47 protein-coding genes, 3 tRNA genes and 2 pseudogenes (1 of these 52 cut by a window edge) are annotated in these 56,613 nt (G+C 40.8%); 21 read left to right on the top strand and 31 right to left on the bottom strand.

The window, feature by feature from the left end; genetic code table 11:
* Positions 1 to 153 precede the first annotated feature (153 nt).
* The 3 genes from HHA41_RS04015 to HHA41_RS04005 all read right to left on the bottom strand — a co-directional run bounded on the left by HHA41_RS04015 (position 154) and on the right by HHA41_RS04005 (position 5,471).
* Positions 154 to 642 carry a hypothetical protein gene (locus HHA41_RS04015; RefSeq protein ID WP_168460617.1) on the bottom strand — a complete coding sequence of 163 codons (489 nt, stop codon included), beginning with the start codon at positions 640 to 642 and terminating at the stop codon, positions 154 to 156.
* Between the two features lie 144 nt (positions 643 to 786).
* Positions 787 to 2,037, bottom strand: coding sequence for a YncE family protein (locus HHA41_RS04010; protein WP_168417814.1), 1,251 nt, complete (start codon positions 2,035 to 2,037; stop codon positions 787 to 789).
* Between the two features lie 446 nt (positions 2,038 to 2,483).
* The gene (locus HHA41_RS04005) at positions 2,484 to 5,471 is read right to left on the bottom strand and encodes a heavy metal translocating P-type ATPase (protein ID WP_168460615.1); all 2,988 of its coding nucleotides are present in this window, start codon (positions 5,469 to 5,471) and stop codon (positions 2,484 to 2,486) included.
* Positions 5,472 to 5,555: 84 nt separating this feature from the next.
* Between HHA41_RS04005 and HHA41_RS04000 the strand changes: the two genes are divergently transcribed.
* The 3 genes from HHA41_RS04000 (at position 5,556) to lon (ending at position 9,235) form a co-directional block, all read left to right on the top strand.
* Positions 5,556 to 5,936 (top strand): MerR family transcriptional regulator, encoded by a 381-nt coding sequence (locus HHA41_RS04000; protein ID WP_168417816.1) that lies wholly within the window; start codon positions 5,556 to 5,558, stop codon positions 5,934 to 5,936.
* Between the two features lie 68 nt (positions 5,937 to 6,004).
* A complete protein-coding gene (locus tag HHA41_RS03995) occupies positions 6,005 to 6,595 on the top strand; it encodes a 5-formyltetrahydrofolate cyclo-ligase (protein WP_168417817.1) in 591 nt (196 codons plus the stop codon).
* 213 nt (positions 6,596 to 6,808) lie between these two features.
* Positions 6,809 to 9,235: an endopeptidase La gene (gene lon / locus HHA41_RS03990; protein ID WP_168417818.1), complete on the top strand. Its 2,427-nt coding sequence runs from the start codon at positions 6,809 to 6,811 to the stop codon at positions 9,233 to 9,235.
* A 357-nt stretch (positions 9,236 to 9,592) separates the two neighbouring features.
* Here lon and HHA41_RS03985 read toward each other — a convergent pair whose 3' ends face one another.
* Positions 9,593 to 10,558 (bottom strand): M28 family peptidase, encoded by a 966-nt coding sequence (locus tag HHA41_RS03985; RefSeq protein WP_168460614.1) that lies wholly within the window; start codon positions 10,556 to 10,558, stop codon positions 9,593 to 9,595.
* Between the two features lie 158 nt (positions 10,559 to 10,716).
* Between HHA41_RS03985 and rlmH the strand changes: the two genes are divergently transcribed.
* The gene (rlmH, locus tag HHA41_RS03980) at positions 10,717 to 11,199 is read left to right on the top strand and encodes a 23S rRNA (pseudouridine(1915)-N(3))-methyltransferase RlmH (RefSeq protein WP_168460612.1); all 483 of its coding nucleotides are present in this window, start codon (positions 10,717 to 10,719) and stop codon (positions 11,197 to 11,199) included.
* 148 nt (positions 11,200 to 11,347) lie between these two features.
* Positions 11,348 to 12,124: a class III extradiol ring-cleavage dioxygenase gene (locus HHA41_RS03975; RefSeq protein ID WP_168460611.1), complete on the top strand. Its 777-nt coding sequence runs from the start codon at positions 11,348 to 11,350 to the stop codon at positions 12,122 to 12,124.
* A gap of 160 nt (positions 12,125 to 12,284) precedes the next feature.
* On the opposite strand, the gene gdhA is transcribed toward HHA41_RS03975, so the two are convergent.
* Positions 12,285 to 13,628 carry an NADP-specific glutamate dehydrogenase gene (gdhA, locus tag HHA41_RS03970; protein ID WP_168417822.1) on the bottom strand — a complete coding sequence of 448 codons (1,344 nt, stop codon included), beginning with the start codon at positions 13,626 to 13,628 and terminating at the stop codon, positions 12,285 to 12,287.
* A 334-nt stretch (positions 13,629 to 13,962) separates the two neighbouring features.
* On the opposite strand from gdhA, the pseudogene HHA41_RS03965 reads away from it, so the two are divergent.
* Positions 13,963 to 14,778 (top strand): annotated as a pseudogene (locus tag HHA41_RS03965) (RnfABCDGE type electron transport complex subunit B); the annotation flags it as partial.
* A 92-nt stretch (positions 14,779 to 14,870) separates the two neighbouring features.
* Positions 14,871 to 15,539, top strand: a complete 669-nt coding sequence (nth, locus tag HHA41_RS03960) for an endonuclease III (RefSeq protein WP_168460621.1) — start codon at positions 14,871 to 14,873, stop codon at positions 15,537 to 15,539.
* A gap of 104 nt (positions 15,540 to 15,643) precedes the next feature.
* On the opposite strand, the gene HHA41_RS03955 is transcribed toward nth, so the two are convergent.
* From HHA41_RS03955 to HHA41_RS03940, 4 genes are all read right to left on the bottom strand, one after another.
* The gene (locus tag HHA41_RS03955) at positions 15,644 to 15,850 is read right to left on the bottom strand and encodes a hypothetical protein (protein WP_168417824.1); all 207 of its coding nucleotides are present in this window, start codon (positions 15,848 to 15,850) and stop codon (positions 15,644 to 15,646) included.
* A 128-nt stretch (positions 15,851 to 15,978) separates the two neighbouring features.
* A complete protein-coding gene (gene adk, locus HHA41_RS03950; protein WP_004970717.1) occupies positions 15,979 to 16,638 on the bottom strand; it encodes an adenylate kinase in 660 nt (219 codons plus the stop codon).
* 81 nt (positions 16,639 to 16,719) lie between these two features.
* On the bottom strand, positions 16,720 to 18,036 hold the full coding sequence (locus tag HHA41_RS03945) for a hypothetical protein (RefSeq protein WP_004970719.1): 1,317 nt from the start codon (positions 18,034 to 18,036) through the stop codon (positions 16,720 to 16,722).
* Positions 18,037 to 18,099: 63 nt separating this feature from the next.
* Positions 18,100 to 18,618 carry a hypothetical protein gene (locus tag HHA41_RS03940; RefSeq protein ID WP_004970721.1) on the bottom strand — a complete coding sequence of 173 codons (519 nt, stop codon included), beginning with the start codon at positions 18,616 to 18,618 and terminating at the stop codon, positions 18,100 to 18,102.
* Between the two features lie 254 nt (positions 18,619 to 18,872).
* Here HHA41_RS03940 and mrdA point away from each other — a divergent pair, with 254 nt between their 5' ends.
* From mrdA to ykgO, 4 genes are all read left to right on the top strand, one after another.
* Positions 18,873 to 20,963 (top strand): penicillin-binding protein 2, encoded by a 2,091-nt coding sequence (mrdA, locus tag HHA41_RS03935; RefSeq protein WP_168417825.1) that lies wholly within the window; start codon positions 18,873 to 18,875, stop codon positions 20,961 to 20,963.
* 3 nt (positions 20,964 to 20,966) lie between these two features.
* On the top strand, positions 20,967 to 21,524 hold the full coding sequence (rsmD, locus tag HHA41_RS03930) for a 16S rRNA (guanine(966)-N(2))-methyltransferase RsmD (protein ID WP_168417826.1): 558 nt from the start codon (positions 20,967 to 20,969) through the stop codon (positions 21,522 to 21,524).
* Between the two features lie 109 nt (positions 21,525 to 21,633).
* Positions 21,634 to 22,362 carry a sulfite exporter TauE/SafE family protein gene (locus tag HHA41_RS03925; protein WP_019837835.1) on the top strand — a complete coding sequence of 243 codons (729 nt, stop codon included), beginning with the start codon at positions 21,634 to 21,636 and terminating at the stop codon, positions 22,360 to 22,362.
* 92 nt (positions 22,363 to 22,454) lie between these two features.
* Positions 22,455 to 22,577 (top strand): type B 50S ribosomal protein L36, encoded by a 123-nt coding sequence (gene ykgO / locus HHA41_RS03920; RefSeq protein WP_084792804.1) that lies wholly within the window; start codon positions 22,455 to 22,457, stop codon positions 22,575 to 22,577.
* Between the two features lie 50 nt (positions 22,578 to 22,627).
* On the opposite strand, the gene HHA41_RS03915 is transcribed toward ykgO, so the two are convergent.
* Positions 22,628 to 23,212: a 1-acyl-sn-glycerol-3-phosphate acyltransferase gene (locus HHA41_RS03915; RefSeq protein ID WP_286429693.1), complete on the bottom strand. Its 585-nt coding sequence runs from the start codon at positions 23,210 to 23,212 to the stop codon at positions 22,628 to 22,630.
* Positions 23,213 to 23,596: 384 nt separating this feature from the next.
* Between HHA41_RS03915 and HHA41_RS03910 the strand changes: the two genes are divergently transcribed.
* Positions 23,597 to 24,424 carry a copper resistance protein NlpE N-terminal domain-containing protein gene (locus tag HHA41_RS03910; RefSeq protein WP_168460608.1) on the top strand — a complete coding sequence of 276 codons (828 nt, stop codon included), beginning with the start codon at positions 23,597 to 23,599 and terminating at the stop codon, positions 24,422 to 24,424.
* Positions 24,425 to 24,530: 106 nt separating this feature from the next.
* Here HHA41_RS03910 and HHA41_RS03905 read toward each other — a convergent pair whose 3' ends face one another.
* Positions 24,531 to 26,132, bottom strand: coding sequence for an isocitrate lyase (locus HHA41_RS03905; protein ID WP_168417830.1), 1,602 nt, complete (start codon positions 26,130 to 26,132; stop codon positions 24,531 to 24,533).
* A 647-nt stretch (positions 26,133 to 26,779) separates the two neighbouring features.
* Here HHA41_RS03905 and HHA41_RS03900 point away from each other — a divergent pair.
* Together HHA41_RS03900 and HHA41_RS03895 are read left to right on the top strand one after the other, a co-directional pair.
* Complete coding sequence (locus HHA41_RS03900; protein ID WP_168417831.1) at positions 26,780 to 27,769, top strand: LysR family transcriptional regulator; 990 nt, start codon at positions 26,780 to 26,782, stop codon at positions 27,767 to 27,769.
* Between the two features lie 128 nt (positions 27,770 to 27,897).
* The gene (locus HHA41_RS03895; protein ID WP_168460606.1) at positions 27,898 to 29,226 is read left to right on the top strand and encodes a hemolysin family protein; all 1,329 of its coding nucleotides are present in this window, start codon (positions 27,898 to 27,900) and stop codon (positions 29,224 to 29,226) included.
* A 78-nt stretch (positions 29,227 to 29,304) separates the two neighbouring features.
* Here the strand turns inward: HHA41_RS03895 and HHA41_RS03890 are convergent, their stop codons facing one another.
* The 4 genes and pseudogenes from HHA41_RS03890 to HHA41_RS03875 form a co-directional block, all read right to left on the bottom strand.
* The gene (locus HHA41_RS03890; RefSeq protein ID WP_168460605.1) at positions 29,305 to 29,811 is read right to left on the bottom strand and encodes a hypothetical protein; all 507 of its coding nucleotides are present in this window, start codon (positions 29,809 to 29,811) and stop codon (positions 29,305 to 29,307) included.
* Between the two features lie 171 nt (positions 29,812 to 29,982).
* Positions 29,983 to 30,880: pseudogene (locus tag HHA41_RS03885) on the bottom strand (WYL domain-containing protein).
* Between the two features lie 166 nt (positions 30,881 to 31,046).
* Positions 31,047 to 31,229 (bottom strand): hypothetical protein, encoded by a 183-nt coding sequence (locus tag HHA41_RS03880; RefSeq protein WP_168417835.1) that lies wholly within the window; start codon positions 31,227 to 31,229, stop codon positions 31,047 to 31,049.
* A 259-nt stretch (positions 31,230 to 31,488) separates the two neighbouring features.
* Positions 31,489 to 32,481 carry an NAD(P)H-quinone oxidoreductase gene (locus HHA41_RS03875; RefSeq protein ID WP_168460604.1) on the bottom strand — a complete coding sequence of 331 codons (993 nt, stop codon included), beginning with the start codon at positions 32,479 to 32,481 and terminating at the stop codon, positions 31,489 to 31,491.
* A gap of 135 nt (positions 32,482 to 32,616) precedes the next feature.
* On the opposite strand from HHA41_RS03875, the gene HHA41_RS03870 reads away from it, so the two are divergent.
* Positions 32,617 to 32,943, top strand: coding sequence for a thioredoxin family protein (locus tag HHA41_RS03870; RefSeq protein ID WP_168417878.1), 327 nt, complete (start codon positions 32,617 to 32,619; stop codon positions 32,941 to 32,943).
* Positions 32,944 to 32,985: 42 nt separating this feature from the next.
* On the opposite strand, the gene HHA41_RS03865 is transcribed toward HHA41_RS03870, so the two are convergent.
* From HHA41_RS03865 to HHA41_RS03850, 4 genes are all read right to left on the bottom strand, one after another.
* Positions 32,986 to 34,827: a GGDEF domain-containing protein gene (locus HHA41_RS03865; protein ID WP_168460620.1), complete on the bottom strand. Its 1,842-nt coding sequence runs from the start codon at positions 34,825 to 34,827 to the stop codon at positions 32,986 to 32,988.
* A 162-nt stretch (positions 34,828 to 34,989) separates the two neighbouring features.
* Positions 34,990 to 35,331, bottom strand: coding sequence for an FKBP-type peptidyl-prolyl cis-trans isomerase (locus HHA41_RS03860; protein WP_168460602.1), 342 nt, complete (start codon positions 35,329 to 35,331; stop codon positions 34,990 to 34,992).
* A 114-nt stretch (positions 35,332 to 35,445) separates the two neighbouring features.
* Entirely contained in the window at positions 35,446 to 35,976 is a 531-nt protein-coding gene (locus HHA41_RS03855; protein ID WP_168460601.1) for a YaeQ family protein, read from the bottom strand.
* Positions 35,977 to 36,070: 94 nt separating this feature from the next.
* Positions 36,071 to 37,093: a cobalamin biosynthesis protein CobW gene (locus tag HHA41_RS03850; protein WP_168460600.1), complete on the bottom strand. Its 1,023-nt coding sequence runs from the start codon at positions 37,091 to 37,093 to the stop codon at positions 36,071 to 36,073.
* A gap of 490 nt (positions 37,094 to 37,583) precedes the next feature.
* Between HHA41_RS03850 and HHA41_RS03845 the strand changes: the two genes are divergently transcribed.
* Positions 37,584 to 37,796: a hypothetical protein gene (locus tag HHA41_RS03845; RefSeq protein WP_168417840.1), complete on the top strand. Its 213-nt coding sequence runs from the start codon at positions 37,584 to 37,586 to the stop codon at positions 37,794 to 37,796.
* Between the two features lie 225 nt (positions 37,797 to 38,021).
* On the opposite strand, the gene HHA41_RS03840 is transcribed toward HHA41_RS03845, so the two are convergent.
* The 5 genes from HHA41_RS03840 to HHA41_RS03820 all read right to left on the bottom strand — a co-directional run bounded on the left by HHA41_RS03840 (position 38,022) and on the right by HHA41_RS03820 (position 42,510).
* Entirely contained in the window at positions 38,022 to 39,239 is a 1,218-nt protein-coding gene (locus HHA41_RS03840) for an MFS transporter (protein WP_354667270.1), read from the bottom strand.
* A 29-nt stretch (positions 39,240 to 39,268) separates the two neighbouring features.
* Positions 39,269 to 39,847, bottom strand: a complete 579-nt coding sequence (locus tag HHA41_RS03835) for a TetR/AcrR family transcriptional regulator (protein WP_168417842.1) — start codon at positions 39,845 to 39,847, stop codon at positions 39,269 to 39,271.
* Positions 39,848 to 40,084: 237 nt separating this feature from the next.
* On the bottom strand, positions 40,085 to 40,606 hold the full coding sequence (locus tag HHA41_RS03830) for an acyl-CoA thioesterase (RefSeq protein WP_168417843.1): 522 nt from the start codon (positions 40,604 to 40,606) through the stop codon (positions 40,085 to 40,087).
* A 353-nt stretch (positions 40,607 to 40,959) separates the two neighbouring features.
* On the bottom strand, positions 40,960 to 41,136 hold the full coding sequence (locus HHA41_RS03825) for a hypothetical protein (RefSeq protein WP_168460596.1): 177 nt from the start codon (positions 41,134 to 41,136) through the stop codon (positions 40,960 to 40,962).
* Positions 41,137 to 41,502: 366 nt separating this feature from the next.
* Positions 41,503 to 42,510, bottom strand: coding sequence for a patatin-like phospholipase family protein (locus HHA41_RS03820; RefSeq protein WP_168460595.1), 1,008 nt, complete (start codon positions 42,508 to 42,510; stop codon positions 41,503 to 41,505).
* 248 nt (positions 42,511 to 42,758) lie between these two features.
* On the opposite strand from HHA41_RS03820, the gene chrA reads away from it, so the two are divergent.
* Positions 42,759 to 43,973 (top strand): chromate efflux transporter, encoded by a 1,215-nt coding sequence (gene chrA / locus HHA41_RS03815; protein WP_168460594.1) that lies wholly within the window; start codon positions 42,759 to 42,761, stop codon positions 43,971 to 43,973.
* A gap of 147 nt (positions 43,974 to 44,120) precedes the next feature.
* Here the strand turns inward: chrA and gltS are convergent, their stop codons facing one another.
* From gltS to HHA41_RS03800, 3 genes are all read right to left on the bottom strand, one after another.
* A complete protein-coding gene (gene gltS / locus HHA41_RS03810) occupies positions 44,121 to 45,362 on the bottom strand; it encodes a sodium/glutamate symporter (protein WP_168460592.1) in 1,242 nt (413 codons plus the stop codon).
* A gap of 619 nt (positions 45,363 to 45,981) precedes the next feature.
* The gene (locus tag HHA41_RS03805; RefSeq protein WP_168460591.1) at positions 45,982 to 47,331 is read right to left on the bottom strand and encodes a DcaP family trimeric outer membrane transporter; all 1,350 of its coding nucleotides are present in this window, start codon (positions 47,329 to 47,331) and stop codon (positions 45,982 to 45,984) included.
* 413 nt (positions 47,332 to 47,744) lie between these two features.
* Positions 47,745 to 48,977 (bottom strand): multidrug effflux MFS transporter, encoded by a 1,233-nt coding sequence (locus HHA41_RS03800; RefSeq protein WP_168460590.1) that lies wholly within the window; start codon positions 48,975 to 48,977, stop codon positions 47,745 to 47,747.
* A gap of 144 nt (positions 48,978 to 49,121) precedes the next feature.
* Here HHA41_RS03800 and yccS point away from each other — a divergent pair, with 144 nt between their 5' ends.
* The 4 genes from yccS (at position 49,122) to HHA41_RS03780 (ending at position 55,718) form a co-directional block, all read left to right on the top strand.
* Positions 49,122 to 51,296, top strand: coding sequence for a YccS family putative transporter (gene yccS / locus HHA41_RS03795; RefSeq protein ID WP_168460589.1), 2,175 nt, complete (start codon positions 49,122 to 49,124; stop codon positions 51,294 to 51,296).
* A 146-nt stretch (positions 51,297 to 51,442) separates the two neighbouring features.
* Positions 51,443 to 52,003 (top strand): YcxB family protein, encoded by a 561-nt coding sequence (locus HHA41_RS03790; protein ID WP_168417851.1) that lies wholly within the window; start codon positions 51,443 to 51,445, stop codon positions 52,001 to 52,003.
* 157 nt (positions 52,004 to 52,160) lie between these two features.
* Entirely contained in the window at positions 52,161 to 54,770 is a 2,610-nt protein-coding gene (locus tag HHA41_RS03785) for a sulfite reductase flavoprotein subunit alpha (protein ID WP_168460588.1), read from the top strand.
* A 129-nt stretch (positions 54,771 to 54,899) separates the two neighbouring features.
* Positions 54,900 to 55,718: a YdcF family protein gene (locus tag HHA41_RS03780; RefSeq protein ID WP_168460586.1), complete on the top strand. Its 819-nt coding sequence runs from the start codon at positions 54,900 to 54,902 to the stop codon at positions 55,716 to 55,718.
* Positions 55,719 to 55,739: 21 nt separating this feature from the next.
* Here the strand turns inward: HHA41_RS03780 and HHA41_RS03775 are convergent, their stop codons facing one another.
* The 4 genes from HHA41_RS03775 to HHA41_RS03760 all read right to left on the bottom strand — a co-directional run.
* Positions 55,740 to 56,201 carry a DUF2750 domain-containing protein gene (locus HHA41_RS03775; RefSeq protein ID WP_168417854.1) on the bottom strand — a complete coding sequence of 154 codons (462 nt, stop codon included), beginning with the start codon at positions 56,199 to 56,201 and terminating at the stop codon, positions 55,740 to 55,742.
* 94 nt (positions 56,202 to 56,295) lie between these two features.
* Positions 56,296 to 56,371, bottom strand: a tRNA-Val gene (locus HHA41_RS03770).
* Positions 56,372 to 56,467: 96 nt separating this feature from the next.
* Positions 56,468 to 56,544 (bottom strand) — tRNA-Asp (locus HHA41_RS03765).
* Between the two features lie 26 nt (positions 56,545 to 56,570).
* Positions 56,571 to 56,613: transfer RNA gene (locus HHA41_RS03760), tRNA-Val, on the bottom strand (it continues 33 nt past the right edge of the window).

Genomic DNA, 56,613 nt, shown 5'->3' with positions numbered 1-56,613 from the left:
TGACCGACTCAGGCTCTAGTTACACGCTTGGCAACAAGACATTAACAGAGTGCGAATTAGTCCTTGACTATGTTTGATTACATTTTAAGGAACAGTTTAAGTTCAAACAGTGGCGTATTATGTGATGCGTTTTTAACTCAGTTATGTGTTTTTTTACTGCTTTCCCTGTTGTTTTAAACGTGCAATATGCAAATCAATTTGATTGGCGATTTCAGGCAAAATCTGTTTTAAAAACAGACTATAGCCCAAAGCATCTTCCAGCTTTAAAACACCTGCTTGCACCAACTGTTCCTGCTGAAAAAGCATGGACTGTACTTGATTTAAATCAGGTTTTTGCCCCTGACTTAAACCTAGACTAATTTGCTCAAAACTCCAGTACAATTGGTCACGCTGCTGAATTAAAGCTGCCTGAGTAGACTCCTGCTCCTTGCCCTCAGTCTGTATAGGAAAGAACGCTGTTTGTGCTGTATTTTCAGCGTGTAACGTCAGTATTGGGCTCATTGCTGTAGGCGTTACATTCGACCGAACTGTTTCTGTTTCTGTTACGGGTGCTGGTGGTGGTTGAAACACATAGACCACCACAAACAATACAGTGACTGCAATAATAAAAAAACCAATGCCGAGCCATCGTGGATGTTTCATGCGCTTGCTCCAAACGCAAAGCATCTTCAATTTTTAGCGACAACGACATATCAGTGATTTTTTGGATAATCACACTTTATTCAATGCACTAAAATCTGCAAAAATTATAGTTTTTAAGATGCTTCACGCTACCTGATTGGTTAGTTAAGGGGTTGACCAATCGCTAGGAGCGTAGCCCAAACGCACCCGTTGTGGATGATTACCTACAGGCACGCTACGCACTTTTTCACCTGTAGCAAAGTCAATCACGGTCACTACATCGGTTTCACTTTCTGAAATCACACAGCTTTTCCCATCCGGGCTACGGGTTGCCCAATATGGTTTACCCGCAGCAATTAACTTGCCTGCTTTTAAGCTTTGACGGTCTACGATGGTCGCATAATCATCCATCGTGCCTGCTACACATAGTTTTTCACCATCAGCGCTGATAGATAAACCATGATGACGTGAATCATTGACCCATTTGCTGCGGTCTTTCGGAATCGTACTGCTACCTGGTAACTGTGCAACACGTGTCACCTTATCGGTTTTTAAATCATATTCAACCAAACCATTGAAGAACGATACCTGTGCATACAATTTGCTTTCATCTTTACTCAAGACCATAGGGCGCACAGAGTTGGATAAATCTTTACGTCCAAAAGCATCTAAAGCAGGTCTAAAATCAATTTTTTTCAGAACTTTATAAGTGTTGGCATCGGCAATGGTAATTAATCGCTTACCTTTGGTGAAATCTTGCCATTGTGCATCCATCGAGGTTTCTACATTGCCAATTGCAGAGTTTAAAATTTTGCTTCCACCTGCAAAGTAAATATTTTCATGCGGTTTATCTCCCGTGGAGAAACGCCCCAATTCTTTACCCGTATGAATATCTAGAACATGCACCACATTCCCAGAAGATGCCGATACTGCTACACGTTGACCATCTGGCGAAACAGCCATGTGGTCGGCACGAAAACCTTTTACAGGGGTACGCCAGTTGATTTTTCCTGTTTTAATATTGATAGAGACGACATCAGCAAAACTTGGACGCGATGCCACAATAGACTGACCATCTGGCGTGGAGTACATGTCATCCACCAGTTGATCATTGCCCTCGCCTGCGGTTTGCTGAATGTAGGTATAGGCAATTAGTTTGATAGGGTTCAGATGGATTTCCAGTAGCCGTTGTTTCCGATCGGGAATCATGTTGACCACCCCAATTTTGCCAAAATCTTGCGATGGGCGAATCACTGTTACAGTTCCATCCCAGTTATTCCCCACAAAAAACACCTGTTGAGTATTTGGCGGTTGTGGCAAATTACTGGAATCGGCATAACTTTGTGCACTCACTGCAGCGCCTAAAGCAAGCACAGTTTTACAAAGATATTGCAGCATCTTGTTTGAATAATTCATGCGTGTGTTCTCCCTGAACGGCAAAATGCATGTTGTTGTTTTTATTTTCACGTGTGTTTTTACGTCATTTTTATTGTTGACTTCAGTTGTATTTGAATAGCTTATGCTTAAATTTCTTCAGCTTATTCAATGTGCATAGCATACGCATATTGAATATTTTGCGTCTACCACTACAGCCCAACTATCCGATAGCAGACCAACTTTCAGATAAACTGAAACACTTAGCTGAAAGTGAGCAATGTTCAAAACCTTACTCACGACTACAACGACTATTCATACAAACAGCCATACTTTGTGCAATTTTCTATCAACAGCAAGCCATAAAAAAGCCCTATCACAATGACAGGGCTTTTTTAAAATTCACGACAACTTGCTCAGGTCTGGTCGATCGGTCTTGACAAGGTATCAATCATTACACCGAGCCAAAGGATCGCAACTGAGCCAAGTTATTTTGACTTTTGCAAGCGCAGTGCATTAATTACAACTGACAATGAGCTGAGCGACATAGCCACGGCAGCAAACATTGGGGTGAGTAATAAACCCGTGATTGGGTAGAATACCCCTGCAGCAACTGGAACGCCCAAACCATTATAAACAAAGGAAAATGCAAGGTTTTGTTTCATGTTTTTTACCCCCAGTTTGGCCATGTGAATTGCATGTGCTACACCACGAATATCTCCTTTAACCAAGGTCACTTGTGCAGTTTGCTTGGCAATATCGGTACCATTCCCCATGGCAATACCCACATTGGCCTGTGCCAGTGCAGGTGCATCATTAATACCATCTCCCGCCATCGCAACAATTTTGCCTTGGGCTTGATACTGTTTCACAATTTCAAGTTTTTGCTGTGGTGTGCAGTTACCGTGTACATGCTGAATACCCAATTCATTCGCCACTAATTGCGCATTTTTCTCGTGGTCACCTGTTGCCATCACCACTTCAATACCATCTGCAATCAGTTGATCAATCACTTGATGCGCATTGTATTTTAATGCGTCATGGATGGAAATGTAGGCCAGAACTTGTGTCGAACTTACCAAGAAACTGATTACATTTCCCGCAGAGCGTTGCTGATCCATTTTGGTTTGAACCTCGGAACTTAAAGATAGACCTAACTGTTCAATCAGTTTTTGACTGCCTACATAATAAGTTTGTCCTTCAATTTCACCTTTTACCCCAAAGCCTGATACATCTTCAAACTGTTCAACTTTGCTCAACTGCGTTTGTGGTACCAATTGGGTTAAAGTCTGTGCAATCGGATGGGTTGAAAATTGCTCCAGCGAGGCAATCCATTGTTCTGCCTGCGTTTGAGTCAAGTCACTGCTCAATACCTGAATTTCTTTTAAACTTGGCTTACCTTCAGTCAATGTCCCTGTTTTATCTATAATCAAGGTAGTGACCTTACTCAAGGCTTCAATTGCTTCGGCATCTTTAAACAGTACGCCTTTTTGTGCTGCACGTCCTGTCGTTGCCATGACCGACATCGGAGTAGCCAAACCTAAAGCACATGGGCAGGCAATGATCAGTACCGCCACCGCACACATTAGTGCTAAATCAAATTGTGCCTTGCCAAAAATCATCCATGCGATAAAGGTCAGCAAGCTAATTACTAACACACTCACCACAAAGTATTTAGCAAAGATATCGGCCAAGCGTTGCAACGGTGCTTTAGAGCGTTGTGCTTCTGCCACAGTCTGAATCATTTTAGCCAAAGTGGTATTACTGCCCACCGCAGTGGTTTGAATACGAATACTTCCCTGCTGATTGACAGTGCCACCAATAACCTGATCATTCAGCTCTTTTTTCACAGGTACAGGTTCACCCGTCATCATAGCTTCATCGACGTAGGTTTTACCCTCTACCACCACGCCATCTAATGGAATTTGCTCACCCGATGCAATTTGCAAAATATCACCTTTTTTGACCATGGCAATATCTACTTCGGTGATTAAATCACCCTGTACCAATTTGGCAGTATTGGCTTGAAGTTTTAACAAAGACTTTAATGAATCTGCAGTTTTGGCACGTGCTTTTAACTCTAAAATTTGCCCGAGCAAACTTAAAGACACAATCATACAAGCAGCTTCATAGTAAACCGCAACGCCATGCCCTGTTTTAGCTTCCATCGGAATCACACTTGGGAAAACTGTAGCCACCACACTGTAAATAAAGGCAGCCAACACCCCAACGCCAATCAAACTCCACATATTTAAATTGCGGGTTTTATAAGAGCTAAAGCAACGTTCAATAAACGGTTTACCCGCCCAAAGCACGACTGGAATAGATAAGACCAGCTCAATCCACGGTTGAATATGCTGTGGAATAAAGGCATGAATATGCGAACCCATCGCCAAAATAAAGACTATTAGGGTCAGAGGTAAAGTCATCCAGAAACGATGACTAAAATCCACCAGTTCAGGGTTCGGGCCTTCGTCCAAGCTTGGTTGCATTGGCTCTAAAGCCATACCGCAAATTGGACAGGTACCCGGCCCTTTTTGAATAATTTCAGGGTCCATTGGGCAGGTGTAGTCCATATCTGCCGCACCTTCAGGCACAGGACGCTGATCGGGTGGAATTAAATAAAATTCTGGATCATGCGTAAATTTATCTAAACAAGATGTGTTACAGAAATAATATGTCTGGTTTTGATAATCAGTTTTTAGGTCTGTGCTCACATCTACCGACATACCACAGACAGGGTCAATTTCGGTATCACCACTCACCGCTTGTGTAGAACCACAACACCCCATTTTAGGTGCAGTTTCAACATTTTTAGGTGCACAGCAAGCTGAACTTTGTGCAGTCGAAGCAGGTTCCACCTTGCTAGATGAGCCGCCAAAACAAGTACTTGTTTTGATAGGAGCAGCTTTTTCTGTATTACAGCAGCCACTTTTTGTACTGAGATATTGCTCAGGCTGCTGCTGAAATTTGGTCAAGCAGCTCGCACCACAAAAATAATACATCTGCCCTTCATACGTGGTGTGTGGCTTATTTAAATCTGTCACGGTCATGCCACATACTGGGTCAATATAACTTGGCTGTGTTACCACATCTGTTTCTGGCGTATTACTACAGCCACAACCTTTGCTTACAGGCATTACTGTAGTTGCTGTTTTTTCTTTACCTGCGCAACAAGTTGAAGATGCTGCTGTTACATCAGTACTTTGCGCTGTATTCGAGTCAGTGTTTTGCATACTGGTTTGATTTTGCACACTTGTACCCTGCTGACGATACATTTCAGGCTGTGCAATAAATTTTTTCTGACAATGTTCACTGCAAAATAAATAGCGTTGCTGCTGATGTTCGGCATCGACATCATCTACAAAAAATTGGGTGTTTGGTTTTACCTGCATGCCACACACGGGGTCAATGCTGAATACCTCAGTGGCTGTTTGCTGTTTTGAGCAGCAAGATTTTTTATGTTGTTCGCTCATCTTACTTACCTACTCTGCAGATTCATTTGTGGTAGCATAAAGGCTGTACCTAGGTACGGAGTCAACCCTTTTTATGAGGTTTTTATGCTCACCATTGGAAAACTTGCCAAACATTGTCATGTGAATGTGGAAACCATCCGCTATTATCAACGTATTGGTTTATTGCGTATTCCTGAAGTACAAGGCAGCTATCGTTATTACAGCGAACAAGACATTGAAACCCTAAACTTTATTCAAAAAGGTAAAGATGCAGGCTTGCAATTGAATGAAATTCAGGAATTATTGCAATTACAATTAGATGACCGTGAGCAAGTGCGGCATGTGATTGAACAGCGTTTGGCAAAAATTGACCAACGCATTCATGAATTGCAGGCTTTAAAAAACCGTCTAGTGACCTGGATTGACCATTGTAAAAGCACCCAAGACAGCAATTGCCCTATTTTACGTGAACTGAAAAATAAATAGGCAATCTTGTAGTGTTTAGTCTTGGTTCAAGGCGCCGCTTTAATTTTTACCCATAAGGATCAGTTTGAATGCAGTTGTCGGAACTCAAAACTTTACGCAAACAACTTCGACAACAGCGCAGAGCTGTGACACGCACACAACAGCAGCAAGCCCAACAGGCCGTTTTGCAGAGTCTTATACGCTTCCCAAAATTTCAGCAAGCACAAAAAATTGGCCTCTATTTACATGCTTTTGGTGAAATTTATACCCAAAGCATCATTGAATATTGCTTTGCTCAAGGCAAGCAGGTGTATTTACCCATCATTTGCAATATGAATCAGCGTTTGCGCTGGGTACGCATCAGCCAACAGCAATACCGCAATCGACGCTTTTCACACCATCCATTAGGTATGCAGGAACCCATGAGCAGCCGTGGTATGGCTGTCACCCACCTAGATCTTGTCCTGATGCCATTACTCGCCTGCGACATACATGGCACACGCATTGGGATGGGGGGTGGTTATTATGACCGCACTTTGGCTACAGCACCTCGCCATCCCTATCGTTTAGGTCTGGCACATGATTTTCAGTTTATTCAGGCAAACTTGCCACGTGAAAGTTGGGATCAACCCTTAGATGCTCTGCTTACACCACAGCGTTTTTTACGATTTAAGCGTTAAAAAAATGAGCAACTGGGCGTTGTTTTTGCTCATCTGCGCAGATAAACAGCGAATAAATTTTCATGAATTGATCATTTTGACTGAGTAGATCAATTTAAAATCACATATTTAGCTACTTTTTAAACAATTTGTGTTGACCTGCCCTTGTATTTTAAAAAATACCCATCACTATTAAAAACATGGCAACACCGTTGTCACTCATTAGGAGTGCCCATGTCTGAAATTATTATGAATCAAGAAACCTTAGAGCCTCAGGTTCCAAGTGTATTACCGCTTTTAGCGCTACGTGATGTGGTGGTTTATCCGCACATGCAAATTGCGCTATTTGTAGGTCGTGAAAAATCGATCAATGCAGTTGATGTGGCTCGTAACAGTGACAATCTAGTATTTGTAGTTGCGCAAAAAGATTCGCTTACAGAAGAAATTGATCACGACAATTTATATCAATACGGTACTGTCGCGAAGATTGTGCAAGTTGTGAATCACGAAAATGATGAAAACTGTATCAAAGTGCTGATTGAAGGCTTATACCGCGCCAAACTCGAAAAAATTATTGATGAAGACGCGTATTTGACTGCTGAGCACAGCTTAAGCTCAATGACTGTGGCGATTGATGAAAACACTCAAGCCACTCGCCTGCAAGAACTCCGTGCCCTATTTGCGCAATATGCAGAAGCAAAATTACGCAATGCACGTGAGCTGATCGCAGCAGCCAATAAAATTGATGACTTATTACAGTTATTGTTCTTTGTTGCCACACGTGTGCCACTGAATATTGATGTGAAGCAAAAATTCCTCGAACACGATGAATTTGAAGCGCACTTAACTGAATTGATGACGTATCTCTTGCAACAGTCTGAAGAACAACAGATTGAGCAAACGTTGCATGACTCAGTGAAACGCCAGATGGAAAAAAATCAGCGTGAATACTTCTTAAACGAGAAGATGAAAGTCATTCAACGCGAACTGTCAGATATGAATGGCGGTGCAGAAGATGATGTCGCTGAGATTGAAAAACGTTTGGCTGAAGCTGACTTGCCTGAGCATGTACGTAAAAAAGCAGAAGCTGAGTTCCGTAAACTTAAAGCGATGCAACCTGCGTCTAGCGAAGCGGCAGTGGTGCGTAACTATCTAGAAGTCATTTTAGATACACCATGGAACAAAGCCAGCAAAGTCAGCATCAACCTGAACAAAGCTCAGGAAATTTTAGATGCCGATCATTACGGTCTAGATGAAGTCAAGGACCGTATTGTGGAATATCTTGCTGTGCAATCTCGCGTGAAAAAGCTCAAAGGCCCTATTCTGTGCTTGGTTGGCCCTCCAGGTGTAGGTAAAACTTCTCTGGGTGAATCGGTTGCCAAAGCAACAGGCCGTGAGTTTGTGCGTATGGCTTTGGGCGGTGTGCGTGATGAAGCTGAAATTCGTGGTCACCGTCGTACTTATATTGGTGCGATGCCAGGTAAAATTGTGCAGTCATTGACCAAAGTGGGTGTAAAAAACCCACTGTTCTTGCTCGATGAAATTGACAAAATGGCACAGGACTACCGTGGCGACCCTGCTTCTGCTTTGCTTGAAGTACTTGACCCATCACAAAACAACAAGTTTAACGATCACTACTTAGATCTGGACTTAGACTTGTCAGAAGTGATGTTCATTTGTACTGCCAACAGCATGAACATTCCTGAAGCGTTATTAGATCGTATGGAAGTTATTCGTCTGCCGGGTTATACCGAAGATGAAAAAGTGAATATTGCAGAACGCTATCTTGTACCGAAGGCCATCAAAAATAATGGCTTACGTGCTAAAGAATTGACTGTTCATGAAGAAGCGATTCGTGACATCGTGCAACGCTATACGCGTGAAGCAGGTGTGCGTAGCCTAGAACGTGAAGTGTCAAAAATTGCCCGTAAAGTGGTTAAAGAAGCGGTCAGCAAAAAAGCTAAAAACCTTGAGATTGATGTCACTTCTCAAAACTTGCCAGACTATCTTGGTCCACACAAGTTTGACTATGGCATGGCGGAAGAAGAAGCAGAAGTCGGTCGTGTAAATGGCTTGGCATGGACTTCAGTGGGTGGTGAATTACTCACCATTGAAGTCGCTACCATGAAAGGCAAAGGCAATTTCATTACCACAGGTTCATTGGGTGATGTCATGCAAGAGTCAATCAAAGCGGCTATGACCGTCGTGCGTACCCGTGCTGACAGTCTAGGCATTGAAGCGACTGTATTTGCTGAAACTGATGTTCACGTACACTTACCTGAAGGTGCAACACCAAAAGATGGCCCATCGGCAGGTTTGGCGCTGACTACAGCATTGGTATCTGCCTTCACAGGTATTCCAATTCGCCCTGACATTGCCATGACAGGTGAAACTAGCTTGCGTGGTCGTGCAATGCGCATTGGTGGCTTGAAAGAAAAACTGCTTGCAGCACACCGTGGTGGCATCAAGTTGGTCTTCATTCCTCAGGAAAACGTGCGTGACTTGTCTGAAATTCCAGACAATGTCAAAGAAGGCTTGGAAATTAAAGCTGTGAAAAGCATTGATGAAATCTTGCCTTTGGCACTGACCAGTATGCCAAAACCTTTGACTAAGGCTCCAATTGTGAAGCCTGTGGCAGCAGGTAAAGCAGCACGTCACTAAGTCAACGGCCTGCTTGAACATGAGAACTTCACAAAAGAGCACTGCGGTGCTCTTTTGTTGTTAGTGCTATTGGTTTAAAACCAAAAATTTTTCTTAATTTTTAAACATTTAAAATTTATTTCACACCATTTGCTTGAAAAATAGGCAAAGCATCCACATATATTTAAGTAAGACACATCGCGCTGTATGTTTCTTATTGTTGGGTCTGTATGGATAGACCCATTTTAAATTGATCTAGCAGCCTTAAATTATAGCTTGCTTTATGGTCTGGTCATCCATATCTCCAGGTGGATGACCTTTTAACCGCAGTCCTAGTACTATTCAGGGCTGCGTTTTTTATACACGAAGATTATCCGATCAAGGCTGTAATACTTGCTGAACCAAGCCATTCACCACAGCAGCCATTTTTTCCACATTCAGCGTTTTCACCGTGTCTGCAGCGCTATGTCGTTGCGGATTGCGATAGCTGCCTGTATCGGTAATTAAAATAGCTGGAATATCATATTTCCAATAATTTAACTGATCTGAAACATCCATGCCTTTTACAAAGCTGGGAGCCACCACACGCTCACATTGCAACTGATCCAAACGCAGCATGGCATCGCAATAAGCCAAGCTTAGATCACGCGACTGCATATTGCTGAATGCCGCAATAAAGTTGCCATGACTTGGATAAATCCACTTTAAACCAATCGGGTAATTCTGCACCAAATTGCTATCATAATAACCAATCATATCCAGCACAAAGACTGCACGAATCTTTTCTTTTTCAGCCTGTACCGATTTGGCATGTACAAAACTGCCCATCAACTCCGTTTTAAAAAATGGTGGCTCCGCCAAAGTATAAAAGACAAACTCAACATTTTGGCTCAGTTTGTTTTTTTCCTGTGCCAAAATTCGGGCTGTTTCCAGTACCCCAGCCACACCAGAAGCATTATCATTTGCGCCCTGCTGCTGTCCATACACATCGTAATGCGCACCAAAAATTGTTTTTTTAGCCGCACCTACGTTTAATTTGCACACTACATTGCGGTAAGTTTGTTGATTGACCGTATAATTCTGAAACTGACAGGGTATGCCAAATACACGCATTTGTTCACGAATCCAAGCCGACACGCGATTTAGTTCGTTTACATTTTTATGGTGTCGATACTGCTCGGAACTGCCAATGCCCTGCTGCCCAATCACCTGCTGCAGATATACAGTTAAATTCTGTGGCTCTGCTTCTGAATGTGCCGTTCCAGCAAATGCTGGAGAGATCATCCCAACCATAGCAATGCCAAGCATGCCTAAATTTAAACGCTGAACATGTAAAGCGCGCATTGTGATGATTCCATTCCAAAATAAAGCCCTGAGGATTGCTGAGTATTAAAGCAACAGCCTGTTGGCAAATTCAATTGCAAATTGTGTCGTTACACAGCGCTTGTGTTGAATCATGGTTATAATGCGAGATTCTTAATACTGACCGCTTGCACTCGCTTATGAAAATTCGAATTCTGACCATCGGACAAAAAATGCCAGCTTGGGTATTAACCGGTTTTGAAGACTATTTCAAACGCATTCAACCGTTTGTTCAGACCCAAATTATTGAACTCCCTATGGCAAAGCGAGGCAAAAATGACTCTGAAGCTGACATTTTGAAATATCGTCAAATTGAGGGCGACAGTATTTTAAATGCAATGAAAGCCAATGAAGTGTTGATTGCGTTAGAAGTCGGTGGCAAAGAATTTAGTACTGAAAAACTGGCAGATACGATGAAAGGGTGGATGCTAGAGGGTAATGATGTAGTCTTGGCAATTGGTGGCCCAGATGGTCATTCTGAAGCGGTACGTAAAGCCGCAGCTTGGCATTGGTCGCTGTCTAAACTGACCCTACCACATCCACTGGTTCGTGTAATGCTCATTGAACAGCTATACCGCGCCATGAGCATTAACCACAATCATCCTTATCATCGTGCAGGTTAAATACGATCATAATTCATCTTTGAGATACCGAAACATCTTCAATTCAAGTGACGTTGCAAAGCTGCAACATAGCGTTGAATAAAAGTACATTTCACTCATCTGCTTTTTTTGAGATGCTAGCAAGGCACAGGCTTTTAGGGATTTTGGCATGAACTTACAGACATTACCCGGTTTATTTATCTCGCATGGTTCACCCATGTTGGCACTCAATCCTGAACAGGTTGGGCCTGCGCTGCATCGTTTAAGTTCTAATTTGCCAACACCGCAGGCCATAGTCGTAATGTCTGCACACTGGGAAAGTAATTCTTTAGAAGTCAATACAGGTATTCGCCCTGAAACATGGCACGATTTCCGTGGCTTTCCTGAAGAATTATACGCCCTGCGCTACCCTGCTCCGGGCTTACCAGAACTTGCCGAAGATATTTTACAACGCCTGGCGGATGCAGGCTTTGCTGCGCATGCCAACAGCACCCGACCGCATGACCATGGGGTGTGGATGCCGTTGTTGCACATGTATCCCGATGCCAATATTCCTGTGATTGCGGTTTCGCTGCCAATAAATATGAGCGCAGAACAGATTTATCAGATTGGTCAAAGCCTTGCTCCTTTACGTGAGCAACAAATCTTGCTGATCGGCTCAGGCAGTATTACCCATAACTTACGTGAATTGTCATGGCACACGGCTGATGCAACTGTACCTGAATGGGCCTCTAGCTTCCGCAACCGTGTGGTACAGCATTTAGGCCACAGTGATTATGATGCAGTGCTCGACTGGCAGAATTTACCTTATGTTGCGCGTAATCACCCAACCCTTGAGCATTTTGCCCCTTTATTTTTTGCGATGGGTACGGGAGATCGTTTTAGTATTGTGCACAGCAGTTTTAGTATGGGCTCACTTGGCATGGACATTTACCGTTTTGATTAAGCCCTAACCTAAACAGGTGAAAAAGTATTATTTTAAATGAGCTATGTTTTGGATTTTGACGACAACTTATAGCGAGTTTTAGCAATTTGAAAATCTGAGTCCCATAAAAAACCGATGCAATCTTGCATCGGTTTTTTGAAAGTCTATTTAAGCGAATAGCTTAGAATACACCTTGAGACAGCATTGCATCGGCAACTTTTACGAAACCAGCAATGTTCGCACCGTCTACATAGTTAATAGTACCATCTTCTTGAGTACCGTATTTCACGCAGTTACGGTGAATTTCTTTCATGATTGCATGTAAGCGCTCATCAACTTCTTCAAACGTCCAACCTAAACGGATTGCGTTTTGAGACATTTCAAGACCAGAAGTTGCCACACCACCCGCATTCGATGCTTTACCTGGTGCGTATAAGATTTTCGCTTCTACGAATTTCTCAACAGCTTCTAAAGTTGAAGGCATGTTCGCACCTTCAGCCACACAGATTGTGCCATTCGCAAGTAAAGTTGCTGCATCATCACCATTCAACTCATTTTGAGTTGCACATGGTAATGCGATGTCACACTTGATCCCCCAAGGACGTTGACCTTCAAGATATTCAAAACCGTGTTTAGACGCAAATTCAGAAATACGACCACGTTTTACGTTTTTAAGTTCCATTACTTCACAAAGTAATTCTGGTGTGAAACCTTCTTTTACGTACACAGTACCGTTTGAGTCAGAAAGTGAAACGACTTTCGCGCCCAAGTACATCGCTTTGTCTGCAGCGAATTGTGCTACGTTGCCTGAACCTGAAATTGCAACGACTTTATCTTTGAAGCTATCGCCACGTGTTTTGAGCATTTCCTCAGCGAAATACACAGTACCGTAACCCGTTGCTTCTGGACGCGCCAAAGAACCACCGAAAGACAAACCTTTACCTGTGAATACACATGAAGTGTCATTGCTGAGCTTCTTCATCATACCCGCCATGTAACCTACTTCACGGCCACCCACACCAATATCACCCGCAGGGATATCTGTGTTAGAACCTAAATGACGGTATAACTCGATCATCAACGCTTGGCAGAAACGCATGATTTCGCCTTCAGACTTACCTTTAGGGTCAAAGTCTGAACCGCCTTTACCACCGCCCATTGGCAATGTAGTCAAAGCGTTTTTAAAGGTTTGTTCAAAACCTAAAAATTTTAAAATAGATAAGTTCACTGAAGGGTGGAAACGCATTCCCCCTTTAAATGGACCAATTGCTGAGTTGTACTGTACACGGAATGCACGGTTTACATGAGTTTGACCTTGGTCATCTACCCATGAAACGCGGAATTGAATCGCACGCTCAGGCTCAACCAAACGCTCAAGCAAACCATGTGCTGCATATTGAGGGTTCTTTTCAATGAATGGCCAAAGGCTAGTCATTACTTCTTCTACAGCTTGTAGAAACTCTGGTTGATGTGCATCACGTGTTTTAACGTAATCTAGGAATTCGTTAAGGCTGTTGTATTTCAACGCTTAATCCTCAGCAGAAAATGGATCAAAATTGGTCAAAATTTCAATCAATGATATATTTTGGCGCAAAATATTAAATATCTTTTGTTAACAATCTACAATAGTTTTTTTCAAAAAACTTTAAAACATTTGTATTTTCATAAATTTAACTTATTTTTTAGCGTGTTAAGCCTATAAGTTAATGTAACAAATTAATTCATAGTTTTGAGCATTTTCGCCCAAAAAGCTAGCAGTAATTGTACTGAATTTGCGCACAAGCCTAAAAGCAGAAATCGTGCTAAAATCATCGACCTAGAATTTTGACCTCGTTTTATCTTCCGTTTTCTACTGCTGTTTAGGCGGTATTGGTTTGTCCATGAATTCGCAAATTGCCCTGATCCAAAATATTGATGCGCTGCTTCCACAAACCCAATGCGGTTTATGCGGGCATCGTGATGGTTGTTTACCTTATGCCAAAGCGATCGCTGAAGGTGAAGCGGCCAATAAATGCGTACCTGGTGGACAACCTGTTGCGGATGCCTTGGCAGCTTTATTACAACGGCCTGTATTGACCGCAGAAGCCAGTGTTTGGCCTGTGCAGGCAGATGGACGCCCACAACGTATGAAAGCGCTTATACGTGAAGATGAATGCATTGGCTGCACCAAATGTATTAATGCCTGCCCTGTAGATGCAATTTTAGGTTCAGGCAAACTTATGCACAGCATTTTGACCGACTTATGTACAGGTTGTGAACTCTGCATTCCACCTTGTCCAGTCGATTGCATCGATTTAGTTGAAGATACCCAACCCTTGCTGTCTGAAAGCGCACGTGTGGCAGAACAGCATGATTTACGTCAACGCTACTACGCACACATTCAACGTGAAGAACAACGTCGTTTACACCGCAAAGGCCCTGTGGTACGTGCAGAAATTGATACAGAACTGTTTGCTCAATTTACAGCACAAGCAAATGTGGCTGTACCTGTGATTGAATTACCTGTGCAAAAAACGGAACAAATTTCCACAGCCGATGCGCAAACCACCATTGAACTTGCAAAATTACGCACACAAATTAAAAAGTTAGAAAAACAACTGAGCGTGCGTGAAGATGAGAAAAAACGTGTCATGCTTGCCAATTTACAACAACAATTACGTGAATTAGGAGCATAAACATGTCCTTAAAAAGCACGACTTTAAAAGCCAAGCCTGTTAAAGAAGCGTCAAAAAAAACGGTTACGGTCAAAGAAAAATCTTCAAAAAACATGACCAAAAAACAGATTCAGACTTTTTTTGAACGCTTGCGTGAGCAGCGCCCTACCCCAACCACTGAGCTTAATTTTTCCAATCCTTTTGAATTATTGATTGCCGTGACTTTATCGGCTCAAGCTACGGACGTCAGTGTCAATAAAGCCACTGACAAATTGTTTCCTGTTGCCAACACACCTGAAGCGATTTATGCCTTAGGTGTAGATGGCCTAAAGGAATATATTAAAACCATTGGACTATATAATTCCAAAGCAGAAAATGTCATTAAAACCTGTAAAATTCTGATCGAAAAACATGGCAGTATCGTGCCGAATAATCGAGCCGATTTAGAAGCTCTGCCCGGCGTGGGTCGTAAAACAGCCAATGTGGTACTAAATACCGCTTTTGGACAACCGACTATGGCCGTAGATACGCATATTTTCCGCTTAGGTAACCGTACAGGTTTGGCTATGGGTAAAAATGTTTTAGAAGTTGAACACCGTCTGATTAAAGTTATTCCTAAAGAATTTTTAATTGACTCGCATCATTGGCTGATTTTGCATGGCCGTTATTGTTGTATTGCCCGCAAACCTAAATGTGGGGAATGTGTGGTGTCTGATGTTTGTAATTGGCCTGATCGCTTTGAATTTGGGGCACATCGCAGTATTACAATGCACGAAATCTAGCTTGAGCAATCTCTAACTAAGCGTTTCAATAAACAGACTGTGCCAAACAACGAAGACAATGTGGATAACTGTGCAATCTATACACAATCACAGCATGAATAAATCTACTTATCTTCAGGGTCTGATGTATGAGATGACTGCTCGCTTTGTTGTTGCTTCAATTTCGGATGCAGTTGATAGTGATTGCCAGTTTTCTTCTCTGCTGAATCTTGCGCTTGCGTATTGCGCAACAATTTATAGCTCACAAAAACAAGAAAGCCTAAAACGGCAATACTTGCCAATAACATGATGATCACAGCAGCATGTTGCAAAGCACTCTCCCAAACTGAAACAAATAAAAAGAGCCCTAATATGAATCAGGACTCTTTTAAAGTCAAAACAAGCAGCCTGTTTAAACGATTTTATTTTCTTTTAAACAGACTTGGTCTAAGACCTAGACTTATTTTGCTTGGTCTAAAATAGCAAACAAATCTGCTTGAACTTCTTCAATTGGACGAAGACCATTCAATTTGTTATAGCTTGGTGCATTTTCACCAGAAGCAGCACGACCTTGATAGAAGCCAACCAATTGCTCAGTTTCTGAGTGATACGCTTTTAAACGTTTACGAATAGTTTCTTCTTGGTCATCTGGACGTTGAACCAAATCTTCGCCAGTTTCGTCATCTTTACCTTCCACTTTTGGTGGGTTGTAAACAAGGTGATAAATACGACCAGATGCAGGGTGCTGACGACGACCAGACAAACGCTGTACGATTTCTTCGTCTGCAACATCAATTTCAATCACGTGGTCGATATTGATGCCCTCGCTTTCCAAAGCTTCAGCTTGTGGAATGGTGCGAGGGAAACCATCAAAAATACAACCATTCACGCAATCTGGCTGCGCAATACGCTCTTTCACTAAGCCAATGATTAATTCATCAGATACCAAACCGCCACCGTCCATGACGCTTTTGGCTTGTAGACCTAATTCAGTACCTTCACGAATTGCAGCACGGAGCATATCACCGGTTGAAATTTGTGGGATATTGTAGCGCTTACAGATCAACTGAGCTTGTGTACCTTTACCTGCTCCAGGTGGTCCGAGTAAGATAATGCGCATAAAAAAACATCCTCATTTTAACAATGTATTTGACACTCGTTGCATATCAGAGCCATCGCCCTTTACGCAGCCAGCATCCTCTTATAAGAAAGCGACAAACAAATGTATTAAACCAGCAATAAAACCAGTTACACCACCCAAGACAATTAAAATCCACTCATCTTCCTGAAAGGCAGGACGCAAGAGATTCTGGAATTCTTTTGGCGTCAGTTCACGAATACGATCTCTGAACATTTGATAAATTTTCTGTGCACGGCTCGCATTAAAGGCAGGGTCGCATACAGGCACCATCGTAATTTCAATCGAACGATCAATCAAGTCAGTCTTGAGTTTGGCATACTCTTTTGGCCCCAAAGACAACTGTAAAGAGGTACGAACCAATGGTGTTTCCATAATTTCGTTGATGTGGCGTTTGACAATACGGCGGGTTTTGTCTTTTTTACTGCCATACATCATTTCAGTCATAATCGATTTTAACGTAATCAGATCTTCTGTGACTACCGTTGCAAACACATCCGAGACTTCTTCTTGGCGTTTCATGAACGCACCCTGAATATTATAAGTCCCAATGCGTGGAATCACTGGCTTAATCCATGGAAATTGACGATTTTCAGTCAATTTAAAGAACTGCGGATATTTCACGTAATGTGGTTCGACTGGGTTAAATACCATCCAAATCGCAATCCAGTTGGTCAAGAAGCCCCAAATTGCCGCCCAAAATGGAACCGTCCAGTGCCATGGTACAAGAAACCAAACAATCATTTGGAAAATACCAAAGAACATCCCAATCAATGCACTGATATGCCAAATAAAGTTAATTTCTTTTTGACCGACTTTTAGGAACATACGCACCATTAAGCGGCGATCACCTTCCATTTGGCTGACCACCATTTCACGCATATCCACCAAGGATTCAACATTCAAGGTCAGTTCAGTCACCAATTCACGCAGCACACCTGGCAATTGTTTATGCGCCTGTGCGTAAATACGGCGTTTAATCGAATACGGTAGGTTTTCCCAAAGCACAGCATTGCGGTCTAACATGACCTCATCAATTAAGTGCTCAAGTTCAAAACCCACTTGCTCACCAATAATACGCGCCATATCTTCAGGGTCCATAGCATTGAGAAACTCACGCAATGAACCTAATTTTGACAATGTGTTATCGGTAATGATGCCTGAAATACGCCCTGCTTTACGCGGTACAATCCCCTGCCATCCCACAGGAATAGGCCCAAGGTGAAAGCCCCAAAAGCTAATTGGATAGAACACCATTTTTAGTGCCATCCACACGTGCGCCCAAGTCACAAAAGCAGTCACAGGAATAATACTGAGCACGGCCCAAAAATCTGGACGATTCAAAAAGGTTTGCCACAACTGATTGACGTACTCAAGCATGCATTTTTTCCATATTTAGTTCTAATTACAAGATTCTAAAGTATTTTCGTTCGACTATTTTGGCTACAAACCCATACTGAGCGTATAGGAAAATTGTAGTCTAGGCTCAGTTTCCGCAATCACTCGCCCTTGTCGATCTTCCAATTTTTCACCTGCGCCAATGCCAACACTAAAGCTACTGATGCGTTCAGGGCTCAGTAATACATAAGCCAGATCAATGCCTGCACCTAAACGCGCTTTTTCTTCACCATCCACCCATTTAGATTCTAGGTGTCCTGCGTAAGCGCCAATATAATAACCATTTTTGTCTTTACCTGTGAGGTGGTATGGGTAACGAAAACCTGTTTGCCCACCGACTTCATGGTCACCATTTAAAAAAGCCCCCGCTTTTAGATAGGCAATGCCATAAGGATTGACCCATTCACCATTCAAATGCAGTAATTTTTGGGTAATACCCGCCCCTACATTCCAGGTTTTTGCGCTATCTGCGCTAATTTTTGCTTCAGGTAAAAAAGTAGTGTTCCCAGCAAAGCTAAAACTTGAAAAGGCAAGTAATGCCACGAAAGAATAGACTTTTGTCATTATTGTCACCAGTGTCCATTTGTTTTAATTTTAAAAACAGTCCTGTTTTCGTGTGTTGACTCTAGCAGAATTGTCAGGATTCTTATATACAGCAAATTACAATTTTGATGTCGCTAAAGTCAAAAATTAAGATTGCGCCCATCTTCTAGGTTAAATCGGGCAATTCAGTCAAACATGGTTACTCAAAATTGCCAATAGATGCGTTAGAATAGTCCAAATTCGTTCTCCCTCATTTTTGTTAAGCCAATTTTTGTATGAAACAACACTATCCGTTAAAAAATGCTCAGCAAGAGAAGCGTATTTTTCGCAATCGCATCTTTTTTTCGGTGGGTGTTGTGGTTTTTTTCTTGCTGCTGTTGGTGGCTCGTTATGCCTTTTTACAAATTAGCGGCTACGATGAATTTGCGACTGCATCAGATAAAAACCGAATTCGGCTACAACCACTCGCACCTGCACGTGGTTATATTTATGACCGCAATGGTGTGTTATTGGCAGATAACTACCCTGTGTTCTCAGCCACTTTAAGCCGTGCAGATGTTGAAGATATTGACGATACCATTGCGCGACTGACACCTGTTTTACAACTGACAGAAGAAGATATCGATCGCTTTAAAAGTCGGATTAAAACTTCACGTAAAACTGAACGTGTATCGATCAAGCTGAATTTAAATGAATCCGATATTGCCCGCTTTAGTGAAGTGAAGTTTCAATTCCCAGGGGTCAATATTGAAACTCAAATGACGCGTTACTACCCACATGGCGAGCTATTTGCGCATGTGATTGGTTATGTCGGGCGTATTAATGATAAAGAACTGAAAGAAATTGATAAGGATGCTTATGCAGGCACCAACCTGATTGGCAAAATTGGGGTGGAAAAATCTTATGAGCATTTGCTGCACGGAGTTCCAGGCAATGAATCTGTAGAAGCCGATGCACACGGGAATGTACTGCGCAATTTAGGACGCAAAGACCCTGTACGTGGCAATGATTTGTTTTTGTCATTGGATTATGGCTTGCAAGTGGTCGCCTCTGAACAACTGGCAGAACGCCGTGGTGCAATTGTGGCACTTGACCCACGTACAGGTGAAATTTTAGCTTTAGTCTCTAGCCCAAGTTTTAACCCCAATTTATTTGTCACAGGCATCAGTCATACTGACTACTCTGCCCTGCGTGATAATTTAGATCAGCCACTGTATAACCGTGCAGTACAAGGGGTTTATCCACCTGGTTCGACCATTAAGCCCATGTTTGGCCTTGGTGGTATTCACTATGGTTATGTCGACTGGAAAACTGCCATTCAAGATTATGGCTATTTTACTTTACCGGGTGACAGCCACCGTTTCCGTGACCATAAAAAATCTGGACATGGCATTGTCGATATGCATAAAGCCCAAGTCGTGTCCTGCGATACATATTTCTATGTACTGTCCTATCGTATGGGCATTGAAAAAATGAACGATTGGATGCGTCAGTTTGGCTTTAGTGAAAAAACTGGAGTAGACCTACCAAGTGAAAGCACAGGCTTGTATCCAAACCCTGATTGGAAAATGCGTACTCGTAAAGCCAAGTGGATGAAAGGTGAAACCATTTCCGTCAGCATTGGACAAGGCGCCTTCACTTCTACCCCTTTACAATTGGCGATGGCCACCGCCATCACCGCCAACAAAGGCTTTAAAGTTACACCACACGTACTACGTGAAAGCCGTGGTGCAAAACCTTTTAAAGTTCACAATGGCACCAACGGTAAAATTGACTTTAATGGTACTGAAGAAGACTGGATTAAAATGCGTGAAGCTATGGTTGATGTGATTCAATCAGGCACAGGTAAAGGAATCAAAAGTGGTTTGCAATATTCTGTTGCAGGCAAAACAGGCACAGCACAGGTTAAAAGTATTGCACAGGGTAAACGCTATAATGAAGCATTGTTGACAGATCGTCAGCTTGACCATGGCTTGTTTGTCGGCTTTGCCCCTGCGGAAAACCCGGAGATTGCCATTGCAATTATTCTTGAAAATGGCCGTGGTGGTTCTGCCGCAACAGCCTTGGCGCGTCCAATTTTGGATTACTGGTTACTCAATAAAGATAAAAAGCCTATTCGCCCTTCTGCTGCACAAGTCAGCGGTGGTTTAATGACAGCAGGTTTAAAACCGAGCGAATTGCCAAGCGGTGAAGTGACATCAACAGTTGTGCCATCTGCCAACCCAACCAATACAGCAACAACAGCCTCACCTGCTGCAACAACTCGCTCATCCACAAATCCGAGCGCTGTAGTTCAATCTCAGCCAGCTGTGTCAAATCCATCAGCAACATCAGCATCTCCAGCAACACCCGTAGAGAGTGATTAAATTATGAAAAATCAACTGCGTATTATTGGTGGAGAATGGAAACGTCGCCAATTGGCATTTGCCTCTATTGAAGGACTACGCCCGACCCCTGACCGTGTGCGAGAAACCTTATTTAACTGGCTGATGTGGGATGTGCAAAATAGTAAAGTTTTAGACCTTTGCGCGGGCTCAGGTGCTTTGGCCTTTGAAGCACTTTCACGTGGTGCAGCACAAGTAGTGATGATTGAGCCAAATCGTACGCAGGCTGAATTTCTACAACAGAATTTAGAGTTGTTACGTGTCACTAAAGCACAGGCGCAACTCAAAGTCAGTACAGCACAACAGGCCTTAAACTCACTAAAAGGTCAGTTTGATTTGGTCTTTTTAGACCCGCCGTATAGTCTAGATTTATGGGAAGAGTTGTCACATTTAAGTGATCCGCTCATTGCAGAAAATGCTTTGATTTATGTTGAAGCAGATCGGGATTTAAACATCTTAAAACTACCAAATAGCTGGCAAAAAATAAAAGATACCAAAGCAGGTACAGTTCGTGCAGGCTTATATAGAAAGACTACGGCTTAAATTGGGCTGAATTTATCGTTTATACCTTTCTTTCACCATGCAGATTTACTGGTATTTTTAAATGTATGAATACCACTAACGAGCCTTTAACACTTAGATGAGCATCCTTATGACTTGGTTACTGTTTATCTTAGGTGCGATCATTGCAGGTTTTATTCAAGGCTTGACTGGCTTTGCTTTTGCCTTGGTGGCAATGTCATTTTGGGTTTGGGTACTCCCACCACAATTGGCTGCGCCCTTGGTGGTGTTTGCGTCCGTGTGGAGCCATTTAATTTCACTGTATAATGAACAACCACATCAACTCAGCAAACAGCTAATTTTGCCTTATCTCATTGCAGGTTTTATTGGTGTCCCTTTGGGAACGTATTTGCTAAATGTGCTCAATGCCGAAACCTTTAAAATAATTTTAGGCTTATTTTTAGTGTTGTGGTGCCCAATTATGCTGCTTAACCCTCAAATTCCAGCCATTCAACGCTCAGGAAAAATTGCCGATAGCACTATTGGTTTTATTGGCGGTATTTTAGGCGGTTTAGGTGGATTTTGCGGTTCGGTACCTTCTGCATGGGTCATGCTAAAAAATCTTAGTAAAGAACAACAACGCTATATTCTGCGACACTTTAACTTTGCCATTCAGCTTTTTACACTGTTGGCTTATGCTATACAAGGTCACTTAGACACAACACAATTGCCCTACATGGCAGTAATTATCATCAGTGTGAGCCTGCCAGCAATTTTAGGTGCAAAATTATTTTATAAAATTTCTGAAAAGCAATTTAAACAAATTGTGCTGAGCTTGTTATTTGCTTCAGGCTGTTTTCTTTTACTCACCACTGTATAGATACAAATACCACAAGCGCAACAATTTCTGCTTTTCAAATCCGCTTAAATATGCAATATTATAACATTACAATATTGAGTGTTTTAAAACGTATGAAAGTTCGATCTTCATTAAAAAGTGCAAAGTCACGCGGTGATTGCCAAATTGTAAAACGTCGTGGCAAATTATTTGTGATCTGCAAATCTAACCCACGCTTTAAAGTAAGACAGGGCTAATGCCCTGTCTTTTCAATTGAGACATTCAATTTGAATGTTGATACCATCGCTTACTCTGAATAGTAACGTGTATCCACACTAAAGTTTTCAGGAAATTTAGCTTCAATTTGTGCATAAAATGCCATAATTTCAGCCATGTCCTTTTCATAATCATCCGTAGGAAAAATAATTTTACCTATACCTGTTTTCTTTTTTGCATAGTCCATATATGCCAAAGCAATAGGTACACCTGCATTTACAGCCACGTGATAAAACCCTGTTTTCCATTGTTCCTGACGCGCACGTGTTGCCTCTGGCGTGACCAACATGACCAATTTCGGATGGGTCTTAAATAAATCCGTCATTAGCTGCACCATACTTGGACGCGCTTCACCAGGTGCTTTAGGACGACGATCTATACCAATTCCACCCATGGCACGAACAAAAGGGCCAAAGGGTAATTTCATATAGCTGTCTTTAATGGTCAGACGAACATTAACACCTAAAGCCTTAAGCCCCAAACGTGCATACAGGGCATCCCAATTACTGGTATGCGGTGCGGCAATCATGACATATTGGTCTAATTCCAACGGACAATGATTATCAATTTCCCAACCCATTAAATTTAAGCTACGCTCAGCTAATTTTTCAAACACAACCACATACCCCAAATAAAGTGGACGAATTTTAGCAACTGCTGACCAAGATAAAAGTAGCATTTAAATAATAAATAGACAATTACTATATAAATGTACAAAAAAATGATGAATTTGAGATGAACAACCAGTTCTTCGCAAAGTTATTCAATTTATTGACTTGTTCCTTGCAAAATTAAATACCATGTCAAAATATCAAGGCATGATCATCAGCACGAAAAACCTAGACACTTTGAAAGATATAACAAGGTTCGTGAAGTCACTGCGGCATCTAACTTGTTATAAGTTGCAACAAATCTGCTGCAAAAATGTCGTGAATCTGCTTTTCAGACTAGACATGAACGTTTAAGGTGACAGCAAGACAGCTCTGAATCTCTAGCTTGTATGCTAAATCGTTATCATCTCACATTGACCACCCTCACCTTGCTGCTATCTGCCTGTGGTCAAACAGAAAAACATCAGGAAAATCAGGCGGCATTTGCACCTGAAAACCAAATTTTGCCTAAAGCTCAAGTCCTAGCTAAAACTGAAACTGCTGCGTCTAGCACAGAAACGATTGGGCAATGGACGGGGGATTTTAAAGCCCTGCTACCTTGTGAGCGCTGCGAGCAACATGTGATTCATTTACGCTTGAATGAAGATCAAAGCTTTGAACTCAATGAAGTACAACGTTTTAAGCAACGAAGCCGTGAAAATAATGTGACAGGACATATTCAGGCAGTCATTGCCAAGACTTCATCAAATCAAGAAGCATCCACTAGTACAGCAGATCAATGGTTACTGCAAACGCAGAATGGTCACACTTATGCGACCATACAATTGACTACTTATGGTTTGGAACTGCACTTACAGCAACAACAGTCACAACACGCTGCAAAAAAAGTTCTTCTACACCCTGTAGAAAATATGCAAGTTAGCAATGCCCTGAAGCATGTAAATATTCAAGCTGAACAAGTGCAAAGTGTTGCCATCAAAGAATTGAATGATCCTGTGATTGCGCACGATTATTTTTTAGCAATTCATAACCAGTCCGATCAGACACTTAAACTCAATGCCAGTGATTTGATTTTAGTAGATCAACAGTACCATGAATACGCAGCAGTGATTGAACCTGAGTTTTTATCGCCTATTCCAGCACAGCAAAAACAGTGGATTAAAGTATCTTTTCATTACCCTGCTTCTGTACAAGCAGATGTGATCAAAATTAAATAAGCAAAACTTTGATTCATTAAAATTTTATTCAAAAATAGCTTCATCACTTTTTAACAGCCATAAAAAACCCTGCTTACGCAGGGTTTTCTTTTAAACCATTCAGCGATTACGCGTTGAATTGGTTCATAGTGTTTTTAGCTTCGTCCGCAGCTTTAAGTGCGTTGTCACCAGAGAAGATTTCTTTGTGATCGTCACCGATGTCAGAACCAGCCATTGCTTGGTGTTTAACGCAAGAGATACCACCACGGATTTCTTTACGTTGTACGCCAGCAACATAAGCCAACATACCTTCAGAACCGAAGTAACCTTCTGCAAGCTCATGAGTAGAAAGCGCAGCAGTGTGGTAAGTCGGAAGTGTGATCAAGTGGTGGAACACACCTGCTTCACGAGAAGCATCTGCTTGGAATGTACGAACTTTTTCATCAGCATCAGCAGCTAATTCAGTGTTGTCGTACTCAGCGCTCATTAATTTAGCACGGTCGTAAGCAGAAACGTCTTTACCTTCAGCAACCCAACGATCGTAAGCTTGTTGACGGAAGTTTAAAGTCCAGTTGAACGATGGAGAGTTGTTATAAACAAGCTTCGCATTTGGAACAACTTCTTTCACACGGTTAACCATGTGTGCAATTTCTTCTACGTTTGGAGTCGCAGTTTCGATCCAAAGAAGGTCAGCACCGTTTTGTAAGCTAGTTACACAGTCAAGTACAACGCGGTCAATTTGAGTGCCTTCACGGAATTGATACAAGCCAGAAGCTAAACGCTTAGGACGGTGTAATTTACCATCACGCTTGATCAGAATTTCGTCTTCTTTCGCTTCAGAGATGTCAATTTCTTGAGTGTCTAAGTAGCTGATGTATTGAGAAGCGATGTCGCCTGGCTCTTTAACCACTGGGATTTTTTGAGTCAAGTCAGCGCCTTCAGAGTCAGTACGTGCAACGATGATACCGTCGTCAAGACCCATTTCTAAGAACGCATAACGTAAAGCGTGGATTTTAGCGATGAAGTCTTCGTGTGGAACAGTTACTTTACCAGCTTGGTGACCACATTGTTTAGCGTCAGAAACTTGGTTTTCGATTTGTAGTGCACAAGCACCCGCTTCGATCATTTTCTTAGCAAGTAAGTAAGTTGCTTCTTCGTTACCGAAACCAGCGTCGATGTCCGCAATGATTGGCACAACGTGAGTTTCAAAGTTGTCGATTTGTGCAGTGATTTCAGCAGCTTTAGCAGTGTCACCAGCGTCTTGTGCTTTTTTAAGTGCACGGAACAAATCGTTTAATTCTTTTGCGTCAGCTTGACGTAAGAAAGTGTAGATTTCTTCGATCAATGCAGGAACAGAAGTTTTTTCGTGCATAGATTGGTCAGGAAGAGGACCGAATTCTGAACGAAGTGCAGCAACCATCCAACCAGAAAGGTAAATATAACGGCGTTCAGTAGTACCGAAGTATTTTTTGTTCGCAATCATTTTTTGTTGCGCAACAAAACCGTGCCAGCAACCTAAAGATTGAGTGTATTTGCTTGAATCAGCATCATAAGCAGCCATATCACGACGCATAATCGCAGCTGTATATTTAGCAATGTCTAAACCAGTTTTGAAACGGTTTTGCATTTGCATACGCGCAGCATCTTCAGGACTGATGTCTGCCCAAGTGTTGCCGAATTTTGCTTTTAATTCGCGGATTGCATCAATCGCTGTTTGGTATGTAGACATGATATTTTACCCTGTAATATTATTTAGGATTTATCAATCGAAGGCTAAATCGCGCTTATGCTTGATTGCTCAGATTTAGAGCACTTCGTTACGATGAATACAGAGTAGATTGACTGAATGAATTAATCCAATATTCTCGTGTAATTCTCGGTATTTTTTAAAAAAATGTATAGATCAAAGTCTTACTCTGACAAGCTCACAAAAAACTAAACCATTGTTTTAAATTGTATTAATTTTAAAAAACCATAAATATCTTTGCTTACAAATTCATCTTTTTGAAGATAATTTATTCATTAGACTTAAGTCTTGCGTTTCTAAAAAAATACTTGCATTGGCCATTTCTGCCATTTTTTAGATAAAATTTGATGATATTCAATTCAATACAACTGCATAGATTTCACTCAAAAGCTTTGTTTTATTATCAGTTTTGCCAATGCTTATTGGCATACACGCTTTTAAAATACTGCAATTAGAAAAGTAATGCGCTTGTACACATATTTCATTCAGAAATAGTCAGGACTTTGGCTGTTTTTATTGCCATTTTTGCTGTTTATCTCGTCGTTTTTTTCATCATAATTTCTACACAAGCCATACAGCTTATGGCATAATCCCTATAATTTATTGATTTTATTTTCGGTATTTATTTTATGAATCTGGAGCGGGTTGATCTTAATCTATTAATTTATCTTGATGTCTTACTTCGTGAAAAAAATGTAACACGTGCTGCAGAACAATTAGGGGTCACCCAACCTGCCATGAGTAATATTTTACGTCGTTTACGCAATTTATTTAATGATCCCCTGCTAATTCGTTCTTCTGAAGGTATGACCCCTACCGAACGCGCGCTAGAACTACAACCGCGTATTCGTGATGCCTTGTCTGACCTTTCCATGATTCTGGAACCCCGTACCGAATTCCGCCCTTATACCTCTAATCGTGTTTTTCGGATTATGACATCCGACTATGCCGAAGCAACACTAGTACCACGTTTGGTTAAAGCGTTACGTTCTGAAGCACCCAATGTTGTACTCGACTTTCTAACGCCTAGTGATGTGTCATACCGTGACATGGAACAAGGCAAAGTTGATTTGGCGATTAACCGTTTTAATGAAATTCCGCAAAGTTTTCATCAGGTTTTAGTCTGGCGTGACAGCTTCTCTTGCTTACTCAATCACAAACACCCTGCTGCCAATAATCTCAATTTAAAAAGTTATTTAGATGCTCAGCATATTTGGGTCTCTAAAACTGGTATGGGCGTTGGCTTTGGCGTAAATCCTGAAAAACAGGCTGGTTTAGGTTGGATTGACCAAGCATTAGAGCGTATTGGCCAAAAACGTAAAATTTCGGTATTTACCCGTCATTATCAAATGCCTGCTTTACTTGCCTCTAATGTCGATTTAGTTGCTACCCTGCCAACCCGAATCGCACGCTTACAAGCCAAAAGCCAAAATTTACTCATTAAAGACCCCCCATTTTATATTCCAGAATTTGAATTGAAGATGGCATGGTGTCCGTTGCTACATCATCACCCTGCGCACCGCTGGTTACGTCAACTGATTTTATATGTGGCACGTCAGATGATTGAGGAAGAAAACCGTGAGTTTTTAATGAATAACTCTCAATTTTCAGCCTATTAATTAAAAATTCACTGAACTTATTATTTGTAAAAGCTTATACTCAAATGAGGAATATTTCGGTATTCCTCAGCATTTTTAAAAGATTCAAATTTGTAATAGATACAATAATATAATCCACAGGTGGATTCGTGAGCCTCTTCCAGAATATCGTTATTATCTTAATACTCATTGTCGGAGCTGGTTTTTTATCCCTGACCGAAATTGCACTGGCAGGTGCGCGTAAAGTTAAATTAAAAATTTTAGCCGAATCTGGCGATGAACGTGCCCAAAAAGTATTAGACCTACAAGAAAACTCGGCTGACTTTTTTGCGGCCTCTCAAATTGGCTTAAATGCTGTTGCAATTTTAGGTGGTATTTTAGGTGAAGGTGCATTTCGTCCTTATTTCTACAACCTAGTCATGCGCTTTTATCAAGGGCCTTGGGCAGAAACCATCAGTTTTGCACTTTCTTTTACCTTGGTCACGTCGCTGTTTATTTTATTTGCCGACCTGATGCCTAAACGCTTGGCCATGATTGCCCCTGAAAAAATTGCAGTGGCGGTTATTAACCCCATTCAGATTTTTATTCGGGTCTGCAAACCATTGGCATGGATGATCAATGCCATTGCCAATGTGCTGTTCCGTTTATTTAAAGTCAATACCACCCGTGAAGATAACATTACTTTTGATGATATTTCTGCTGTCATGGATGCAGGTGCGCAAGCTGGAGTTTTGCAGAAACAGGAACACCACTTTATTGAAAACGTGTTTGAACTAGAAGAGCGTAACGTGCCTTCAAGTATGACCACACGTGAAAATGTGGTGTTTTTTACCTTAAAGGAATCAGAAGCCAGTATTCGACAAAAACTTGCAGAATATCCCTATTCCAAATTTTTGGTGTGCAGTGAAAATATTGATGATGTGATTGGTTATGTGGATGCCAAAGACATTTTGGTCAGAATTCTAAACAATCAATCTTTACTGCAACTGAATGAAAGCACCATCCGTAATGTCTTGACCATTCCAGATACCCTCACGCTTTCTGAAGTACTCGATCGTTTTCGCTCCACCAAAGAAAAATTTGCGGTGGTGATTAACGAGTATGCCTTGGTTGTCGGTGTGATTACCCTGTCGGATATTATGATTACCGTGATGGGCGATTGGGTGACACCCATTGAAGAAGACCAGCAAATTATTAAACGTGACAATAACTCGTGGTTGATTGATGGCAGCACCCCAATTGAAGACATTAAACATGCGCTACAAATTGATGAAATGCCCGATGATGAAAACTATGAAACTATTGCAGGTTTTATGATGTACAAATTGCGAAAAATTCCACGACCTGCAGACTCAGTGTTATTTGATGGTTATAAATTTGAAGTGGTTGATGTCGATCATTTTAAAATTGACCAACTCTTGGTAACGCGCATTGTAGAACCTTTGGACAACGCAAATGCTGTAGCAACAGAAGAATAACTATGGGCTAAACACGATAATAAAAAAGCACTACATCTTAAATGATGTAGTGCTTTTTTATTGGGAACAATCTAAATATTAGTATTGCTTAATCAATTCATCTAATACCGCTTGATAATGAATTGCAATATCTTCAGCTAAGATTTTATAAACATTATCAAATTGCACCATCGGCCAGCCTTCTTTCCAGAATGGGAAAATATTGTGCAAATCATGGGTAACCGTTGCATCTTCACGCACAATTGCCTGTGCGATCTGTGCCAAGACTTGTGCTGTTTCAGCACCATCAATGGCTAAATAATCTATGCCACGTACTTTCAAAATACGTACACGGTCTTTTTTATAACGAATTTTTTTGGCTTGTGCATCGTTCAGTTGTAAAGCCAAACTAACCGCTTCAACAAACTTGCTTTCGAAAGACTGATTCAGTGCCACCAACGCAGCTTTATGCGCTTCCTGACGACCTGCTTTCCCACCATTACGGATAATCTCTTTTGCCTCTGTATCCAATTCATCACTTTTCATGGATTGTAAAATGTCGAGTATTTCGATATCACTTAATGATTCAGGAGATTGGTCAATCATGTACTGTCCTTAGACAAAAGAGCAAAACGCTATTTTCGCACAATTTCAGCGAAAGCTCGACAGATTCCGCTGTAATAATTTTACTGCGATAACAGTAAAGTAAAAGTACATCGAACAGATCAGCAGTAATCTTAACGCCTTACAGTCATTGCTCATCTAAAAAACCTGAGATCAACAAATATAATGGCTCAAGCCTTTGAGCAAATTCTCTTGTAAATGTGCCGGTTCAACAATTTTTAGATGTGGAATCCAATACCTCACCAAAGGATATAGCTGCATTTCATGGCGGATTTGGCATGAAATGAGCAGCTCACCACACGGTTTTTCTTGAAGAATTTGTTGTTCTGGAAACAGTCGCCGCTGTTTAAAATACAAAGCAACTTCTGCATCTACCGATAAACGGATTTCCTGTTTGTCATGCCCAAACCAAATGCCCTCTTCATCTTCCAACTGCTGCAAAATTTCAGTCTGATGCTCAAAGTCTTGGGCGATATGCGTATGATCAACCTGTTCAATACGGCTTAAACGGTAGACCCTTAAAGTGTCTTGATCAACTGCAGCCAAATACCAATTGCCGTGATGATGGATTAAACGATATGGCAACACTTCTCTTAAGCTACCTTTTATAGGCAAATGCAACCGATTTCTTTTGCTGGATAGCTTGCGTCAAAACCTTAAAATGTTCTGCGTATTGAGTGGTGTCTTCATAATGATAACCTTTGGCTGAAAACACCAAGTTTGCCCGATGATCCATTAACTCCCTTAAAAACGAGATGTCCAAAGAAGGATATAAATCACTGATGCCCGACAACTGAGCAAAGTTCTGAATATCCTGCAATTTAAAACGGCCTAAATAAGATGAATCTAAATAATAACGCTTGCTGCGCTGGTCTTGCAGCAGAGGCAAATATGCATTCAAACGGTCAAAATCACGCTCGATGGTTCGGGTACTGACCTGAAACTCTTCTGCCAACTCCTTGACACTTAATTGATGTCCTACATTTAATTTGGTTAAAATATTGGCAAGTCGATCTGCCAAATGCTCATGTGTTGAACTCACACATTTCATAACACCCTCTTTGTGCTTTTTTCTATAGCACTGTTTTTTATCACTATAACCGTATTAAAAATAATAAAGACTTTAATTTAAAATGAAAATTCAACTAAATATATAGATTAAAACGACCTCGTATTTTTAGCACCAATGAATAAAGACTGCCAATTTCTGTGAAAATTTAATATGAATTATCACGCTTATCAGCATCTAAACGTGCGTTATAACGCTCTAAATGTAGCATTGCACTATACACGCGATGTAAATCTCCTAAATTGATTTTCTTGCGAATAATGCTTTTGTGCAACCGTTTCAAAGCAGCAAAACTATGCTGAGTACTGTAAAAAGAAGGTAGAATTTTCATGATGTTGGCCCTCTGTTGTGCAATGTTAGGATGGTATGTTTTTAATCTTTATTTGTTTGGTTGGAATTAATATACATCGCATTTTCGACAGGTTGTGTCGGATGGTTCACCATTATTTTACTTTTTGGTAAATCTTAGAAAAATAGTATTAAATTTAGAAGAATCATAATGTAATTTTTATTGAAAAATCGTATCTAAATTTGTACGCATAAAAAAACTGACCCATGGTCAGTTTTTTTTGAATGATGTACGAAAAGTCTTAAAGTACTTCTACAACAACCTTACCCACATGCTCACCTGTGTCCATTTCTGCATGGGCTTGCTGAATTTGATCAAACTTAAATGTTTTGTAGATCATTGGTAAGCATTCACCTTTTTCCAATAAAGGCCATACCGTCTCTTGTAAGCCTTTGGTGATTTCTGCTTTTTCTGCCGTGTTGCGCGCACGCATGGTTGAGCCTGTAATGGTCAAACGTTTCATCATAATTTGACCCAGCTTAACCTCTTTGGCTTTTGCACCACCTAAAAATGCGATATACACCAAGCGGCCATCACGACGTAATAAGTTTAAATTACGCTCTAAATACGGCGCACCGACAATATCTAAAATAATATCAACCCCAGCATTGTCTGTAGCAGCCTGAATTTCTTGCTCAAAGTCCTGAGTTTTATAGTTAATTGCTGTAGTGAGGTGTGAAATTGCCTGTACTTTTTCATCTGAACCCACTGTCGCAAAGGTTTTTAAACCGAGAGCATTACACAGCATTAATGCTGTTGTACCAATGCCACTGGTGCCACCATGAATAAGTGCTGTTTCGCCAGCTTTGGCTTTGCCCATTTGGAATACATTTGCCCACACAGTAAAAAATGTTTCAGGAATCGCTGCAGCCTGCACAAAACTCACGCCTGCAGGAATAGTCAAAGTTTGGCTTTCTGGTACTACACAATATTCTGCATAGCCGCCGCCATTGGTTAAACCGCAAACACGATCACCCACTTTAAACTGGCTGACCTCTGCCCCTACAGCCACTACTTCACCTGCAACTTCCAAACCTGGAACAGGAGTTACCCCTTTCGGCATTGGGTACAAACCCTGACGCTGTAAAATATCTGGTCGATTCAAACCAAAAGCATGAACTTTCACTAAAACTTCATTGGCTTGCGCTGCTGGAATTGCCACGGTCTCATAGGCCAGTTTTTCTGGCCCACCTGGTTCTGTAATAATAATTTGCTGCATTGTGCTTGCGGTCATGACAAATCCCTGCTTGATTAATTGTTAAATGAATTCTGACTATTTGAACATAAAACAGTAATGCATTAAAACCCAGATCAACTTAGGTATAATTCAAATCACATGGTGTTTTCACTCATGAATAAAGGGTATGCAATGTCAGAAATTGTAGAATATAACGAAAATAATTACCGTGAATTTGAATACGAAATTGGCTTAGCGGTGATTCGTTTTTATGCACCTTGGTGTACGCCCTGCGTGCAGAATGCACCGTTTTTTATACAGCTTGCTCAGCAGTTCGATGCCTCAGTAAAATTTGGCAAAGTGAATGTAGATTTATCTTCCATTCTGACCTTACGCTATCAAGTCCTTGGTTTGCCTACTACGCTTATATTTCAAGATGGTCAAATTGTAGAGCGATTGTCTGGCAATATTTCCAATGCACAATTACAACAAAAAATTCAGGCTTATCTATCTGCCTAAAAAAGTGACCAGCGACAACATCGCGTTAAGGTCACGCTTAAATTAAGATTGCACCACGACCTGATCACGCCCAGCATGTTTGGCCTGATATAAATGCACATCTGCAGTTTTCATTAAATCATCCACATGACTGTAGCTATACTCACGCGTCATCCATGCGACGCCTATACTTAAAGTCACGTGTTGTTTATGATCTTCTCTTGCCACATGCTCAAACCGTGCATCTCTTACGGCCTGCAACACGTTTTGCATTAACTGCCCAATCACATGCTGCGGAATATCATGCAGCAAAATGGCAAATTCCTCGCCACCATAACGGGCGACATAAGCGCTTTTAGGTAAGGTCGCATGTAACACCTTGACCAAATTTTGCAAAATTTGATCACCTTTTAAGTGCCCATAATGGTCATTGTATTTTTTGAAATAATCGACATCCAACATTGCAAACACCAAAATATGTCGTTTGGCCTGTAGCGTTTCCACATACAAACGCTGGATTTCTTCATTTAATGCACGGCGGTTATAAGCGCCTGTAAGTGCATCAATTTTAACCTGCATCTCTAGCTTTTCATTTAAGTTGCTTAATTGCTGGGTACGTTCCTGCACTTTAGAATCCAAAGAACTGTTGAGATTAATCAACTTCTGGTTAAGTCGCTCAATATGTAAATTGTGATAGGCATAGTTACGTGCCTGCTGAAACATAATCAACAACGCATACACACTAGTGGAAATAAAAGATAAGTGTATAGAGTCGACCAGATTCAATACCAATAAAAAGTCATGAATAAACGTGGCACACAGTATAATAACTGCCCAAAAGTTGATTGCAGAATAGCTCTCTCCCAAACGAATAGTTTGATAAAACCCGTACGCAAAATTGGCCAAGACGACGATAAAGAAAAAGGCGCTATAAAACGCAAGTTGCTGAAAAATGCTAGGCTCAGCCCATACCGTCACACCAATATTAAAACTGAGCAGCAACATTGCCGCACTATAAATCCAGCGGTTTAAATAATGCGTGCTGAGTAAAAACATATAACTCAGAAAGAATAAAATCGCAAAAAAGCTAAATAAGTATTCGAGTCTTAGCCCCCATGACCAGCTTAAATTCAGGAAAATGGTATAAGCATAAGGGGCAGAAAATAAGTTATGGAGTGCCAGAAAAACGATAAACAGACCAAGAATAAAGATATGTTTGATCTTTCCTCCCTGTGCTTGGCTAAAGGCTGAGAACATTAAAGTAAACACACCGATACCAAGTACTGCACCACAAATCATGGCAATACTCATCATCAAACGCTGAAATTGTTGGTTGATGACACGACTAACACCAATTTTCATTTGGTTTTTTAAGCCACCTTGTAAGCCCTGAAAACTGGAGGCTTGGATGGTTAACGTAAAATATTTACTTTCAGGCACAAAATAAGCAATTCGTGGTGCATTTTCTGTTTGGTGGGTGGCAGCATCTGCCCCCACCGTGCCAACCCGCACCAAACCATCACCATTTAAAAATACTCGATACGCGCCATATTGGTTAGGAATCCAAATTGCAATCCGTTTACCTAAAAATTCTTTAGGAATTTGAAAATACCCAATGAAAGTGCCATAGGTATTGCTATTGCCCGTCAAATCTTCAAATGATGCTGGCAATTCCACCGTCTGTGCAGACAAGACTGCGCTAGGTTCTTGAAGGAGTTGTTGTGGATAGAACAGCCATTTACCTTCTAAAAAGCTGGGATGGTCTTCTGTGAACTGAATATGATTGAGTAGTTTTTGATGTAAATAGTAAGATTCAGGTGCGGATTCATACTGCGCCCAAACATGATGTGTTGTAAGCGTACTACATAGCAACAGCAAACATATAAACGCACAAGTGCGCCACATCTGAATTAAGGCCAAAAAATATAGATCCTGAATATACCTGTTTTTTTAATCTAATCGGTCTTGAGCTAAATTTGAAGTAAAAAATAAGTCATTCATACAATACTTTACATGCATCAGATGAATGACTTATGACCAACGATGTTCAACCAAGATCAAATAAAATTATTGATCGCGTGTTTTCACATCGTAAAGTTCAATTTCAAAAATTAAATTCGAGTTAGCTGGAATAATATTGCCCATTTTGCGCTCACCATAAGCCAAATGTGCAGGTACGATTAACTTACGTTTACCGCCAACTTTCATGCCCATAATGCCTTGATCCCAGCCTTTGATGACACGACCTGTGCCAATCACCGTTTCAAAAAAATTTCCACGGTCAAGTGATGAGTCAAACTTGGTTCCGTTTTCCAACCAACCCGTATAATGTGTGGTAATTAAAGCACCTTTAACCGCTTCTTTACCTTCACCCACCACTAAATCAATAATTTCTAATTCTGCACTCATGCGGATCTCCAAATATAAATGGTCATGTAATTAACATAGACCACAAAGGATTAAATTTTAAAATCAAATGTCTGACTGATTTCCAACCAAATTACAGCAGACTATTGCAAAAGATTATTGCAACTGTGTCCACTCAATCTGAGCCTGCGCCTGATCACCTATCAACGTCCATTCACCATCCATTACATTCAGCTGTAATTGCATGGTGCGTTCGCACAGCGCTTGAATGGCTTCAGTGCTCGCTGCAGACAATTGCCAAACTTCTACATTATTTAAACTTTTGATTTTACTGTTGCGTTTGTACCACTCATCTACCGATGAGCCATAAGCAATAATAGCCACCTGCTTACAACGTGCACTGGCTTTTTTGACTTTGTCTTCGTCTGGGCAGCCTACTTCAATCCATTTTATCAATTGACCTGTTAAGTCTTTTTCCCACAAGGCAGGCTCATCGGTTTCAAACAAATCTTTGGTAAATTCCAAAGCTTCGTCTGCATAACGGGCAAAAGCCAAAATGCGCACCATCAGGCGTTCAATGGTTTCAGAAGGATGCAATGCCATTGTTAGTTGATAGTCACCATATTGATGCACATCCATATTGGCAATGTTCAAATCTGCTTTATAAATTGTCGCTTTTAGCGCCATTGTGCTGTTCCCAAAACCAAGTCAAATTTGCCGCTAAGCATAATAGATTTTAGTTTTTTTTGCTGCATTGATTGCAGTTCAATCTGCACCTTAATCATTCATTTAATGTGTCATTTACAAGCTGACAGGCCAATAATTCTGCTTCAAATGCCTGCCAGTCACGTGCTGTTTGATAAATAATTTCGATGCGGTTATCAATTCCCTCTTCGGTAGATTGATAGTTGAATTGCTCAGGATTGAAGTTAAAACTTTGCCAACCTTGATTGGTGTTAAAAATTCCTTTAATGCGTAACCAGTCTTGTTGCTCACACAGCAAATCTAACAGTGGATAAAAGTCGAATTGCCAACGTTTTGGAAATTTCCAGCCCGCCACCGAATAGCCCTGAGCACTTTCTACATAATGATATGGCAACTGTTTAATTTCTGCTTCAGATGTATTTGCAGCTAGGATCAGCGTTTTTTGTAATTTTAATAAGGGCTGAATTTTGCGTTGTGTGCCTACATACAGTTGATCAATTTCTGCCAAAGTAATATTGCCTTGTGCTGCTTTCAGCCACCTTTGAGCATAGGCTTGATACTCGTGTTGCAATTGCACCAGCGCCTGTTCGTCTGCAGCCTGCATTTGATCTGCATGTGACACCACTATAATTTGCGCAGCTTTCAGTTGATCTGCATATAGGTTTTGCTGTGACCATGCATGATCGTGCAAACGTGATCCATCGACCACAGTCACCAAAGCACGCATAGATAAATGTGTATGCCAATGCGGTTCAGTTAGTTGTTCCAACAATTGTGCAGGATGGCCCAAGCCTGTTGGCTCTATAAATAAACGGTCAGGTTGGGTTTCAGACAATAAACGCGATAAAGCAATTTGCATAGGTAGTTGACTGCTACAACATAAACAACCACCCAGTAATTCTTTCACTTGATAGCCTTGCTGTTGCGGCAACAATTGCTGATCTACTCCAATTTGACCAAATTCATTCATCAGCACAGCCCAGACCTCATGTTCTGGCTTTTGACTGAGCAATTGTTTTAATAAGGTGGTTTTGCCTGCACCCAAAAATCCAGAAATAATATGGGTCGGAACTGCTTTTTGTGGTGCAATTAATTTCAAAACAAACTCACTGTATTAAAGTACAAACAACAGCAAGCATGCTAAGCAAGTTTAGTTTTAAGTTCAATCTGAATCTGAATACGTGAAAATTTGGGCTATAAAATAAGTTTATTGAAAGATTCTCTTACATTTAGCCAGCCTGAATTACGCAATAAATTGCACGAAATTTCCAGCTTTCCACTGATCGATGTAATGTTTTATTGCTGCACCAGCAATTTCCTTTGGGAAAAGACGCTTACTTTGACGAAATTTAGCTGCAATTTTAAAACAAAATTTACCAAATTCTTACCTGCTCATCATCATTGTGCTGTTCAAGTAACCGCATCTGTTTTGCTTTGTTGCAAGTATTGATCCTACATTCTGCACTGCTTAGCATGAGTCCCTGTTCAGCATGTTCAAGTCAGGTGATGACTAATTTGAATATTTGAGAAGCAAGATTCGCTTCTGCTGAATATTTAGGTTTATAAATTTTAAATAAGGATGCCAAACTATGAAATTAACTCATATTCTATTCGCTTCTGCCTTCGCATTTGCTACAGCCAACAGCTTTGCTGCCAAGGCTGAGACCAGCAATACCGAACGAGAAAAAGTGATTGTTTCAACCCAGGAAGCTGTGGCTGAACATGCTTCAGAACAAACTGCTGCACAACCAGCTTCTGAAACTGCAACTGAGCAACCTGCTGCTGCAACACCACAACCTTAAGCCCTTCACACAGTGACACAACGCTAAGTTGTAAATACCACAACCGTTGTGTTTGACTCCACTCTCTGGTCGAACACAGCGGTTGTCTTGTAACTCAAAGCCTAAATCCACCATAGAAAATAATGATGATTAACTCGGAAACAATCTCTTTAGATCGCAGCCAATCCTAATAGCGTAATCAACAGCACTATCCCTTTCTCCACACTACTCAACTGCATTATAAAATTACGCTTTTTTCTTCACCAATGTAGGTACCACCATCAATTTATAGAGCACTAAAGTCAACAAGGTGATCAGCGCACACAACATATAAGTCAGCGAGTAGCCATACCATGCAATGAGAACACCCATCAACACTGAACCAATTGCCATGCCTAAATCAAACAAAGTGAAAAAAGTAGAAATTGCATGCCCCATCCGCTGTTTAGACACAGACTGAATCGCTACGGTTTGTAAACATGGGAACACAGAACCATAACCAATACCAATGAACACAGCAGAGAGCCATAAGACCCATTGATTAGATAAAAAGCTGACGATGGCCAAGCCAATCGCAAAAAATAACAGTGAGGGATAAATCACAGAACTTGGCCCACGCCGATCATATAAGCGTCCAACCCACGGACGTACCGCGATCATCGACACTGCAAACACCACAAAAAACACACTGGTATAAGCCAGTAAGTTTTTGGATTCGCTATACGCGGTGATAAAACTCATGATGCTTGAATAAGCCAGTGCCGTGAGTAATGCCACTAAACTGACAGGAATAACTTTCGTTTCAATCAAGTCATGCCAACTTAAACCTAAACTTTTGAATGTAGTTCGACTCGCTTGCTCTATCGATGCAGGTGGTTGTTCTGTTGCTGTGGTATCTTTCACATCTAACAACCAACAAAAGACAAAGCCTATGCACATAATGATGCATAAAATGGCAAATAACACCTGAAAGCTGCTGAATTGCACTACAGTTAAAGCCAACAATGGCCCGAATACCACACCCAAATTGGTGGACATGACAAAGTAGCCCATGCCCTCACCTTTACGCTGTTCAGGAATAAAATCATTGGCCACAGGTACTGCAACCGTAGTTAAAATACTGAACCAAATACCATGTAAAAAGCGCACCAACAGCAAACTCCACATGCTGTCTATCCACAAATAGCTAAAAGCAAACAGTACAAAAAATAATTCTGAACCACGAAAAGAGAATTTCTTTCCCAGTCTTTCAACAATCAAACCTGAAAATGGCCGAATCGCGATGGAAGAAATTAAAAATAATGTCAGTGCTAAGCCTGCTTCTTTAACCGTGCCACCCAAATCTTTCATAATGTATATGGGTAAAATCGTCAGCAAAGCAAAATAATAAATAAATAAAAACAGGTTATTGCATACGCACAAAATAAAGGAACGATTCCATAATCGTTGTGAACCGTCTGCAATAGAAGATGAAGAAGACATAAAATTTTACTTTACGATTGTGCTGTAGGCATCAATGCAGGTTGAATCACCAACTGCACTAAATCGTGGATATACTGTGCATCAGGCATACGGTTGAAAAAAATAATTTGATAATGAATAGGCCCATATAACGTGTCGAGCATCATCTCAAAAGGATAATCCTCACGAATTTCACCACGCTGAATTGCGACTTGTATTAGCTTTCGTGTTTGCTCACGACGCGGCAATAAATAATCTTTAAAAAACTGCCCCGCAGTTTCACGCTGCTCTGCCATAACCACCAATAAAGCCCGCCCCACGCCATGATTTAAAGCCAGACTCAGTCTTGAAAGTTGCTGCATCAAATTGAATTGTAAGGACTGTTCAAAATCCAACTCAAACACTGACTCAGTTTGTTGTTTAAACGCCTCAAATACCAAATCAGACTTATGCTTCCACCAACGGTAAATTGTGGACTTCCCTACCCCTGCACGTGCAGCAATATCTTCAATGGTCAATTGACGATAGTCCTGCTCTGCAAGCGCAGCCACCACTGCATTTAAAATGCACTGTTTACGCTTGGAACTTTTTTCTGGTGTATGCTCTGTCATGTGCTATCCCAAATTTGTGGATGTGATTTGCTCCACAAAACGATACGATACGTTTCGTTTTAATATAATAAAGTAAGATTACAGTAGATACTAGTGCTAAGACGTTTCAATTGATGATCCATCTGGCTTTACAAGCGAAGTACCTGAGCAATCATTAATTTTTACGGAATAAAATGCAGGCATAAAAAAAACCTGCTTATTTTAAAAGCAGGTTCCGATCAGCGAGTCAACATCAACTTAGCTGTGTTCAGTTTTCTTGTAAATGCTGCAAGATGGATGATGATTTTCCTGCAAACGCGCCACTTTACGCTGTTCTGCAGCTTCAAAACGACAACGTTTCCAGTCATTATCTAACTTCAGTGCTGGAATTTGTTTTGGTTTACCGTGTTCATCTACAGCCACCATCGTGAAATAACAGCTGTTGGTATGGCGTACAGTACGTTTTTGAATGTTTTGTGCTTCTACACGAATCCCAATTTCCATTGAAGTACGGCCAACATGGTTGACACTGGCAAGGAACGTCACCAATTCACCCACATGAATTGGCTCTTTAAAATTCACTTTATCTACCGAAAGGGTCACGACATAACTACCCGAGTAGCGACTCGCACACGCATACGCCACTTGGTCTAATAGTTTTAAAATTGTTCCACCATGTACATTCCCCGAGAAATTTGCCATATCGGGTGTCATTAACACGGTCATGGTTAATTCTGACTGGTCATCTAACACTGGGGCAATTTGATCTAATGGTGACATCGCGTTCTCTAGACTCTTTTCAAGACAGTAAGATAAGAACTATTATTATATCGTGTTTAGAAAAGTTTGAATGTTCATTTCGGCAACAACTGCATCATTATTATTTATATTGTTTATGACAACATTTATTTAAAATTATAAGACTAAAGACCAATGCTCCCAAGCTGTTATTTTTTAATCCATTTCTGTTTTTTTAAAACACTTGTTCAAATTTGATATTCGGTTAATCTCATTGATTCAAGTGTTCAAAAAACCATCGTATTTTTATTTTTTATAGATAATTCAAGTGATTTACCACCCAATCTTAATGCTAGATGACCAGAAAAAGGCTTAAAAATTGACTTACTGATACACTAATTAGCAGCCAAGCGCAGCATTTCCTGCGACACATTGCTATAAGTTAAAGTCTGATCTTGGCTTAATGCAGCTTCAATAACATAAGTCCCATCTGGATTAATCATGGTAATGGTAAAAACAACTTCTGCCATGGTCGCCAGTTTTACCTGCTGCCCCACTTGAAAATACAACATAACGCTGCCCCCTTCAATTTTGTGCTGTGTTCTAAAGTATTTATCTTAAAGTGAATGAATTTTCTTTATTTTTTCTGACAAGCATCATCAAAACAAAAAAGTAATTTGCTACATAGCATAAATTGAAATATGCCAAATGAGAATTTATTTTTAATCTGTTTTAAATCTAAATATCCAAGTCATCTTAAAGAGATACTTTTTAAGTATTCTATTTTTTAATTATAGATATAAATGAATTACAATAATTAAAAGTGAATTTTTCCATGAATAATCATTTTTATTCGCTCGCACTCATACATAAGTTCAATTAGACTCACCCTTTAAATCATCTTATTTGAGTCATATAAAGTTTATAGGCAGTTTTATTCACTGCCCATAGAAAGCCTGTGTGTTACTGGCGTTGTACTCGACAATCCGATGCCCATGACTAAAATGATGACGGTGATAAACCTGATCAATTTTATATAATTGTTGTGTAGTCGCATCTGCGCCTGCCTGCATGGTCGTTTCACGGCCTTTCACATCAAAAATATGTGCCTTTTCACGTAAATCAGGCTCAATCACGACATCCGCCTGCTTCAACTCTTCATTGGCCAAGTGCTTTTGCATGATATTAATGTTCTGGTTAAACAGCCCCCAAACATTACTGGTTTCGGTATGCATTGGCTGAGCTAAAATATTCACGGCAATCACAATATCTGCACCTAATTCACGCGCGACTTTCACAGGTACAGGGCTAACTAAACCGCCATCTACATATTCATGTTCTGCAATTTTTGTAGGGACAAACATACTTGGAATAGACACGGAAGCGCGTACTGCCTGCCCCGTATTGCCATAATTAAAGACGACTTTTTCTCCTTCTTTCAATTCAGTCGCCACTACATACATAGGTATTTTAAATTGCTCTAAACGTAATTGATCGACTTGTGTATTGACATAGTTTTCAACTTTTTTACCATCAAAAAAGCCTTTTAAATCGAAAGTGACATCGCGTACATCATTGGCTTTCATGTTTAAGGCAATGTCACGTAATTGCTGCGCATTTTTTCCACTGGCATAAATTGAACCAACAATGCTGCCCGCACTACTGCCCACAATAAAATCAGGCTGAATACCGTATTGCTCTAATACTTCAATTACTCCAATGTGTGCATAGCCACGTGCACCACCGCTGCCTAAAACCAAAGCCACCACAGGTCGCTTGTTTTTTTGCTTAAGTTGCTGAAAGTCAATTTGATTCAGGCGTGACTCAGCTTCAGCCACAGCAGGCTGCGTAGCCACAAGATTTTGTGTCAAATTTTGCGGCTGTTGTGGGACAGTTTGACAACCCAACATCCATAATGCAGTTAGCGATACACACCAAATTTTCATATAGACCTTCTTGAATCCATAACTTTCAGTCGATACTTCTTTGCAATTTAGAAATAGCAATCTCATGCTTCCATTACATTTGAAACATAGTGACTATTTCAGTACGCACAGGCCACGGGCACTTCAGCGAATCATTCATATAAGTGCGCATAGTCTATCTATTATTTTAACTGATCCTTGTAGTAATTCGTTAAACTGTCACGTCTAACCACTACATTGGCGCACAAGTTGAATCTGTCTAAATATATATGCACACGCTCACTTATTCTTCGCTATTTTGGGTCTTTCTACAATTGGGCTGCCTGTCTTTTGGCGGCCCTGCAGCACACTTGGTATTTTTCCATCAGCGCTTTGTGCAACAACTCAAATGGTTAGATGAAGCACAATATGCCCAAGTTGTGGCACTGGCTCAACTTTTACCAGGCCCAACCAGTAGTCAGGTGGGTTTAGCGATTGGTTATTTACAAAAAGGCTATTGGGGTGCAGTACTTGCATGGCTTGGTTTTACTTTACCTTCTGCTGTGTTCATGGCTCTAGTTGCAGTACTCGGCCATCAATATTTAGAAGTGCTTTCTTCAGATAGTTTCCACACGATTCAACTGATTGTTTTAGCCGTTGTGACTTGGGCATTTTGGCAAATGTTAGGCAGTTTTTGTAAAACTATTTGGCAATACGCCTTAATGCTGGCTGCAGCTGTTTTTATTTATTTTGTGCCTTTTAGCTTGAATCAAGTCTTGGTGATATTGCTCGCAGCAGTATTGGGGATATGGATGGCAAAACAGACGCCAACGAATGTTCAAAATACAGAGGCAACTCAAACGAGCTTTACAGCAAGCCACATTGTACAGCACCGTAAATACGCTATATTTTGGGGTGGGCTGTTTGTTGCACCGTTTATCATATTAACAGGACTCAACTGGCTCACACCAAATTTGCTTTATGCCGCCAACTTAAGTTTCTATCAAGCAGCCTCTTTGGTGTTTGGTGGTGGCCACGTTATTTTGCCCTTGTTACATCAAGATTTTGTCAGTACTGGTTTAGTAAGCGCAGAACAATTTGATTTGGGTTATGCCATGGCACAATTAGTTCCAGGCCCATTATTCAGTTTTGCTACCTATTTGGGCAGTTTAGTTCCCATGACAGATATGATGTGGCTCAATGCTGTTTTAGCGACTTTGGCCATTTTCCTGCCCTCTTTCTTTTTGGTTTTTGCCACCTTGCCGTATTGGTCTTGGTTAATGCAGCAAGCTTATATTCGTCATGCCGTTACAGGTATTAATGCAGCGGTGGTTGGGTTATTGCTCTACATGGTGGTAGAAATGGCACAGCGCTATATACTGAATTTCTATGACCTTATTTTTGTTGCCTTCGTGATTGTGCTGTTAAAGTCAAAATTACCTGTTTGGCTGAGTCTGATTGGAAGCTTCCTGCTCTATACTGTGTTATTAAGTTTTATTGCTTAGGCTATTTTTATAGGAATAACTTGAATCAAGGCCTGCAGCATAACGTTCGAGTATAGAGGCTCACTCACCGTTCAATATCCCACATAAAAAAATGCCAGCTCATGTGAACTGGCATTTTATTTTGCAATCTATCTACATCTGAACAGCTTAACCTGCAAAGAATTTCAAAATAGACTGAATCACCGCGACGTTAATCAAGTCGACAAAGAAAGCACCACATAACGGCACAATCAAAAATGCTTTATAAGATGGGCCATACATATTGGTAATGGCTTGCATATTAGCAACCGCTGTTGGTGTTGCTCCCATCCCAAAACCACAGTGCCCTGCGGCCAATACCGCTGCATCGTAATTTTTGCCCATAATACGGAACGTGACAAAAGCGGCATACAGCGCCATGGTGATGGTTTGCGCACCTAAAATCACCATCAACGGACCTGCCAAATCTGCCAATTGCCACAATTTAAGCGACAACAAAGCCATCGCCAAATATAAAGACAACGACGCATTTCCAAACACATCAATCGCACGGTCAAAAATATTGACTTTAAAAATGCTTTCTAAGATGTTGCGCAGAATCACACCACCGGCCAAGGCCCATACAAATGTTGGCAATTCAAACATACTGCCTTTGGCAAAACCGGTCATAAATTCTGCAAAAGCCAAACATGCGGCAAATAAACCCAAAGTGGTAATTGCATTATCTGCGGTAATTAAACGTACCTGATGCGGATATTCAAATGGAATAAACTCATTAGAGTCTTGATCTGCAGGCGTATTGTCACGTTTTTCAATTTGTTCTTCAGTACGTGGCACTGCCAATTGATGACGGTTGATTAAGGTTTTGGCTAAAGGGCCACCAATCAAACCACCAATGATCAAACCAAAGGTTGCACTGGCCATACCTAATGCCAACGCCCCTTGAATACCATACTGGGTTTCAAAAATTTCGCCCCACGCACCCGCAGTACCATGACCACCCGTTAAGGTAACTGAACCTGCAATTAAGCCAATCAACGGATCAATGCCCAATAACGTTGCAAGGCTAATACCCACGAAGTTTTGCAGCACAATAAATGTGGAAATTGCAATCAAGAAAATAATTAAACTAATTCCGCCCTGACGCAATTTTGTAAAGTTCGCGCTTAAACCAATCGAGGCGAAGAAAATCAGCATAAAACTGGTTTGTAATGCGCTACTGGTGGTAATGCTATAACCCCAAAATTGATGCACCAACAATGAAACAATTGCGGCAACCAAACCACCTGCAACAGGTTCAGGAATGTTATAGCGCTTTAAAAAATCAATTTTATTGACCAGTAAACGCCCTAAAAGCAGAACGATAACCGCAGCAATCAGCGTATAAAACGCGTTAAAAGTAAATTCCATGGCAATATCCATATAGTGATTGCAAATTATTTTTAGCCTAAAGTGTGTCCATACATGCCAGCCCAATTTTGCTGAGCATGTCTTCACGCTACATCAACTAAAAAAAGCTGCAATATAAAGAATGTAAAACAGTATCGTATTTGACCGATGTTTGAGTTGAGTGCGATTCACTGAATCAACCCAGTCCTTAGGTTTCACTCAAGCGTCACTGTTCGCGTTTGCCCAAAGCAGAAGAAAAGAAAGACAAAATACAGTATTTTCACTTTCAGGATGACTTCTAGTGCAAACAACTGAAACGGCTTAACACTGAGGGGTAATCTCATATAAGCTCCAACATATCTGAAATGGATTTAATATTCCCTTATAAGAAAATATTCAACCACTTGATAAAAAACAGCAAGATCAAAGGTCGAACATTATGCATTTTTTTGAGTAAAAATCTGCTTTTTTCTGTACTTTTTTTAATAATTTTTAATTATTGTTTTTAACTATCAGTTCAATTCTATACTCTGTAGAGCATAGGTAAAATTACAGCTTTGAATTTATTTTTTATTTTTGCAATAAAAAACAGAGCTTAATATTAAGCTCTGTTTTTTGTTTTCGCTAAAAGTACTGAAACTTAGAAGCTATAACGTGCCATGAAACCTACACGATCATCACTGAATTTTTCACCAGCAAATGTTTTACGTTCACCATTAATGTATTCGATACCTAAATCAACTGGTTTTACAGGTGAATAGATAAAGTTAATCCATGCTTGTTGTACTTTCTCGTTAGCTCCAGCATTAGTTACTGCAGCTGCTGCACGCGCATAGTCTGTACCATCATCCGCAAATAAAGCACCATAAGCTAAAGTTGAACGTAGTTGTGGTGAGAACTTATAAGTAGCGCCCACTTGTACACCAATCGCTTCATTTTGCTGAATGTCACCATCTGCATCTACGAAGAATGCTGAGTTACTGCCATATAAATAGTTGCTGTTACCTTGTACATAAGATACATCAGCTGAAACTTTAAGTGGCTCAGCAACTTGATAATTCGCACCTACAGCTGCACCCCACCCTGTTTTATCATCACCAGAAGTAGCTTTATAGTGTTCTACTAATGCACGTGCAGAAGCTGAGCCTTTACCTTCCGCAAAGCCTTGAACCAATTTAGCAGTAATTACTGGGGCACGATAGGTCACATTTGATGAAACATTTTCTCTCTTAACTTTAGTTCCAGTTACAACACCCAAATCATTTTTAATTTTTTCTTCTGTAACTTTCAGTTCAGTTGCTGCACTATTACCTTCTTCAGCAGAAACGAATAATTGTGTCGCAGGTGCTAACTTATAATTGTAGCGTACTTGCGGCACACGTGCTGTACCACCGCCAATATTCGTGGCAAAGTCAATCATTTCTGGTGCATGATTAGACAAGAAGTTCGATGTAGTTTGACCAAATAACCAATTATTTAAAGTTAAGTACGCATGACGGATACGCAAGTTGTCAGATGTGCCAGCAAAGTCAACTTCAACTTTACCACCAAGTTTGCTGTCGCCCACTGGTGTATTAAAGTCTAAACCTAAACGTGTCACTTTAGATGTAGCTACAAGTTTATCGCTTACATTATCTTTACTAGTATGCGTCGAGTTAAAGTCACTATCTGCACCTTTAATAATATAGTTCGCATCACCACGGATCGAACCATAAATTGAAACATCTGCACCAGATTTAGATTTTAAGCTGCTTAATGCACTTGCAGGTGCAGCAGGTTTCGCCTGTTGTACTTGGGCAATTTGAGTTTGCTGCTGTTGTTGTACTTGCTGTTGTTGCTGTATTAACGATTTCAACGCTTCAACTTCTTGACGAAGTTCTTGAATTTGTTGTTGCTCAGTTTTTGCTGCGTGAGCAGTACCCACCATTAATGTTGTAACGGCAATCGCCAAACCTTTGATCATAAACTGACCGTTGAATAATTGACTCATTCATTTCTCCAAAATAAAACAACGCTGCATCCGTGCATGATGATTTTTTGAGTCATCTATCGATTTCACATCGAATTATAAAAATGGCTTAAAAATCACCACACTTTTGCCCCAATAGACAAAGACACATCAATATTAAAAATATTACAATTTGTGTCATATATTACAGCCATCAATCTATCAAGTTATTGCCTTTATTAAAATCAGTTTTCCCGCACAAATATAAATAAACGATCAAAATTTCAGATCAAAAAACAAAATAAATATATTTTTCAATTGGTTGAATAGGTTGATTATTCAACTATTTGATCATTCATTAGACTATTGTATATATTTAGGTGTAGTTAAAAGTGTAATATTCCAGCTTAAAAATCAGCGCTACAGAACAAAAAATCTTAATTTTTATTCAATTCTTAATCTAGGTCTGGCTTAATTTTAAAAGTAGCTAACATACCTGCTCCTATAAACAGCAGCATCAGCAGCGCCATATTCAGCAAGGCACTCCACAACATAAAATTCAGTAATACACCACCGATCAGACCACAAAAGAATTGCGCACTGCCCATTACCGCACTGGCTGTTCCTGCTCGTGCACCTTGACCCGCCATGGCCAGTGCCATCGCATTCGGGCCTGTAAAACCAATACCCGATACTGCTAAAAATAGCCCAAGCATAACCCATGTTAAATTGGCTTGTGGCAAACACCCCGTAATCACCAATAATAATGCGCCTGTTACTTGAATAGTGCTGCCCAGTTTTAAGCGTTGTAAAACGCCCAATTTCCCACTGATTTTTTTATTGATGGTCGAAAACAGCATAATGCCAACGGCATTTGCACCAAATAGGTAGGCAAATGCCGTTTCGCTCAGTCCGTATTGATTCATCATGACTGCACTCGAACCACTGATATAACAAAATAAAGCTCCACCGGTTAAGCAGCCTGCCAACATCGGCATGCGGAAATTTGAATCTTTTAGAATAGAGCTATACAAAGTCAGCACCTGCTGAAAATTCAGCTTTAAACGGTGTTGCTTAGCTAAAGTTTCCTGAAAAAAGAAATGCACGCATATTAAACAAACCACGCCAACACAGGCCAGCACCGCAAAAATGGCTTTCCAATTCATCCATTGCAATACCCACGCCCCTAAAGTTGGCGCAATAATCGGGGCAATGGTCATCACAATCATCATGCTTGAAAAAGCCTGTGCTGAAGTTTGTAAATCCAAACGGTCACGAATTGCAGCACGGGCGATCACCACGCCTACACAACCGCCAAGTGCCTGTAAAATACGTGCCGCAATTAAACTCCATTCATTTTGAGCAAAAACGCACAATACACTGGCAACAGAAAACAACGCCAAGCCAAAATACAATGGGGGTTTACGTCCTATACGGTCACTGAGTGGGCCATAAATTAATTGCCCCAATGCCAAACCTAAAAAATAGGCAGGCAAACTATTGGCCACCATTTGGGTAGGTACGCCAAACGCATTTGCCATGACAGGCAAAGCAGGCAAATACATATCAATCGACAATGGCCCAAGCGAGGTCAATAACGCCAACAACAATATCCAAGCTGTTGAATATTGCTGTGAAGATGGTTGTGGCGTACCGTTTGAACTTGGTATCGTTTTTGCTATGGTCATATTTGATGATGAAATGGCATACTTGCAGACAAGCTTACACGCTCCATAGTATGATTTGTTGGCATCAAAGATGAATTTTCACATAATTTACCTGACTCCCATAAAACCTCAGTCTAAACAGAGCATTTGCTTAAAGGAATACAGTTGAAATCTTGGCTGACACGGCTGAAACAAGCGACTTATAACACCACGTTTATGTATAACATCCGCATGCTCATTGCATTTGCGGGAACGGCATTTGTACCCTATTTTATGGGCATGCAACTGGCCACAATTCCACTCACGCTAGGTGTTGTGGCAGCAGGCTTAAGTGATATTGATGACCGCTTTTCAGTGCGGATTGTCAATCAGCTATATACCTATATCGGCTTTTTTATTACCGCCACCTCTATTCAGTTTTTATTTCCACATCCGGTTTTATTTGCCACAGGTTTAATTCTTTCCTGCATTGTTTTAATTCTGCTGGGTTCACTCGGGCGACGCTACGCCACCATTTCTTATGGCTGTTTAGTGGTGTCGGTCTATTCCATGCTTGGGGTAGATTTATTTGAAGAATGGTATATGCAACCACTGCTCTTGGTTGCTGGTGCTATTTGGTATGGTTTAATTTCAACCATTAGCTTTTTGCTGTTCCCCGTGCGTGCAGTACAAGATAAACTGTCGCATAGCTATGCATCTTTAGGCGACTTTTTATTTGCCAAATCCAATTTATTTGATGTCGATATGACAGCAGCGAGTTATCAGCAAAGTATCATCGATCTATCGCTCGAAAATGGTAAATTAATTGGAATTTTTAACGACCTAAAAACCGCATTGCTAACCCGCTTAAAGGGAGACCGTGGGCAAAAAGACACCCGTCGCAGTTTGCAATATTATTTTGTTGCACAGGATATTCACGAACGTGCCGACTCTGCGCATATTGATTATCAAAAACTGGCTAAAATCTTTCAGCACAGCGACATTCTGTTCCGTTTCCAACGCATTTTGTCTATTCAAGGCAAAGCCTGTAAAGACTTAAGCGAAAGTATTTTGCATCGTCAACCCTATTTACATAACAAACGCTTTAAACATGCTTTTGAAAACTTAAAACAATCTTTGGAAAAACTGCGTAGCGAACAGCAATACGATCAAGTCTGGATCAATGCTCTGTTTGCCTTGTATCAGAACCTAAAATCAATAGATGCACAGTTACGCAACCTTGAAACCGAACGTAATATCAAACTGGATAAAGCCAAATATATCGAACAGCAACTCAAAGATGATGATTTGAGAAACTGGGATGATATTGTCATCCGAATCAAACAGCATTTAACGCCTGAATCGGTGCTGTTTCGTCATGCTATTCGTTTATCCATTGTCTTATTAATTGGCTATGTATTTGTGCAAGTGACCAATATTGAATATGGCTATTGGATTTTACTGACCGCTCTATTTGTGATGCAGCCAAACTTCAACACCACTAAACGGCGTTTACGTTTGCGTATTATTGGAACATTGGCAGGGATTGTGGTCGGCTATGCGATTTTATATTTTGTGCCTTCTGTAGAAGGTCAATTATTGATTCTGATCATTAGCGGCATGCTGTTCTTTGAATTGCGCAGTAAACAATATGCACAAGCCACAGCCTTTATGACCATTTTGGCACTCATGAATTTTAACTTGGAAGGTTTGGGTTATGCTGCCGCCATTCCACGTATGCTAGATACCTTAATTGGCTGTGCGTTGGCATGGTTTGGTGTGAGTTTTATTTTCCCTGACTGGAAATTCCGCCGCCTGCCCCGTACCATTCGTCGTTCACTGACGGCTCAATGTGACTATTTGGCAGAAGTCATTGAACAATACAAACATGGACGTAACAATAGTTTAAATTATCGTGTGGTGCGTCGTGCAGCGCACAACACCGATGCCGAAGTTGCATCACTTATTTCCACCTTAGCCACCGAGCCTGACTTTGACCCCACACAAAAAGCGCAAGCCTTTGAATTTCTGTGTCTGAATCATACCTTTATTAGCTATATTGCTGCCTTAGGGGCACATCGTGACAAAGTTGAAGATCAGGAAGTCCTGCAATTGCTCGACCAAGCACTTGATAATATTCGGGGTGCATTACTCAACGATGAAATGCCAGATTTAAGTGCGCACAACATGATACAAACCATTCGTCAGCGTTTAAGCCAAAACAAGGAAGAAGATCAAAAATCCTTGATTATTTTGCAGCAATTATCCTTGATGATGAGTATTTTGCAGCAAATGAGCCGCTTAAAACAAAGTTTGAGCCATGAACACGATCAGGACGCAACAGAGCTAGCCTCTTTGTAAAGCTTGTTGCAAGCAGAGTGTGCGGCATAACTTTTGCCGCACATATGATTATTCACCGACCTTAGCATGATTTTGCGACAATATACTCACTGAATTGCTGTAATTAATGCTAAACTTTTTGCAGTTTTAAATTTGTTAGTTTCACTATGACCGCGAAAAATTTATACGCCTATACCTTACAGCCTGTGACCTATGAAGTTTCTGAAGAAGAACAGCGTCATGCGCAATTGGTCATTTGGCGCAGCACCAATAAAATTGGCATGAAAGCATGGATCATTATGGGCGTCATTGTTGCCCTATCTGTTTTAGGCATTCTTCTGTTAAAAAATTATTCTACTATTTTCTGTTGGGTTGCCATTGTCTGTGTGGTGCTTTACTTATTAGTACGCAAATACGGCTTGGAATGGTACGTCAAACGTAAAATGAATGAATTTCCTGTACAAGAAATTAAGGGCATTCGTTTAGGCGTACAACCGCATGGCATCGTCATGCGTCAGCAAATGGGCGCTCAAGAAGGTGTAGGTGCGATTGGCTGGAAAGATGTGTACGAATGGTACAACACCCCTGAATTTATTTTAATGAACTTTAAAGTAAAAGGTCAGCAAGGTGCTTATATTTTACCAAAGCGTATGGATAGCCGAAACTTCTCCTTTAATACTATTCGTAAGCACTTAACTGAATCTGCTGGCGAAGCAAAGCAAATCTAAATATCCTCTACTGAATAGCAAACCTCTGTCCCTCGTGATGGAGGTTTTTTTTGATTAAAATTAAAACAATAAACGATAATGAGAATAAATATTATTTGCAATACGTATTGCACCTGTATTATTCTTCATCACAATTCATTCTCAACACCCACGCCTTATGTTGAAAAAAACATTCTTCCAAATTCACTGGTTCCTTGGTATTACCGCTGGGCTTATTTTGTCACTCATGGGCGTGACAGGTGCAATTTATTCTTATGAACAAGAAATTCTAAAATGGATGAATCCTGAAAGTTATCAGGTACAAGTTGAGCAAACAGCCAAATTGACACCTGCTGAAATCTATACACATTTTCAGCAAGTACAACCCGATTATAAAATCAATAGCATTAGCATTGCCAAAGACCCTGCAGCCTCCTCAAGTATTAATATTGCCAAAGAAGGTTCAAAACGCGGGCAAAATATTCTCATCAATCCCTATTCGGCAGAAGAACTTCCAAAAGTTAAAGGACGCGAATTTTTTCAGTTTATTCAGCAATTACACCGCAATTTAACCGTTGGGCCAGTCGGTAAACAAATCACAGGCGCATGTACGCTTATTCTGATTTTCTTTGTGTTAAGTGGCATTTATTTACGCTGGCCAAAACGTCATTCATTCAAACAATGGTTCGCAATTAAACCCCAACTTAAAGGGCGCAATTTTATTTGGGACTTACATGCTGTTGTAGGCACATGGGTCATCATTTTTTATCTGATTTTAGCCTGTACCGGACTGTTTTGGTCTTATGATTGGTGGCGTGGTGGCATGTACAAAGTACTTGGAGTGGAACGACCACAGCCTCAGCAACAAGCTCAGCCTCGTGCGAATGCCTCAAATCCAACTCAGCTTAATGCAGCATCGAGCGCTTCTTCTGCAGAGCAGAAACCATCAGAAAACAAAAAAACGAAAAATAATATAGATGCTGCTCAAATCCAACTTGCCTTAAATCAGGCGTGGCATCACTTCCCGCAACAATTAGGACGTGATTATTCCAACATTACCTTCAATGTGCCCAAACAAGCCAATGCGGAAATTGACATCAATTTTGTGGATGCCATTCCTCAGCATGAACGTGCACGCAACACGGCGACCTTTAATTATCAAAATACCAAGATCACTACATTACAGCTCTATGCAGACAAAAAACTTAATGAAAAAATCATGAGCAGCATGTTGCCTGTGCATCGTGGTAGTTTCTTCGGCCCGATTTATCAGTTTATGGTCATGCTGGCTTCATTAATGATGCCATTATTCTTCATTACAGGCTGGATGCTATATCTGAAACGTCGTAAACAAAAACGCTTAACTGTAGCAGCACGTCAATCGCAGCAGCAATTCAGCATTGACCCAAATGCTGAGCAATGGTTAATTGTTTATGCCACGCAAACAGGTGTAGCAGAGCAATTGGCATGGCGCACAGCAACGAGTTTGCAAGAAGCGCATCAACCTGTCACTGTCAAAGCTATTCAAGAATTGCAGCCATCTGACCTCAAAGACAATACCCAAATTTTGTTTGTTGCCAGCACATACGGCACAGGAGATGCTCCCGATTTAGCCTCTAACTTTGTGAAAAAAATCATGTCACAAAGCTCAGACCTCTCTCATTTACGTTATGCCGTTTTAGCTCTAGGCTCTAAAGAATATCCTGACAGTTATTGCGATTTTGGTCATCGTCTTGCTGCATGGCTGCAACGCAATCAGGCTCAAGCTTTATTTGACACCATAGAGGTAGACAATGCCAATCCTGCCGATGTACAACGCTGGAATCAAGCGTTAGCACAGGTGACACAGCTTGAATTGCAAAGTATGCAAATTGATAAAACCTTTGATACATGGCGTTTGCAACAACGTGATTTACTCAATCCAGATAGTTTAGGTGCACCTGCATTTAATATTGAACTTGTACCGCAGCACGAAGCACATTGGGCTGCAGGTGACATTGCCGAAATTCAACCCGGCAATAGCACGGCACGTATTCAATCCTTTTTAGCGCAACATCAACTAGATGCACAAACACTTGTGCCGAAACAGCAGCAAACGCTGCAACAATGGCTTTGGGATAAAGACTTAACTGTTCACATTCAGCCGTTTCAAAGCCTTGAAGATTTATTGGTACAACTGCCTGTACTACCAAGCCGTGAATATTCAATTGCCAGCATCCCAACTCAACAAGTTTTGCGCTTGGTGGTACGCCAACAAGCTGATGCGCAAGGAAAACTTGGCTTAGGCTCGGGGTGGCTGACTCAACATGCAGAATTGGGACAAAACATTGCCCTTCGTATTCGGAATAATCCTAGCTTCCATTTAATTGCAGATAATCGCCCAATTATTTGTATTGGCAACGGTACTGGGCTTGCGGGTTTAATGAGCCTATTACACGCCCGTACGCGTCTTAATTACAGCCAAAACTGGTTAATTTTTGGTGAGCGCCAACAAGCGCATGATTTCTTCTATCAACGCACAATTGAAGCTTGGGTCAATACAGGTATGTTGCAACGACTTGATTTAGCCTTCTCGCGTGATCAAGAAGAAAAAATTTATGTTCATCATAAATTACGTGAACACGCTGCTGAACTAAAACAGTGGATTGCAAACGGTGCTGTAATTTATGTATGTGGCAGTATTCAGGGCATGGCCAGTGATGTCGATCACGCCTTACAAGATATTTTAGGCGATGATCAACTCGAGCAGTTACGTGAGCAAGGTCACTATCGTCGCGATGTGTATTAACTCGGTACGATAACTTTGATGTCATTCCACTGAGATCAAAAATACTCAGCCAAACATGATTTGGCTGAGTGACCAATTGGAATAAGATTTAGATATACTGATTTGCACCAGAATATTGAATTGAAGCTTATGCCACCTGCTCTATCAAGCCAACCCCACACTCAACTGAATTGCTTTAAACGTGTGCTAAGTGGCATGGTTGCCCTGATTTTAGTGCTCGATGGTCTGTATTTAATCAGTTTAAAGAAAATTCATTTTGGCACAGTACTGCCCGTGGTCATTGGTATAATTTTATTGGGTTATGCCTTATTTTACAGATGGATTCAACGCAAGCTCACACAGCACTCAAATCTAAAAATATACTGGAGGTTAGGCTGGGGCTTATTCTGGATGTGGTGCATCAGCTTATTCTGTTTTTTTGCTTATATTCATTTTGGAACACAATCTCAAACATCTACTCAAGCCAATGCCAAAGTGGTTATAGTATTGGGCAGCGGGATTGAAAACGGACTTCCCTCACCAACATTAGCCAAACGGCTAGACACTGCAGCAACTTACGCATTACAACATCCACAAAGTTATTTGATTGTGAGCGGAGGGCCCGCCTTTGCAGAACAACTGACCGAAGCACAGGTCATGTCAAATTATTTACAACAGCATTATGCCATTGCCGCATCCAGAATTATTTTAGAAACGAAAAGTACCAGCACAGCACTGAATTTACAGAATAGCCAACCACTACTCCACCACTTAGGTACAGATAAAACTCAACCGATTATAGTAGTCACCAGTGATTTTCATACCCTACGCGCAGCTGCAATTGCCAAACGGCAGGGTTATAAGCAATTCAGCATGCTCAGTGCACCTACACCACTCTATACGCGCTATAACGCATGGTTACGCGAGTATTTTGCATATATCAGTGGTTGGTTGCTCAATGAATATTAAAATTCCAACAATACAGCTTGCTTAATTGATACGAATCGAACGTGGTAATGGAATTTGCATATCTTTAAAAAATTCCGGTTTTTGCATATAAACCTGATACAAATAATTTTTCAAATCTAGCAATAATTTCTCAGGGGCAACCAATACATTCTGCCCTTCTGGACTTAAATTCATAGAAATATTGGTGCTTTCTTGACGTAAAAAAGGAATCACTTTTTCAATAAAATCTTTTAGTGAAATTTCTTGTACTTGATAGTTGGCCCAATTGTCTTTGATTAGCAATTTAGCCAAACTTTTATTTTGCCAAATTGCAAAAGCACGCTGGCCTGTAGGTGTTGCACACAATGCCCAACCATCTTCATATAAAGCAAACACATGCCCCTGAGACACCATCGTCTCAATAAATTGCTTATAAATATCTTGCGCGTTATAAGTTTGCGTTACTTGCTTAGACGCCGCTTTACGTTGATAAGGATTTCGCATAAGTCACGGATATTAATATTATTATAGATAAAAAATTCTAGGCGAATTTATAGCAATACGCAAGAAATATAAGATAAAGAAGGAGAAGAATATATGGTGGGCGCTGACGGGATCGAACCGCCGACATTCTGCTTGTAAGGCAGACGCTCTACCAACTGAGCTAAGCGCCCTGAGATATAAAAATAACGCTGTTATTTTTAAGACGCAAGACCAAAAAAGAATAGTCTTGGTATTTGATCACACTTTTCACTTCAGGGCGTGAAAAATGGCGCAGCGGACGGGGCTCGAACCCGCGACCCCCGGCGTGACAGGCCGGTATTCTAACCAACTGAACTACCGCTGCACGTAAGAATCTATAACGAAAAGGCTTGGTGGGCGCTGACGGGATCGAACCGCCGACATTCTGCTTGTA

It is taken from the genome of Acinetobacter sp. A1 (genome assembly GCF_012371315.1).
In the GTDB taxonomy this organism is placed as follows: Bacteria; Pseudomonadota; Gammaproteobacteria; order Pseudomonadales; family Moraxellaceae; genus Acinetobacter.
The sequence above is the reverse complement of the archived record's forward strand: the minus strand, read 5'-3'. Positions and strand labels throughout refer to the sequence as shown.

Bases quoted from the DNA above. Each gene is read 5' to 3' on its own strand.
- HHA41_RS03925 (WP_019837835.1), top strand. From the start codon at position 21,634: ATGACTTGGTTACTGTTTATCTTAGGTGCGATCATTGCAGGTTTTATT.
- HHA41_RS03775 (WP_168417854.1), bottom strand. From the start codon at position 56,201: ATGCGAAATCCTTATCAACGTAAAGCGGCGTCTAAGCAAGTAACGCAA.
- ykgO (WP_084792804.1), top strand. From the start codon at position 22,455: ATGAAAGTTCGATCTTCATTAAAAAGTGCAAAGTCACGCGGTGATTGC.
- HHA41_RS03890 (WP_168460605.1), bottom strand. From the start codon at position 29,811: ATGATTGACCAATCTCCTGAATCATTAAGTGATATCGAAATACTCGAC.
- nth (WP_168460621.1), top strand. From the start codon at position 14,871: ATGACCAAAAAACAGATTCAGACTTTTTTTGAACGCTTGCGTGAGCAG.
- gltS (WP_168460592.1), bottom strand. From the start codon at position 45,362: ATGGAATTTACTTTTAACGCGTTTTATACGCTGATTGCTGCGGTTATC.
- HHA41_RS04010 (WP_168417814.1), bottom strand. From the start codon at position 2,037: ATGAATTATTCAAACAAGATGCTGCAATATCTTTGTAAAACTGTGCTT.
- HHA41_RS03845 (WP_168417840.1), top strand. From the start codon at position 37,584: ATGAAATTAACTCATATTCTATTCGCTTCTGCCTTCGCATTTGCTACA.
- HHA41_RS03825 (WP_168460596.1), bottom strand. From the start codon at position 41,136: ATGTTGTATTTTCAAGTGGGGCAGCAGGTAAAACTGGCGACCATGGCA.
- rsmD (WP_168417826.1), top strand. From the start codon at position 20,967: ATGAAAAATCAACTGCGTATTATTGGTGGAGAATGGAAACGTCGCCAA.
- HHA41_RS03975 (WP_168460611.1), top strand. From the start codon at position 11,348: ATGAACTTACAGACATTACCCGGTTTATTTATCTCGCATGGTTCACCC.
- HHA41_RS04015 (WP_168460617.1), bottom strand. From the start codon at position 642: ATGAAACATCCACGATGGCTCGGCATTGGTTTTTTTATTATTGCAGTC.
- HHA41_RS03875 (WP_168460604.1), bottom strand. From the start codon at position 32,481: ATGACCGCAAGCACAATGCAGCAAATTATTATTACAGAACCAGGTGGG.
- HHA41_RS03805 (WP_168460591.1), bottom strand. From the start codon at position 47,331: ATGAGTCAATTATTCAACGGTCAGTTTATGATCAAAGGTTTGGCGATT.
- HHA41_RS03905 (WP_168417830.1), bottom strand. From the start codon at position 26,132: ATGTCTACATACCAAACAGCGATTGATGCAATCCGCGAATTAAAAGCA.
- HHA41_RS03910 (WP_168460608.1), top strand. From the start codon at position 23,597: ATGCTAAATCGTTATCATCTCACATTGACCACCCTCACCTTGCTGCTA.
- adk (WP_004970717.1), bottom strand. From the start codon at position 16,638: ATGCGCATTATCTTACTCGGACCACCTGGAGCAGGTAAAGGTACACAA.
- HHA41_RS03835 (WP_168417842.1), bottom strand. From the start codon at position 39,847: ATGACAGAGCATACACCAGAAAAAAGTTCCAAGCGTAAACAGTGCATT.
- HHA41_RS03820 (WP_168460595.1), bottom strand. From the start codon at position 42,510: ATGAAAATTTGGTGTGTATCGCTAACTGCATTATGGATGTTGGGTTGT.
- HHA41_RS04005 (WP_168460615.1), bottom strand. From the start codon at position 5,471: ATGAGCGAACAACATAAAAAATCTTGCTGCTCAAAACAGCAAACAGCC.
- HHA41_RS03860 (WP_168460602.1), bottom strand. From the start codon at position 35,331: ATGAGTGCAGAATTAGAAATTATTGATTTAGTGGTGGGTGAAGGTAAA.
- HHA41_RS03945 (WP_004970719.1), bottom strand. From the start codon at position 18,036: ATGCTTGAGTACGTCAATCAGTTGTGGCAAACCTTTTTGAATCGTCCA.
- HHA41_RS03785 (WP_168460588.1), top strand. From the start codon at position 52,161: ATGTTGAAAAAAACATTCTTCCAAATTCACTGGTTCCTTGGTATTACC.
- lon (WP_168417818.1), top strand. From the start codon at position 6,809: ATGTCTGAAATTATTATGAATCAAGAAACCTTAGAGCCTCAGGTTCCA.
- rlmH (WP_168460612.1), top strand. From the start codon at position 10,717: ATGAAAATTCGAATTCTGACCATCGGACAAAAAATGCCAGCTTGGGTA.
- HHA41_RS03830 (WP_168417843.1), bottom strand. From the start codon at position 40,606: ATGTCACCATTAGATCAAATTGCCCCAGTGTTAGATGACCAGTCAGAA.
- HHA41_RS03870 (WP_168417878.1), top strand. From the start codon at position 32,617: ATGTCAGAAATTGTAGAATATAACGAAAATAATTACCGTGAATTTGAA.
- HHA41_RS03995 (WP_168417817.1), top strand. From the start codon at position 6,005: ATGCAGTTGTCGGAACTCAAAACTTTACGCAAACAACTTCGACAACAG.
- HHA41_RS03800 (WP_168460590.1), bottom strand. From the start codon at position 48,977: ATGACCATAGCAAAAACGATACCAAGTTCAAACGGTACGCCACAACCA.
- HHA41_RS03940 (WP_004970721.1), bottom strand. From the start codon at position 18,618: ATGACAAAAGTCTATTCTTTCGTGGCATTACTTGCCTTTTCAAGTTTT.
- HHA41_RS03880 (WP_168417835.1), bottom strand. From the start codon at position 31,229: ATGAAAATTCTACCTTCTTTTTACAGTACTCAGCATAGTTTTGCTGCT.
- HHA41_RS03865 (WP_168460620.1), bottom strand. From the start codon at position 34,827: ATGTGGCGCACTTGTGCGTTTATATGTTTGCTGTTGCTATGTAGTACG.
- HHA41_RS03900 (WP_168417831.1), top strand. From the start codon at position 26,780: ATGAATCTGGAGCGGGTTGATCTTAATCTATTAATTTATCTTGATGTC.
- HHA41_RS03985 (WP_168460614.1), bottom strand. From the start codon at position 10,558: ATGCGCGCTTTACATGTTCAGCGTTTAAATTTAGGCATGCTTGGCATT.
- HHA41_RS03855 (WP_168460601.1), bottom strand. From the start codon at position 35,976: ATGGCGCTAAAAGCGACAATTTATAAAGCAGATTTGAACATTGCCAAT.
- HHA41_RS03790 (WP_168417851.1), top strand. From the start codon at position 51,443: ATGACCGCGAAAAATTTATACGCCTATACCTTACAGCCTGTGACCTAT.
- chrA (WP_168460594.1), top strand. From the start codon at position 42,759: ATGCACACGCTCACTTATTCTTCGCTATTTTGGGTCTTTCTACAATTG.
- HHA41_RS04000 (WP_168417816.1), top strand. From the start codon at position 5,556: ATGCTCACCATTGGAAAACTTGCCAAACATTGTCATGTGAATGTGGAA.
- HHA41_RS03780 (WP_168460586.1), top strand. From the start codon at position 54,900: ATGCCACCTGCTCTATCAAGCCAACCCCACACTCAACTGAATTGCTTT.
- mrdA (WP_168417825.1), top strand. From the start codon at position 18,873: ATGAAACAACACTATCCGTTAAAAAATGCTCAGCAAGAGAAGCGTATT.